This is a genomic window from Pelagibius sp. 7325 (genome assembly GCF_037652055.1).
Taxonomy (GTDB): Bacteria; Pseudomonadota; Alphaproteobacteria; order Kiloniellales; family Kiloniellaceae; genus Pelagibius.
The window spans coordinates 111176-168846 of sequence record NZ_JBBKAH010000012.1 but is presented as its reverse complement, the minus strand read 5'-3'; the positions used below and the strand labels follow the sequence as shown (position 1 = coordinate 168846).

50 protein-coding genes (2 of these 50 running past the window's edge) are annotated in these 57671 nt (G+C 67.4%); 15 read left to right on the top strand and 35 right to left on the bottom strand.

The window, feature by feature from the left end:
• The 12 genes from WDC82_RS22345 to WDC82_RS22290 form a co-directional block, all read right to left on the bottom strand.
• Positions 1-488, bottom strand: the 5' portion of a protein-coding gene (locus tag WDC82_RS22345) for a D-2-hydroxyacid dehydrogenase family protein (protein ID WP_340119632.1). Its footprint begins 463 nt before the window's first position; only the first 488 of its 951 coding nucleotides appear in the window; its start codon is at positions 486-488; its stop codon lies off the left edge, out of view.
• Positions 489-545: 57 nt separating this feature from the next.
• Positions 546-716, bottom strand: a complete 171-nt coding sequence (locus WDC82_RS22340) for a hypothetical protein (RefSeq protein ID WP_340119631.1) — start codon at positions 714-716, stop codon at positions 546-548.
• A 29-nt stretch (positions 717-745) separates the two neighbouring features.
• Positions 746-2080 (bottom strand): amidase, encoded by a 1335-nt coding sequence (locus WDC82_RS22335; protein ID WP_340119630.1) that lies wholly within the window; start codon positions 2078-2080, stop codon positions 746-748.
• 10 nt (positions 2081-2090) lie between these two features.
• Complete coding sequence (locus WDC82_RS22330; protein ID WP_340119629.1) at positions 2091-3509, bottom strand: TRAP transporter large permease subunit; 1419 nt, start codon at positions 3507-3509, stop codon at positions 2091-2093.
• Positions 3506-4150, bottom strand: a complete 645-nt coding sequence (locus tag WDC82_RS22325) for a TRAP transporter small permease subunit (RefSeq protein WP_340119628.1) — start codon at positions 4148-4150, stop codon at positions 3506-3508. The genes WDC82_RS22330 and WDC82_RS22325 overlap by 4 nt, the downstream gene beginning before the upstream one ends.
• Before the next feature lie 93 nt (positions 4151-4243).
• The gene (locus tag WDC82_RS22320) at positions 4244-5383 is read right to left on the bottom strand and encodes a TRAP transporter substrate-binding protein (RefSeq protein ID WP_340119627.1); all 1140 of its coding nucleotides are present in this window, start codon (positions 5381-5383) and stop codon (positions 4244-4246) included.
• Between the two features lie 616 nt (positions 5384-5999).
• Entirely contained in the window at positions 6000-8432 is a 2433-nt protein-coding gene (locus WDC82_RS22315) for an FAD-dependent oxidoreductase (protein WP_340119626.1), read from the bottom strand.
• Positions 8433-8591: 159 nt separating this feature from the next.
• A complete protein-coding gene (locus WDC82_RS22310) occupies positions 8592-9746 on the bottom strand; it encodes a sulfotransferase (RefSeq protein ID WP_340119625.1) in 1155 nt (384 codons plus the stop codon).
• On the bottom strand, positions 9743-10507 hold the full coding sequence (locus WDC82_RS22305; RefSeq protein ID WP_340119624.1) for a hypothetical protein: 765 nt from the start codon (positions 10505-10507) through the stop codon (positions 9743-9745). The genes WDC82_RS22310 and WDC82_RS22305 overlap by 4 nt, the downstream gene beginning before the upstream one ends.
• Positions 10508-10537: 30 nt before the next feature.
• Positions 10538-10807 (bottom strand): hypothetical protein, encoded by a 270-nt coding sequence (locus WDC82_RS22300; RefSeq protein ID WP_340119623.1) that lies wholly within the window; start codon positions 10805-10807, stop codon positions 10538-10540.
• A gap of 4 nt (positions 10808-10811) precedes the next feature.
• A complete protein-coding gene (locus WDC82_RS22295) occupies positions 10812-12218 on the bottom strand; it encodes an arylsulfotransferase family protein (RefSeq protein ID WP_340119622.1) in 1407 nt (468 codons plus the stop codon).
• 181 nt (positions 12219-12399) lie between these two features.
• Positions 12400-12693 (bottom strand): antibiotic biosynthesis monooxygenase, encoded by a 294-nt coding sequence (locus WDC82_RS22290; protein ID WP_340119621.1) that lies wholly within the window; start codon positions 12691-12693, stop codon positions 12400-12402.
• A gap of 190 nt (positions 12694-12883) precedes the next feature.
• Here WDC82_RS22290 and WDC82_RS22285 point away from each other — a divergent pair, with 190 nt between their 5' ends.
• Complete coding sequence (locus WDC82_RS22285) at positions 12884-13426, top strand: PAS domain-containing protein (RefSeq protein WP_340119620.1); 543 nt, start codon at positions 12884-12886, stop codon at positions 13424-13426.
• Between the two features lie 48 nt (positions 13427-13474).
• Here WDC82_RS22285 and WDC82_RS22280 read toward each other — a convergent pair whose 3' ends face one another.
• A complete protein-coding gene (locus WDC82_RS22280) occupies positions 13475-14821 on the bottom strand; it encodes an FAD-binding oxidoreductase (RefSeq protein WP_340119619.1) in 1347 nt (448 codons plus the stop codon).
• A gap of 191 nt (positions 14822-15012) precedes the next feature.
• Between WDC82_RS22280 and WDC82_RS22275 the strand changes: the two genes are divergently transcribed.
• The 8 genes from WDC82_RS22275 (at position 15013) to WDC82_RS22240 (ending at position 23408) form a co-directional block, all read left to right on the top strand.
• Positions 15013-15447: a hypothetical protein gene (locus WDC82_RS22275; RefSeq protein WP_340119618.1), complete on the top strand. Its 435-nt coding sequence runs from the start codon at positions 15013-15015 to the stop codon at positions 15445-15447.
• Between the two features lie 142 nt (positions 15448-15589).
• Positions 15590-16849 (top strand): sarcosine oxidase subunit beta family protein, encoded by a 1260-nt coding sequence (locus WDC82_RS22270; protein WP_340119617.1) that lies wholly within the window; start codon positions 15590-15592, stop codon positions 16847-16849.
• Between the two features lie 168 nt (positions 16850-17017).
• Complete coding sequence (locus WDC82_RS22265; RefSeq protein WP_340119616.1) at positions 17018-17299, top strand: sarcosine oxidase subunit delta family protein; 282 nt, start codon at positions 17018-17020, stop codon at positions 17297-17299.
• Positions 17296-20274, top strand: a complete 2979-nt coding sequence (locus WDC82_RS22260; protein ID WP_340119615.1) for a sarcosine oxidase subunit alpha family protein — start codon at positions 17296-17298, stop codon at positions 20272-20274. The genes WDC82_RS22265 and WDC82_RS22260 overlap by 4 nt, the downstream gene beginning before the upstream one ends.
• A complete protein-coding gene (locus WDC82_RS22255; protein ID WP_340119614.1) occupies positions 20267-20878 on the top strand; it encodes a sarcosine oxidase subunit gamma family protein in 612 nt (203 codons plus the stop codon). The genes WDC82_RS22260 and WDC82_RS22255 overlap by 8 nt, the downstream gene beginning before the upstream one ends.
• A 42-nt stretch (positions 20879-20920) precedes the next feature.
• Positions 20921-21919, top strand: coding sequence for a LysR family transcriptional regulator (locus WDC82_RS22250; RefSeq protein ID WP_340119613.1), 999 nt, complete (start codon positions 20921-20923; stop codon positions 21917-21919).
• A gap of 6 nt (positions 21920-21925) precedes the next feature.
• A complete protein-coding gene (locus WDC82_RS22245) occupies positions 21926-22294 on the top strand; it encodes a glyoxalase superfamily protein (RefSeq protein WP_340119612.1) in 369 nt (122 codons plus the stop codon).
• A gap of 193 nt (positions 22295-22487) precedes the next feature.
• Complete coding sequence (locus WDC82_RS22240) at positions 22488-23408, top strand: sulfite exporter TauE/SafE family protein (RefSeq protein ID WP_340119611.1); 921 nt, start codon at positions 22488-22490, stop codon at positions 23406-23408.
• Here WDC82_RS22240 and pgi read toward each other — a convergent pair.
• The 5 genes from pgi to zwf form a co-directional block, all read right to left on the bottom strand.
• Complete coding sequence (gene pgi, locus WDC82_RS22235) at positions 23405-25045, bottom strand: glucose-6-phosphate isomerase (RefSeq protein ID WP_340119610.1); 1641 nt, start codon at positions 25043-25045, stop codon at positions 23405-23407. The two genes, WDC82_RS22240 and pgi, sit on opposite strands and share 4 nt — an antisense overlap.
• 14 nt (positions 25046-25059) lie before the next feature.
• On the bottom strand, positions 25060-25725 hold the full coding sequence (eda, locus tag WDC82_RS22230; RefSeq protein WP_340119609.1) for a bifunctional 4-hydroxy-2-oxoglutarate aldolase/2-dehydro-3-deoxy-phosphogluconate aldolase: 666 nt from the start codon (positions 25723-25725) through the stop codon (positions 25060-25062).
• Positions 25722-27548 (bottom strand): phosphogluconate dehydratase, encoded by a 1827-nt coding sequence (gene edd / locus WDC82_RS22225; RefSeq protein ID WP_340119608.1) that lies wholly within the window; start codon positions 27546-27548, stop codon positions 25722-25724. Before edd ends, eda begins: the two co-directional genes overlap by 4 nt.
• Before the next feature lie 70 nt (positions 27549-27618).
• Positions 27619-28332: a 6-phosphogluconolactonase gene (gene pgl / locus WDC82_RS22220; RefSeq protein ID WP_340119607.1), complete on the bottom strand. Its 714-nt coding sequence runs from the start codon at positions 28330-28332 to the stop codon at positions 27619-27621.
• Entirely contained in the window at positions 28332-29807 is a 1476-nt protein-coding gene (zwf, locus tag WDC82_RS22215; protein ID WP_340119606.1) for a glucose-6-phosphate dehydrogenase, read from the bottom strand. Before zwf ends, pgl begins: the two co-directional genes overlap by 1 nt.
• Before the next feature lie 277 nt (positions 29808-30084).
• On the opposite strand from zwf, the gene WDC82_RS22210 reads away from it, so the two are divergent.
• The 6 genes from WDC82_RS22210 to WDC82_RS22185 all read left to right on the top strand — a co-directional run bounded on the left by WDC82_RS22210 (position 30085) and on the right by WDC82_RS22185 (position 37998).
• On the top strand, positions 30085-31281 hold the full coding sequence (locus WDC82_RS22210; RefSeq protein WP_340119605.1) for a PQQ-dependent sugar dehydrogenase: 1197 nt from the start codon (positions 30085-30087) through the stop codon (positions 31279-31281).
• Positions 31282-31409: 128 nt separating this feature from the next.
• Positions 31410-32630 carry a multidrug effflux MFS transporter gene (locus tag WDC82_RS22205; RefSeq protein WP_340119604.1) on the top strand — a complete coding sequence of 407 codons (1221 nt, stop codon included), beginning with the start codon at positions 31410-31412 and terminating at the stop codon, positions 32628-32630.
• A gap of 175 nt (positions 32631-32805) precedes the next feature.
• Positions 32806-34212, top strand: a complete 1407-nt coding sequence (locus WDC82_RS22200; RefSeq protein WP_340119603.1) for a hypothetical protein — start codon at positions 32806-32808, stop codon at positions 34210-34212.
• A 147-nt stretch (positions 34213-34359) separates the two neighbouring features.
• Positions 34360-35520 carry an iron-containing alcohol dehydrogenase gene (locus tag WDC82_RS22195; RefSeq protein ID WP_340119602.1) on the top strand — a complete coding sequence of 387 codons (1161 nt, stop codon included), beginning with the start codon at positions 34360-34362 and terminating at the stop codon, positions 35518-35520.
• A gap of 17 nt (positions 35521-35537) precedes the next feature.
• Positions 35538-36659: a mandelate racemase/muconate lactonizing enzyme family protein gene (locus tag WDC82_RS22190; protein WP_340119601.1), complete on the top strand. Its 1122-nt coding sequence runs from the start codon at positions 35538-35540 to the stop codon at positions 36657-36659.
• A 253-nt stretch (positions 36660-36912) separates the two neighbouring features.
• Positions 36913-37998, top strand: a complete 1086-nt coding sequence (locus tag WDC82_RS22185; RefSeq protein ID WP_340119600.1) for a diguanylate cyclase domain-containing protein — start codon at positions 36913-36915, stop codon at positions 37996-37998.
• 120 nt (positions 37999-38118) lie between these two features.
• Here the strand turns inward: WDC82_RS22185 and WDC82_RS22180 are convergent, their stop codons facing one another.
• The 17 genes from WDC82_RS22180 to oxc form a co-directional block, all read right to left on the bottom strand.
• On the bottom strand, positions 38119-39027 hold the full coding sequence (locus WDC82_RS22180; RefSeq protein WP_340119599.1) for a PA2778 family cysteine peptidase: 909 nt from the start codon (positions 39025-39027) through the stop codon (positions 38119-38121).
• A gap of 38 nt (positions 39028-39065) precedes the next feature.
• A complete protein-coding gene (locus WDC82_RS22175) occupies positions 39066-39464 on the bottom strand; it encodes a PA2779 family protein (RefSeq protein WP_340119598.1) in 399 nt (132 codons plus the stop codon).
• A gap of 141 nt (positions 39465-39605) precedes the next feature.
• Positions 39606-40445 carry an AraC family transcriptional regulator gene (locus tag WDC82_RS22170; protein ID WP_340119597.1) on the bottom strand — a complete coding sequence of 280 codons (840 nt, stop codon included), beginning with the start codon at positions 40443-40445 and terminating at the stop codon, positions 39606-39608.
• Positions 40446-40491: 46 nt separating this feature from the next.
• Positions 40492-41259 carry a glucose 1-dehydrogenase gene (locus tag WDC82_RS22165; protein ID WP_340119596.1) on the bottom strand — a complete coding sequence of 256 codons (768 nt, stop codon included), beginning with the start codon at positions 41257-41259 and terminating at the stop codon, positions 40492-40494.
• A 138-nt stretch (positions 41260-41397) separates the two neighbouring features.
• Positions 41398-44190, bottom strand: a complete 2793-nt coding sequence (gene fdhF / locus WDC82_RS22160) for a formate dehydrogenase subunit alpha (RefSeq protein WP_340119595.1) — start codon at positions 44188-44190, stop codon at positions 41398-41400.
• The gene (locus WDC82_RS22155) at positions 44187-45890 is read right to left on the bottom strand and encodes an NADH-ubiquinone oxidoreductase-F iron-sulfur binding region domain-containing protein (RefSeq protein ID WP_340119594.1); all 1704 of its coding nucleotides are present in this window, start codon (positions 45888-45890) and stop codon (positions 44187-44189) included. The genes fdhF and WDC82_RS22155 overlap by 4 nt, the downstream gene beginning before the upstream one ends.
• A 125-nt stretch (positions 45891-46015) precedes the next feature.
• Entirely contained in the window at positions 46016-46897 is an 882-nt protein-coding gene (gene sucD / locus WDC82_RS22150; RefSeq protein WP_340119593.1) for a succinate--CoA ligase subunit alpha, read from the bottom strand.
• The gene (sucC, locus tag WDC82_RS22145; RefSeq protein WP_340119592.1) at positions 46897-48087 is read right to left on the bottom strand and encodes an ADP-forming succinate--CoA ligase subunit beta; all 1191 of its coding nucleotides are present in this window, start codon (positions 48085-48087) and stop codon (positions 46897-46899) included. The genes sucD and sucC overlap by 1 nt, the downstream gene beginning before the upstream one ends.
• Positions 48088-48380: 293 nt before the next feature.
• The gene (locus tag WDC82_RS22140; protein WP_340119591.1) at positions 48381-49910 is read right to left on the bottom strand and encodes a tripartite tricarboxylate transporter permease; all 1530 of its coding nucleotides are present in this window, start codon (positions 49908-49910) and stop codon (positions 48381-48383) included.
• A 110-nt stretch (positions 49911-50020) separates the two neighbouring features.
• Positions 50021-50524, bottom strand: coding sequence for a tripartite tricarboxylate transporter TctB family protein (locus WDC82_RS22135; RefSeq protein WP_340119590.1), 504 nt, complete (start codon positions 50522-50524; stop codon positions 50021-50023).
• A 133-nt stretch (positions 50525-50657) separates the two neighbouring features.
• A complete protein-coding gene (locus WDC82_RS22130) occupies positions 50658-51542 on the bottom strand; it encodes a tripartite tricarboxylate transporter substrate-binding protein (protein WP_340119589.1) in 885 nt (294 codons plus the stop codon).
• Between the two features lie 318 nt (positions 51543-51860).
• Complete coding sequence (locus WDC82_RS22125) at positions 51861-52199, bottom strand: hypothetical protein (RefSeq protein WP_340119588.1); 339 nt, start codon at positions 52197-52199, stop codon at positions 51861-51863.
• Between the two features lie 90 nt (positions 52200-52289).
• Positions 52290-53153 (bottom strand): universal stress protein, encoded by an 864-nt coding sequence (locus WDC82_RS22120; protein ID WP_340119587.1) that lies wholly within the window; start codon positions 53151-53153, stop codon positions 52290-52292.
• 180 nt (positions 53154-53333) lie between these two features.
• On the bottom strand, positions 53334-55007 hold the full coding sequence (locus tag WDC82_RS22115) for a formate--tetrahydrofolate ligase (RefSeq protein WP_340119586.1): 1674 nt from the start codon (positions 55005-55007) through the stop codon (positions 53334-53336).
• A 97-nt stretch (positions 55008-55104) separates the two neighbouring features.
• Positions 55105-56019, bottom strand: coding sequence for a methionyl-tRNA formyltransferase (locus WDC82_RS22110; protein ID WP_340119585.1), 915 nt, complete (start codon positions 56017-56019; stop codon positions 55105-55107).
• A gap of 110 nt (positions 56020-56129) precedes the next feature.
• The gene (frc, locus tag WDC82_RS22105) at positions 56130-57407 is read right to left on the bottom strand and encodes a formyl-CoA transferase (RefSeq protein WP_340119584.1); all 1278 of its coding nucleotides are present in this window, start codon (positions 57405-57407) and stop codon (positions 56130-56132) included.
• 46 nt (positions 57408-57453) lie between these two features.
• Positions 57454-57671: the 3' portion of an oxalyl-CoA decarboxylase gene (oxc, locus tag WDC82_RS22100; RefSeq protein ID WP_340119583.1), read on the bottom strand. 1534 nt of this gene lie beyond the right edge of the window; the window shows 218 of its 1752 coding nt (coding positions 1535-1752); its start codon lies off the right edge, out of view; its stop codon occupies positions 57454-57456.

Genomic DNA, 57671 nt, shown 5'->3' with positions numbered 1-57671 from the left:
CGGCCGTAGGTGGCGACCTGTCCGCCGAGGCGGCCGAGCCCGATGACGCCCAGCGTCGCCCCCTTGAGCTCGCGTCCCAGGCCGACCTGCCAGCCGCCGTCGTGGAACGAGCGGGTTTCCAGGTCGATGCGCCGCGCCGCCGCCATGATCAGCGCCCAGGTCAGCTCCGCCGCCGCGGGGGCCGAGGACGGCGTGCCGCAGACCGTGATGCCCAGGGCCTTGGCGGCGGCGATGTCGACGGAATCGTTGCGGTGGCCGGTGGTGACCAGCAGCTTCAGCTTCGGCAGGCGCTCCAGCAGCGCTTTGGGAAAAGGCGTGCGCTCGCGCATGATGCCGATGACCTCGAAGTCTCCCAGCCGCTCGGCCAGCGCATCGAGCCCGACGATGGTATCCCGGAAGACCGTGATCTCCGCCTTGGACCGCACGGCCGACCAGTCGGCACAGGTCATTGCGACGCCCTGGTAGTCGTCCAAGAGCGCAACCTTCATTCCCTACTCCCTAACATCGAATGCGGCTCTCCGGCGAATAAGCCTGCCCGGCACCGTTCAGCCGCCGTTCTTGTTCTTGAACAGCATGAGGTAGAAGTCGTAAGCGGCCATCAGCACGACCACCACCACGACGATCGACAGGTCGAGATGGGGAACGAAGCCCAAAAGGATGCCCATGAAGCCCGCCAGGACGGCGATGGCCGCGATGCCGATAATCTTGTCCCGCACTGCATCCTCCCCGGGTCGTTCAGACCCTGTTACGCCGATTGCGAAAGAAACTGCACCAGCCACTGGGCGGTGCGCAACAGCCGGCCATCGTCGCCGCGCCGCCCCACCAGCTGGACCCCCATCGGCAGCCCGCTGTCGGACTGCAGCAGCGGCAGGGTCACCGCCGGCGTACCGCAGAAGGTCCAGATGCCATTGAAGGCGGCACTGCCGGTCCACTCGAGCCCTGCCGGCGCCGGGCCCGGTGCGGCCGGCGTGAGGATGGCATCGTAGCGGTCGAATACGGCCTCCAGGGCATCGTTCAGCAGACGTGGCCAGTCGCGCGCGACCAGGTAGTCGTGCGCCAGGACGCGCCCGCCCTCGTCCATCGTCTGCTGCATCGTCGGGCTCAACTGGTCGCGTCCGCGCCGCGCGTAGTGATGATACGACTTCGCCAGTTCGGTCATCTGGACCAGCTCGCACAGCTTCATCGCCTCGCCGAAGTGGCCCGGCAGGTCGACCTCGTCGCAATCCTCGCCCAGCGCCTCGGCCAGCTCCGCGAAGCCCGCCTGCATTTCCGGGTCGGCGGTGTCCCAGGCCGGCTGGCGCACGAAGGCAAAGGCCGGCTTCACCGGCGGGCTCGAGGTTGAAATCTCGAGCAGCCGCGGCGCCGGCGCCAGCGTTGTCGCTTCATCCCCCGCGTCGTCGCCGTAGAGGTTGTCGGCCAGCAGCGCCGCATCGGCGACATTGGCCGCGAACACGCCAAGCGTGTCCAGCGAGGGCGCCTGGCTGAGCACGCCGCTGCGCGGGACGGCGCCGAAGCTGGGCTTGAAGCCGACCGTGCCGCAGTAGGAGGCCGGGCGGATCACCGAGCCGAGAGTCTGGGTGCCGATGGCGAGCGGGACCATGCCGCAGGCGACCGCGGCGGCGGAGCCGGACGAAGAGCCGCCGGGCGTGTGCGCCGGGTTGTGCGGATTGCGCGTCTTGCCGGGGTGGCGCAGCATCAATTCGGTCGTCACCGTCTTGCCCATGATGACGGCGCCGGCCTGCTTCAGCCGCTTCACCACGTAGGCGTCGTGCGCCGGTTTGCGCCCGGAATCCAGCGGGGTGCCGTTCTCGCTCGGCATGCCGGCGGTATCGATGACGTCCTTGAGGCCGACCGGCAGGCCGTGCAGCGGACCAACAGGGCGGCCCTTGGCCCGGTGCTCGTCGAGCGCCTTGGCCTGGCGCATGACGTGGTCGCCGTCCAGATAGGCCCAGGCGCCGACCTCCGGCTCGCGCCGGGCGATCTGCTCCAGGCAGGCCTCCGCCAGCTCTACCGCGCGCAGGGCACCCGAAGCCAGGCGGTCGCGTTGTTCGACGGCGCCAAGTTGCAGCAGGGGGTTCACCGGCGAAACCTCAACGATAGATCATGTGCGGCAGCCAGAAGGCGATCTGCGGGAAGTTGTAGAGCACAATCATGGCGACGAAGACCAGCATCAGGTAAGGGAAGCAACCCTTGAAGATCTGTATCAGCGTGACATGGGGCGGCGCTATTCCCTTCAGATAGTAGGCCGACATCGCCATTGGCGGGGTCAGGAACGACGTCTGCAGATTGAGCGCGACCAGGATGCCGAAGAACAGCGGGTCGATGCCGAAGTAAGGCAGCAGCGGCAGGAAGATCGGCACGAAGATGATGATGATCTCCGACCACTCGAGCGGCCAGCCGAGCAGGAAGATGATGAGCTGAGCCAACAGCAGGAACTGCAGCGGCGTCAGGTCGAGGCCGGTAATGAATTCATAGATGACCGTCTCGCCGCCCAGGTAGGAGAACACCGAGGAGAAGGTCCAGGAGCCGACGAACAGCCAGCAGACCATCGCCGTCGTGCGCACGGTCAGATAGACCGATTCCCGCAGGCGGTTCCAGGTCAGCGCCCGGTAGGCGACGGCCAGCACGAGGCCGCCGAGGGCGCCGATGGAGGCCGCCTCCGTCGGCGTCGCCAGGCCGAAGAGGATCGCGCCGAGCACCGCCAGAATGAGGAAGGCCAGCGGGAAGAACGAGGTGAGCAGCATGAAGATCAGCCGGCCCATCGGCACGTCCGGTACCTCGTCCGCCGTCGGCTTCGGCGCCACGCTGGGCTGCAGGATCGAGCGCCCGACCACGTAGACCAGATAGAGGCCGGACAGCAGCAGGCCCGGCAGCAGCGCGCCGGCGTAGAGCTGCACGATCGACACGCCCGAAGACGCGGCATAGACGATCAGCATGATCGAGGGCGGGATGAGGATGCCCAGCGTGCCGCCGGCGCAGATGATGCCCGAGGCGAAGCTGTTGTCGTAGCGCGCATTCAGCATCGCAGGCAGTGCCAGCAGGCCCATCAGCGTCACCACCGCGCCGACGATGCCGGTCGCCGTGGCAAAGAGGGTGCAGGTGATCAGCGCCGCCACCGCCATGGAACCCGGAATGTTCTTCGCGGCGATGTTCAGCGTGGAGAACAGGCGTGAGACGATGTTGGCGCGCTCCACCACGTAGCCCATGAAGAGGAACAGCGGCACCGCGGTGAGCACCTCGTTCGTCATCACCGAATAGGTCTGGTTGACGAAGAGGTCGAATATTCGGTTGTTGAACAGCCCCTCGACCCAGAGCTCGGCCTGGGTCCACCAGTCGGCGCCGTTCTCGACCGCGCGGTCGTAGGCCCGCCACATGCGGTGACCGTCGAAGTAGGCGTAGTAGCCGAAGCTGATCCCCATGGCCATCAGCGTGAAGGCGATCGGGAATCCCAGAAAAATGATGATCAGAAAGACGCCCAGCATAAAGAGGGCGATTTGGGGATCACTCATGATCGCTTGCTGCCTTCACTGCCGCCACCGTTCGGCGGCCAGACGATATCAATGGCTTCTGACCCGTGGGCGAGGACGTCGTGCGTCCCCTTCTCCATCAGCAGGACCTCGGTCTCCTCGATGTCGTCGGCCGCCTGCATCCATTCGTTCGTGCGCATGCAGACGACGCAGCGCAGGACCTGGGCGATGCCCTGGATCAAGAGCAGGATTCCGGCCGCCACGATCACCGCCTTCAGCTGGAAGATCGGCACGCCGGCCGGGCTGTTCACGCTCACCTCCAAATAGCCCCAGGAGCGCGAGGCGTACTTCCAGCCGGCGAGTATCAAGGCGATCACGCCCGGGAAGAAGAACAGGAAGTAGAGCACGAACTCCACCTTGGCCTGCGTGCGCGGCTGCCAGAGGCGATAGATGAAGTCTCCGCGGACGTGGCCGCCGCGCGACAGCGTGTAGGCGCCACCCATCATGAAGAGGGCGCCGTACATGATGAAAGCGACGTCGAGCGACCAGGATGTCGGCGAGTTGAACAGGTAGCGGACGATGACCTCGTACGACATGGCGAAGGTCATCACCAAGATGGTCCAGGCAAAGGCCTTGCCGAACCACGCCGAGACGCTGTCGGCGAACTTGATGTAGCGGATCATGGCGAAGTCATACCCTCGGGAGGGTGCCTAAGCAAGGCGCTCCGGGGCCCGCCAAAGCGGACCCCGGAGCGGCAGCTGCTGCGCAAGCGAAGCTTACAGCTTCAGCTTGCCCGGGAAGTAGTGGTCGTAGGCGAGCGCGTAATCCGGCGCGTTCATCAGCTCGTAGAACACGACCCGCTCCACCCAGGCGCGCTGGCTGTCCAGCACCTTCTTCATGTAGGCGTCCTGCTCCAGCTCGGGGATGATCGCATCCCAGGCCTTAAGCTGGGCGTCGAGGATCTCCTTGGAGGTGCGGTGGACGGTAACCCCGTGCTCCTCCTGCAGCTTCTTCAGGTCGGCCGAGTAGTTGTCGTACGCCAGCGCCGTGTTGGAGGTGCTGACCGCCTCGACACCGTATTTCAGGATGGCCTGGAGGTCTTCCGGCAGGTCGTCGAAGAAGTCCTTGTTGAACAGGAACTCGAACGACTCGGAGGCCTGGTGGTAGGACGACAGCATGTAGTTCTTGGCCACGTCCTGGGCGCCGAAGCGCATGTCCGATGACGGGTTGTTGAACTCGAAGGCGTCGATCACGCCGCGCTCCATGGCCGGCACGATTTCGCCGCCCGGCAGCTGCGCGACGCTCATGCCGAGCCGCTGCATCAGGTCGGCGGCGAGGCCGACGGTGCGGTACTTGAAGCCCTGCACGTCGTTCACCGAGGTGACCGGGTTCTTGAACCAGCCGAAGGGCTGGGCCGGCATCGGGAAGCCGTAGAAGCCATAGACGTTGAGGCCGAGAATGTCCTGAGTCAGCTCCTTGTAGAGATCCTGGCCCCCACCGGCATAGAACCACGTCAGCATGGTGGTCGCGCTGCCGCCGAACACCGGGCCGGTGCCGAACAGGGAGGCGGCCTTGTGCTTGCCGTACCAGTAGACCGGCACGGTGTGGGCGGCGTCGATCACGCCGTCGTTCACCGCGTCCAGCACCTGGAAGGCGCCGACCACGGCGCCGGCCGGCAGCAGGTCGATCTTCAGGCGGCCGCCGGACATCTGCTCCACGCGCTCGACGTACTGGCGGGCGAAATCCATCCAGATGTCGGACGACGGCCAGGACGTCTGCATCTTCACCACGGTGGCGCTCTGGCCGACAACGGCCGGGGCGGCCAGCGTGCTGGCCGCCGTAGCGCCGGCGGCGATGGCGCCGCCCTTCAGCAGCTTGCGGCGCGAAAAGGTCTTGTTTTCGGTAGTGTCTTTCACAGCTTTCCTCCCTAGGGATCGTTTACCCGTCAGATTATTCACCCGTTCGTGGGCCGGCCTTTCTTAGGCTCTTGGCTAAGGCTTCTGGCTGCCCGTACGCTCGAACGTCTCCAACCCGTCACAACCTACACGTTTCGGCCCGGTCCGGCTCCCACGACAGGCGTGGGATCGCGGAACCGCTGACATGCGATGTCACCAAATTCGGGGATTCTGTGGACTGCGCCTGCGCCGGCCCGCTCTGGCCGTCGGAGCCCGGCTCCGCCTGCGGCCGCCCAAGGACCTGGCCGGACTGTTCTGGACCAAGGCCCAGCGTCGGACCCATCGGGACCCGACAACCGCACCTCTCCTCTCGCCAGCAGCGCCGCCTTGCTTTCCTCCCCGAACTTTTATCGTTGCCACCGCCTCTGTTCCGAGGCTTTCAACGTGGTCTGCTCCCGCATAGCGGAAACTAATTCCATACTGCACGACTTCAAGAGCGCTTCACAGTAGAAATTGGCCGCCCAATGGCTTGTTTCTCATACCAATTCCCGCCAAGCCCGCACACCGCAGGCGCGCAGCTAACTGCTACCATAGATAACCGAAAAGCCCAAGGGCGGTCTGGCAGGCAGTCCGGCGCCTACCCCAGCATTCTCTCGCGCTTGGGGTCGAACAGCGGCTCGGGCTGGATCCTCGCCGGGCGGCGGTTCCCGAGGATCTCGATCTCGAAGCCGCCGTTCGCCGTCTCCAGTTCCGCCGGCACGTAGCCCATCGCCACCGAGCAATCGGCCCAGTGGGCGTAGCCGCCGGAGGTCACCCAGCCGACCACCTTGCCGTCGTGCCAGACCGGCTCGTCGCCCACCACGTCGGCAGCGCCCTTCTCGTCGACGGCGGCATCGACGACGAAGGTGACGAGTCGCAGCTTGGGGCCGGTCTCCTTTTCCTTCAGCGCGGCGTCGCGGCCGATGAAGGCGTTCTTCTTCAGGTCGACGAAGCGGTCGAGCCCCGCCTCGGCGGCCGTATAGATCGGGCGGTATTCGCGCGCCCAAGTGCCGTAGCTCTTCTCCAGGCGCAGGGAAAGGATGGCGCGCAGGCCGAACTGGCGCAGGCCGAGATCCTTGCCCGCCACCAGCAGGTCGTCATAGAGGCGGCGCAGGCCGTCGGGCGCCACCCAGAGCTCGTAGCCGAGGTCGCCGGTGAAGTTGATCCGCCCGACCCAGGCCGGCACCATGCCGAGGTCCATGCGGCGGAAGTCCATGAAGGGGAAGCCTTCGTTGGAGACATCCTCGTCGGTGAGCCGCGCCAGGAGGTCGCGCGACTTCGGTCCGGCAACGATGAAGCCGTGCATGTCGCGGCTGCGGCACCGCAGGGTCACGCCGCTTTTCGGCAGGTGCTGCTCGAACCAGCGCATATGCAGATCCTCGGCGATGCCGGAGCCGAAGATGAAGAAACGCTCCGGCCCCGCCTTGGCGACGGTGAAGTCGCCGATGATCTTGCCCTGCGGGTTCAGCATGGGCGACAGCACCAGGCGGCCTTCACGTGGCATGCGGTTGGTCAGCAGGTGCGACAGCCAGCTCTCGGCGTCCGGCCCGGTCACCTCGTACTTGGCGAAGATCGCCGTCTCCGTCATGCCCACCGCCTCGCGCACCGCCTTGCATTCGGCCTTGGCGTGCTCGAAGGCGTTGGAGCGGCGGTAGCTCGGCGTCTCGTAGGGCTCCTCGCCCTCGGGCGCGAACCACAGGACGTGCTCCATGCCGTAGGACGCGCCGAACACGGCGTTCTCCTCGTTCTTCAGGCGGTCGTAGATCGCCGTGGTGCGCAGCGGGCGCGCCGCCGGCAGTTCCTCATTCGGGAAGGTGATCCGGAAGCGGCGGCCGTAGTTTTCGCGCACCTTGGCGTTGGTGTAGGCCATGGTCGCGTAGTCGCCGAAGCGCGCGACGTCCATGGCGAAGACGTCGAAGCCCGGGTCGCCCTCGACCATCCAGTTGGAGAGCGCGAGGCCGACGCCGCCGCCCTGGCTGAAGCCGGCCATGACGCCGCAAGCCACCCAGAAGTTCTTCAGGCCGCGCACCGGGCCGACCAGGGGGTTGCCGTCGGGCGCGAAGGTGAAGGGGCCGTTGATGACCTGCTTGATGCCGGCGGTCTCCAGCGCCGGGAAGTGGTCGAAGGCCATGGCGAGATTGCCGGAGATGCGATCCAGATCGGGCTGCAGCAGCTCGTGGCCGAAGTCCCACGGCGTCTGCTTGGGCGACCACGGCACGCAGTTGCGCTCGTAGGTGCCCATCACCAGGCCCTTGCCCTCCTGGCGCATGTAGATCTCGGCGCCGAAGTCGATGCAGTGCGGCAGCTCCTGGCCGCGGCCGCTCACCTCCGGCATCTCGTCGGTGATCAGGTAGTGGTGCTCCATGGCCAGCACCGGCAGTTCCAGGCCGACCATGCGGCCGACTTCGCGGGCCCAGAGGCCGCCGCAGTTCACCACGTGCTCGGCCTTGATGCCGCCCTTGTCGGTGATCACCTCCCAGCCGCCGCCGGCGAGCGGCTGCAGGTCGACGACGCGGGTGAAGCGCTCGATCTCGGCGCCGCCGATGCGCGCCGACTTGGCGTAGGCGTGGGTCACGCCGGCGGGATCGACATGGCCTTCCATCGGATCGTGGAGCGCGCCGAGGAAGCGCTTCTCGTTGATGAGGGGATGAAGCGCCTTCGCTTCCTCCATGGAGATCAGTTCGGTCTCCAGGCCCAGCACCCGCGCCTTGCCCTGGGTCACCTTCAAAAAATCCAGCCACTCCGGGGTATCCGCGAGCATCAGGCCGCCGGGCATGTGAATGCTGCAGGACTGGCCGGAGATCGCTTCGATCTCCTTGTAGAGGTTGATGGTGTAGGTCTGCAGCCTGGCGACATTGGGATCGCTGTTCAGGGTGTGCATGCCGCCGGCGGCGTGCCAGGTCGAGCCCGAGGTCAGCTCGTTGCGCTCCAGCAGCACGACGTCGCGCCAGCCGGCCTTGGTCAGGTGGTAGAGCACGCTGCAGCCGACGACACCGCCGCCGATGACCACGACCTGGGCATGGGATTTCATAAGCCTATCCTTGTATTAACGCCTTGTTCTTCGGAGACCGTGCCAGGAATAGTCGGCTCCCGGCGCCCTTTCAGGCCCGCAAGCGACCATCGATGGCGCCCAGAGAGCAACCCACGGCTTGGATAGGGAGGTCCGTCGGGCCGGCCGCGGCCCGGCCGGTCAGAGGGGATAGCCGAAGCGCTGCGCCGCCTCACCCGTCAGCGCCGCGATCATGGCGCTGTCCTGCGGAGAGAAGTCCGGGCGGTAGTAGGTCGGCGCATGGATGCGGCGCGCCGCCGCGGCGATCATGCCGTCATGATCGGCCAGTCCGCAGTGCCGGAAGACCTGCCGCAGCACGTCCTCGGGGCGGCGGCAGAGATCCTCGAAGCGGACGACCTGCACGGCGCCGCGCAGTGCCGCGTTTTCCGCCAGGCGCCCGGCCAGCCAGTTGTGCAGGCTGGCCCAGTAGAGCGCCCAGCCGCGGACCTCCTCGCCGTCGCGAAAGGCCTGCAGGATCGCCGGCATGGCACCGTCGCCGACGTCGATCGGCCGGCGGTCGAGGCCGAACTCGAAGTGGCCGATGCGGCGCATGTGCTGCAGGGCCCGCGGGTGCCGCCGCTCGCCCTCGCAGAACAGGCGATGCTGCTTGGCGAGGGAGGCGATGTGCGCCTCCGGCGCGCGCAGCGGCAGCACGAAGCGCGCGTCGGGGAACAGCTTCAGCAGATACTCCATGCGGGTGACGTCGTAATTCGCCTTCGACAGGTAGCGCGGCCGCCCGCGCACCCAGAGCAGCTTGCGGATATGGTCGCGCAGGAAGGCCTCGAAGGCCGGGCAGTCGGTCGCGGCGTCCAGCACGGCGCTGTGTCCGGAGCCCCGTGCGGGATCATGCAGACCCTCGAAAAAGGCCATCCAGATCATCTCTTCGAAAGCCTCCGGGCTCTCCGAGGTTACCGCGATGCCGTCGGCATGGGCGCGCTCGGCCGGTGCCTGCCGGCTCTCCGGCAGGCGGGAGAGAAAGAGGTTCCAGAAGATCGGCGTGAAGACGAAGGGATCGTCGCGGTAGCGGTGGCTGGCCAGATCCGGGTGCGCGGCCAGCGTCTCCAGCAGGATGGTGGTCCCCGCTCGCGCGAGGCCGCAGACGAACACCGGCTGCCGCACGGCGATGGGATCGATATCGGCCGCCCTGATCCGAGTCTCGGCATTGCCGAGGCGCACCCAGAGCCGCGGGTTGCGCGCCACGAAGCGGCCGCAGTGATGCACCCAGGGCGTCACCCGGAAGGTATCGAAGCGGGACGGCGCCGCCGATGACGCGGAAGCTTCGGCGAGCGCGGTCATACCAGCCGGAAGAACAGCTTGATGACGAGGGACGCCGCCACCAGCGTGGTGAAGAAGACGAACTCCCAGGTGCGCAGCCACCAGGGCCCGAAGGGCAGCACCTCGCGGCGCGGCAGGTCGATCTCGACGGCTTCCAGGGGGCTGGCGTCGGCGATGTAGCCCAGGGGATTGGCAATCAACACGTTCCACCATTGCCGCTTGTGCAGCGAGGTGACCGGCGCATGCAGCGAGCGTTCCTCGACGATCTGCCCGCCCCCGTCACGCACCACCAGGGAGGGCGCCTCTTCTACCGTGATACCGGAATAGGTCCTCGAGTTGTCCTGGTGCAGCACCGCCGCATAACCCTCGGGCTCGGTGCGCAGGTCCACGCCCTGCGTCTGCTGCGGCAGGGTATAACCGAAGGCACCATGCAGCCAGACAAGCATGAAGAGCACCGGCAGGGAGGCCAGTACCGCGGGGGCGAGGACCAGGGCCAGTTGCTTCATCGAGGTCGCGAACATCGCCCTCATCAAGGGCCGCGCCTCGGCGAAGCTGCCGTCGTGGTGGTCAAGGGCCCGCCGTGCCGCCACGGCCTGCTCGCGGATGCGACGCAGGCGATGCTGCGGCGACAGGGCGGCGTAGAGCGCCATCGAGAAGGCGGCCGCGACGAGGCCCCAGAGCGCCAGCCGCGGCGCCGCGGGCACCACCGCCGCCAGCCCCTGGTCGAGCGAGGACAGCAGCGGCGCGGCGAGATCGAACAGGCCGAGGTTCATGGCTTCCATGGATCGTCGTGACGTCGCAACCGGAGGGAGTTAGCGGGGCACCTGCGCGGGGCTTCGGTCCTGCTCCGCCGCGCGGACCGGCTGGGCGCGCTGCTGCACCGAGGGACGCTTGCGCATCAGCCGGCGCAGTGGCCAGAGCAGCAGGAAGAGAAGCGCTGCCACCACCGCCGCGGCCACGCCCCAGAGCGCACCGAGCAGCGAAAGGCCGGCGCCGGGGCCGATGTAGGCGGCGGCCGGACCGGCCGCAAAGACCAGGCCGGCGGCTACCAGGCCGGCGAAGGCGGCATGCTTGCGGATCATGATGTCAGCTCCTGTTGTCATTGGTTTTTGCCGCCAGCTCTTCCCGGAACGCCGGGTCCAGCGCCTGCGGCGAAATGCGCTGCCCCCAGGACACGATGGGGATGATCGCCTCATCGGGGTCGGCAGGGTTGGAGGCCCGCACGGGATTGAGAAACTCCCAGACGATGCGGCCATCCGGCGTCACCTCGAACAGGCGCCCGCCGTGAGATTCGGTGATCAGGGTATTACCGTTCGGCTGGCGTTCTTGCGCGCCGCGCGCCTCACTGTCGAAGGGGATCTCGCCGTTGCCGGCATAGCTCCACACCTCGGCGCCGGTCACGGGATCGATCTCCAGGATCCGGGTACGTCCGCCCTCCCCGAAGCTGCCCAGATTGTCGTACAGCAGGATATGGCCGTTGGGCAGGATGTCGGGATCGTGCTGGGCCAGCCAGCTGCCGCGGCGCGCCCACACGATGCGTTCGGACTCGATGTCCAGCACCGCGATGGTGTCGATGTCGCGGAACGACAGCAGCACCTGACCTTCCTTGGCAAAGGGCAGGGCCGCCGCCTTCTCGGCGTCGATGTAATCGACGTTGTTGGTATGGATGAAGTCGTGCTTGTTGTACCAGACGACGCGGTTCAGGAGGCGGTCGTAGCCGGAGTTCACCAGGGCGTCGAGGATCGAGACCTTCTTCATCTCCCGGCCGTCGGGTGCGAGGACGACGAGGAAGTCGTCCAGCCGCGGCACCGTCAGCTGCGTGTGATTGGCGAAGGTCTTGTTGCGCATCTGGTGGGTCAGCCCGAAGATGCGGCCGTCGGGCGCGAGGTCGAAATCGTGGTGGGTCTGGCCCAGGTAGCTCCAGACGACGTTGGAGTCCTTGTCCAGCTTCACCATGCCGTAGCCCCAGGGGGTGTCGCCGGTCGCCACGAAGAGCGCCAGCAGATCGCCGTTCGGCAGCAGGTGAGCCTTGCGCCAGTACAGGAAGGGGTCCCGCTGAGGGTTCTTCACGGGGGAGGTCTCGTTCCAGATGGCGCTGAACGGCAGCTTCCAGGTCTGCAGCACGGTGCCGTCGAGGGCGATCAGCGAGGCCTCGCTGCCATGGCCGGAGGTGTAAAGGGTGTAGCCGGGCTGCGCCTCGGGCGCGTTCACCGTCACGCCGGTTTCCGGCCGCCGCTCGAGCTGCCAGAAATCCGAGGTCAGCGGGTCCTGCGATTGCTGTGCCTTGGCGATATAGGCCTGGCCGCCGCGGTAGGCGTCGCTGAGGGGGCGGGCGGGGAAGATGTCGAGCAGCATGACGAAGGCGCCGCCCAGGAAAGCCAGGAACAGAAGCGCCGCGACGAAGGCGGCAAAGCTGATCCGGTCGGCCAGCGACGGCCCTGCCGTCGGGCCGCCGTCCGGGTCCGGCTGGCTGTGGGATGCGAGACTAGACATCGCCGCACCTGACGGCGCGGCCCTGCCTTGCGAAAATCGATAAAGAGCAAGGAATTACCATTGCATGGCCTCCTGCTAAGAACGACCATCCAACGCCGCCGGTTATTCCCGGGTTCCCGATACGGCCGACTTGCCCTCTTCCGGCCACAGCCTGGGCCGGCGGGCAACACGCCGCCCTCCGTCAGGCTGCCTTCTGCAGCGACCAGAACCTCACCTCGCGGTCTTCCAGCATCGGCTGCGAGACCTCGCGGAAGTTCTTGAAGTGGTCGGTCTGGGTATGGGCCTCGAAGGCCGCGGCATCGACGTAGAGTTCGTAAAGAAAGACGCCCTGAGGGTCGTCGCTGTCGAAGCAGACGTCGAAGCGCTCGCAGCCCTCTTCCTTCGTCAGGGAGTTCTTCGCCTGCTGCTGGACCGCCTTGCGGAAAGCCTCGACGACATCCTTCTTCACCTTGAAAACCACCGTCACCACAAACATCACCCACCCTCCGGTTGTTCATCGGCAGCGGCCGCAATCGCCACCCCGCGCGCGCAGGCTACGCGCCCGTCCCGCGCCGGGACAACCGTCCAAGGGCCCGTCCGGCGATTCTTCGTTGATCCGGCGCGCGCGATCCGCCTATGGTCGGACCAACATCAGCCTCGGGGGCGCCGCCCCCACAGGAGTCTCCATGGCCGAGCGCGAAGCAGCGCCGACGGCGCCACTCGACGGTTTCGTCAGCGACCCGGCTCTGCGCAGGCTGTTCGACTACTGGCGCGGCAAGCGCCGCGGCCGGCCCATGCCGGCCAAGGACGACATCGATCCCATCGAGATACCCTGGTCTTTGACCCGCATCTTCCTGATGGACTACGATCCGGCCACAGGCTTTCGCTACCGCCTCGCCGGCTCGGAGATCTCCGACGTCTTCGGACGCGGCAACCTCAAGGGCCTGACCTTCGCCGATATCCTGCCGCCGCAGGGCGCCGAGGTGGTGGCAGAACGCTGGCGGCCGATGATCGAGCAGCCGGCCGCGATCTCCATGAAGGGCCTCGTCTACCTGGCCGCCGATCGCACGCCGGTCGGCGAGCGCGTCCTGCTGCCGCTGGCCGACAGCGCCGACGGGCCGGTTACCGGAGTCCTCGGCATGACCGTATGCGAATGGGTGGCCGGCCTCGCCCCCGGCGAAGTGAAGCAGTCGCCACTGAAGATCCTGCCGGTCGCCGAGATTCCCTGAGAGGGCCGATCCGGCCACACGCCGATTGTCATTGCAGAGTTTCGGCAATCAGCTCCAGGGAAAGGGGCTGTGGGAGACCGGGTGCAGGTCGCCCTCGGCGTAGCGCGCGAAACGGAAGGGCTTCAGCAGCGCCGGCGTGGCGCCGCTCGTCATCTCCTCGGCCACCAGCTTGCCGATGCCGATCATCTTGTAGCCGTGGTTGGAGTCCGCGATGACGTAGGCGTTCTCGCGGAAGCGATCGAATACCGGAAAGGAGTCCGGCGTGAAGCAGCCGATGCCGCCGGAGGGCTCGTTCTTGTAGAGCCCCATCTTGCCTTCGAAGCGCTTGTGGCAGTGCGCCAGCGCCGAGCACCACATGTGGGCGAATTCAGGCGATGAGACGAACTCCGGCGACGACGGCCCGTAAGGGTCGATGGCGACGTCGTCGACCGGCGTGGTGACCTCGTAGGGCGAGGCGCCGCCCTGCACGCCGTTGAAATGGAAATCCGGCTTGTAGTAGATGCCCCACAGCTTGTCGGTGATGAGGGAGCCGTCGACGTCCGAGTAGAGCGGCGCGTCGGTGTCGACGTGCATCACGGGGGGCATCCTGCCGTCGTTGGTGGTGAGGTGGCCCGGCTCGACGCCCAGCACGCCCTCCTCCAGCTGCCAGTAGCGCCACATCGGCACATCCTCATGCAGCGCGCCGTCGCGGCCCTTGACGGCGATGGTCTTGGGCAGCTCCAGCATGTCCCAGAAGTCGCGCACCCAGGGACCGGTGCCGATCACCACCTGGTCGCAGGCGATGCGGCCCTTGTCGGTCTCGACGGCGGCGATGGCCTCCGAGTTGTGGCCGAACTCGAAGCCGGTGACGGTGACGCCGGTCAGGATCCGCACGCCCTTGGCCTCGGCCTTGGCGGCCAGGCCGTAGATCGCCGCGGTGTTGTTGGCGTAGCCGCCCTTCTTCTCGTGCAGCACCGAGGTGATGCCCTTGGCCTGCCAGTCGTCGTAGAGGCCCTTCATGTAGAGGTCGCAATCCTTGGCGCCCTCGATGAAGACGGAGTCGTAGCCGATGGCCTGCTGCTGGGCATAGATCGAGGCGACGTCTTCGTGCATCACCTCCGGGCTGATCTGCATGTAGCCCACGGCATGATAGCTGTAGGCCTTGGGATCGCTCTCCCACACCGCCACCGAGTGCGCCATGAGCTCGCGCATGGCCGGCTGGAAGTAGTTGTTGCGCACCACGCCGCAGGCGATACCGCTGGCCCCGGCGGCGATGCCGCCCTTGTCGATCACCAGCACGTCCTTGCCGCCGCCCTTACCCTTGGCGTCCAGCGCCGCGGCCAGGTGCAGCGCAGTCGAAAGGCCATGAATGCCGGCACCGATGATGACGATGCGGCTGCGGTCGGGAAACGCCATGGGGGCTCCTCCAAGGGGTCGGGTTTCCGGGCAGACTAAGGCCCGCCGCGCCGCCCGGGGCGGACAATCGGCGAGAACGATAGGCTTCCATCAGCCGGCCCGATGGAGGGGAAAATCAGGGTGCCGGGAGTCGTTTTATGAACATTGGCGGGGATGTTAATAGATTGAACCGAACTATTTGGGGGGCCGCAATGCAGGTGAAGGATCGCTGGACAGATGCTGATTTTGGGCAAATGGGATGGCACGACTGCCGGATATACTCGATCACGCTGCCGGATGAAGATTTCTCCGTGAGGTTGGATATCGACTACCTCTTCCACTGGCAAGAGCAGCCTAACAAGCAATACAAATTCTGGGTCTCGCCCTGCGACCTGAGATTTCTGAATGTCAGCGGTTTCTCAGCCGACCTGGACTATGGGAACAGCACATTGCTGTTCATTTCCGATCTGAAGCGTCGGAACCCGCGGCTTTCCACAAACGGCGAGACGACGGTCTGGGAATACGAAATCGACTGCAATCTCGGTACCATTGCCCTTGCCGCAACCAGTTTCGAGCAAGTTGTCCGGTCGCAACCCAAGGCGTCCGAAACCCAAGATCTCGGGCGCGGTTTGCACGCCGCCGTATAACCTTTCCATCGCAACAGGGCTCGTCCACCATCGCCCCTGCCGATCCATTCGATTGAATAATCCGATAGTGTCGCCCGGCGCTGGACCCGGACGCACCGCCGCGCCCTAATGGCCCGACTTCAGTCCCGGGATTCCTTTCGACATGGCGCGTTATTCGGTCTTTTCGCTGCTCGGCAATGCCTTGAGCGGCAACAGGAATTGGGAGCGCGTGTGGCGCTCGCCGGAGCCCAAGCCGGCCTATGATGTCATCATCATCGGCGGCGGCGGGCACGGCCTCGCCACCGCCTACTACATGGCCAGGAACCACGGCATCACCAACGTGGCGGTGCTGGAGAAGGGCTGGCTGGGCGGCGGCAACATCGGGCGCAACACCACCATCGTGCGCTCCAACTACATGCTGCCGGGCAACGCCTATTTCTACGAGCACTCCATGAAGCTGTGGGAGGGCCTGTCGCAGGACCTGAACTACAACGTCATGTTCTCCCAGCGCGGCGTGCTGAACCTGGCACACACGCCGAGCCAGATGGATGCCTACGCACGGCGCGGCAATGCCATGCGGCTGCACGGCATCGACGCCGAGTTGCTGGACCGCGACCAGGTGGCGAAGTACGCCCCGGGCATCGACATGTCGGCCAAGACGCGCTTTCCCGTTGCCGGCGGCCTGCTGCAGCCGCGCGCCGGCACCGCGAGGCACGATGCGGTCGCCTGGGGCTTCGCCTACGGCGCCGACCGCCAGGGCGTCGACCTGATCGAGAACTGCGAGGTCACCGGCTTCCTGCGCGAGAACGGCGCCATCACCGGCGTCGAGACCTCGCGCGGAGTCATCAGGGCCGGCAAGGTGGGCGTCGCCGTCGCCGGCAACACATCGGTGGTGCTGCAGAAGGCGGGCCTCAACAACCTGCCCATCGAAAGCCACGTCTTGCAGGCCTTCGTCTCGGAGTCCCTGAAGCCGCTCATCGACGGCGTGGTGACCTACGGCGCCGGGCACCTCTACATCTCCCAGTCCGACAAGGGCAGCCTGGTCTTCGGCGGCGACATCGACGGCTACAACTCCTACGCCCAGCGCGGCAACCTGCCGATCGTGAAGCACGTCGCCGCCGCCGCCGTGACGCTCTTCCCCAACCTCGCGCGCCTGCGCCTCTTACGGTCCTGGGGCGGCATCATGGACATGTCGATGGACGGCAGCCCGATCATCTGCAAGGGGCCGATGCCGGGCCTCTACATCAACGCCGGCTGGTGCTACGGCGGCTTCAAGGCCACGCCGGCCTCGGGCTGGTGCTTCGCCCACACCATCGCCAACGACGCGCCGCACGAATACAACGCCGCCTTCACCCTGGAGCGCTTCGCCCAGGGCCGCGTCATCGACGAGCGCGGCGCCGGGCCGCGTCCCGAGTTGCACTAGGAGCCGAAGGATGCAAGCCGCTTCCCGCCTCGTCCTTCGAGACGCCGCCTGCCGGCGGCTCCTCAGGATGAGGCTCCTTTCTTTCATCGACCTCATGCTGAGGAGGGCCGCAGGCCCGTCTCGAAGCACGAGGTCGATCGGCAACGCCTTGCGCAACGGAGCCGCCCGATGCTGATCCCCTGCCCGCACTGCGGCCCGCGCGACGTCGGTGAGTTCACCTACGGCCGCGAAGCCGGCAAGGCACGTCCCGACCCCGCGAGCGCTTCGCCCGAAGACTGGAACGACTACGTCTTCTACCGCGACAACCCGCGCGGCCGCCATGTCGAGTACTGGCACCACGGCCAAGGCTGCCGCCTGTGGCTGAAGGTGACGCGCGATACCGTGAGCCACAGGATCGAAGGCGCCGAGGTCGTCGGCCCCTGGGCCGCGCGCACGGGGAGCGACGCATGAGCGGATACCGCCTTCCCCAAAGTGGTCTTGGCGTCGGCCAGGCCATCGACCGCGGCAAGCCGCTGAGCTTCACCTTCGACGGAAAACGCTACCAGGGTTTCGCCGGCGATACCCTGGCCTCGGCGCTGCTGGCCAGTGGCGTCGACCTGTTCGGGCGCAGCTTCAAGTACCACCGCCCGCGCGGACTGATCTCCGCCGGGGTCGAGGAGCCCAACGCGCTGGTCACCCTGCGCAGCGGCGCGCGGGCCGAGCCCAACACCCGGGCGACGGTGGTGGAACTGTTCGACGGCCTGGAAGCCGTGAGCCAGAACCGCTGGCCCTCGCTCGGCTTCGACGTCATGGCGGTGAACGGGCTGGCCGGGCCGATCCTCTCGGCGGGCTTCTACTACAAGACCTTCATGGGTCCGACGCGCAAGGCGTGGATGTTCTACGAGCATTTCATCCGCAAGGCCGCCGGCCTCGGCGCCGGCACCACGCTGGCCGACCCCGACCGCTACGAGGAGATGAACGCCTTCTGCGACGTCCTGGTGGTCGGCGCGGGCGCTGCGGGCCTGATGGCGGCGCTGGCCGCCGCGCGCAGTGGCGCCCGGGTGATTTTGGCCGACGAACAGGCAGCGCCGGGCGGCGCCCTGCGCGGCGATGCCGTCGCGAGCGACCTGCTCGCCGAACTCGCCGCGCTCGAGAATGTGACCTTGCTGCCGCGTACCACGGTCTACGGCTACTACGACGACAACACGCTGGGCGCCGTCGAGCGTGTCGCCGACCACCTCGCCGTGCCGTCGGAAGGCCAGCCGCGCGAGCGCCACTGGACCATCCGCGCGCGCCGGGTGGTGCTGGCCACCGGCGCCATCGAGCGCCCCATCGTATTCGGCGACAACGACAAGCCGGGTGTGATGCTGGCCGATGCCGGCCGGATCTATGTGCAGCACTACGGCGTCGCACCGGGCGAGCAAGTGGCCCTCTTCACCAACAACGACGGCGCCTACCGCAGCGTCGCCGCGCTCAGCGCGGCGGGCGCGAAGGTCACCGCCATCATCGACGCGCGCCGCACGATCGGCGCGCAGGCACAGGCGATCGCGCAGGCCTCAGGCGCCGAGCTGCTGCTGGGCCATGCCGTCACCCGGGCGCTCGGCGGCCAGCGGATCAGCGGCATCGCCGTGGCACCTTTCGACCCCGCAAGAGGGGCCAGCGATACGGCCCGCCAGATCGCCGCCGACTGCCTGCTGGTCTCCGGCGGCTGGACGCCGACCCTCCACCTGGCGAGCCAGGCCGGCGGCGCGGCGCGCTGGGACGACACCCTGACCGCCTTCCTGCCCGGCGCTCCGACGCAGCCCTGGCGGGCCGCCGGCGCCTGCAACGGAGCACTCGGCACGGCGGCGGCGCTGGCCGAAGGCGCCAGGGCCGGCACCGAGGCCGCCGAGTCCTGCGGCCTCGCCGCGCCTGCCGTCACGCTGCCGAAGATCGCCGACGAGCCGCTCGCCGACGCGCCGCTGCCGGTGTGGGACGCGCGACCGCCCCACGGCAAGGGCAAGGCCTTCGTCGATTTGCAGCACGATGTCACGGCCTCGGATGTGTCGCTCGCGCACCGCGAAGGTTTCCGCTCGGTCGAACACCTGAAGCGCTACACGACGCTGGGCATGGCGACCGACCAAGGCAAAACCTCCAACGTCATCGGCCTCGCGCTCATGGCGCGGGAGCGCCAGCTCTCCATTCCCGAAGTCGGCACGACGCGCTTCCGACCGCCCTATACGCCGGTCTCGCTCGGTGCGCTGGCGGGCCAGGCGCGCGGCGGCCACTTCCGTCCGACGCGCCGCACGCCGATGCACGACTGGCACATCGCCAACGGCGCCGAGATGATCGAGGCCGGCCTCTGGTTGCGCCCGCGCATTTACGCCCAAGGCAGCGAAACCGTCGAACAGGCCTACGTGCGCGAAGCCCGTCAGGTGCGCGAGAGCGTCGGTATGGTCGACGTCTCCACCCTCGGCAAGATCGACGTACAGGGACCCGACGCCGCCGAGTTCCTCAACCGCGTCTATTCCAACGGCTTCCTGAAGTTGCCCGAGGGCAAGGCGCGGTACGGCCTGATGCTGCGCGAGGACGGCTTCCTTTGGGATGACGGCACCACCTGGCGCCTCAGCGATACGCAGTTCCTCATGACCACCACGACCGCGAACGCCGCGCCGGTGCTGACGCAGCTGGAATTCCTGCTTGCGGCGGTGTGGCCGGAACTGAAGGTGGCCGTCACCTCGGTGACGGAGCAGTGGGCCGGCATGGCGGTCTCCGGGCCGAAGAGCCGCGCCGTGCTTGCCGCCGCGCTCTCCGACATCGACGTCTCGAACGAAGCGTTGCCCTTCATGGGCGTGCGCAAGGGCAGCCTGGATGGCATGCCCGTGCTGGTCGCCCGCCTCTCCTTCTCCGGCGAGCTGGCCTATGAGGTCTACTGCGGCGCCCATCACGGCGAGGCGGTGTGGACGCGCCTGCTCGCGGCCGGCAAGCCTTTCGGCATGATCCCCTACGGCGTCGAGGCGCTGGGCACCCTGCGCATCGAGAAGGGCCATGTGGCGGGGCCGGAGCTGGATGGCCGCACCACCGCCGCGGATCTGGGCCTGGGCGGCATGGTATCGTCGAAGAAGACCTTCATCGGATCTTCGATGCTGGACCGCGAGGGCCTCACCGATCCCCGGCGCCTGAAGCTGGTCGGCCTGGTTTCCGCCGACGGCGGCAAGATCCGCGCCGGCGCGCACCTGGTCGCCGCCGACGACAAGGGGCAACCGCCCAAGAGCCTCGGCCATGTCACCTCCACCACCTACAGCCCGGCGCTGGAGAAATACATCGCGCTCGGCCTGCTGGAGGACGGCCCGCAGCGCATCGGCGAAAAGCTGGTGGCCACCTATCCCCTGAAGAACATCGATGTCGCGGTCGAGGTGGTGTCGTCGCACTTCTTCGATCCGGACGGGAGCCGCATGCATGTCTGACGCGATCTCGCCTCTGAAAGGTCATGCCGAGCCTTGCACGGCCGGGCGCGGCGCGCCCGGCGTAGAGCTGGCCGAGCGCGCGCTGGTCTCCCTGGTCCAGGTCGCCGCCTGGCCCGATACCGCCGAGCAGGTGGAAGGCATCGTCGCCTCACTGACCGGCTGCGCGCCGCCACAGGGGCCCAGCGGCTCCAGCGGCGATGCCGAGGGCGCCATCCTGGCCATCGCGCCGGGACGCTGGCTGGTGGAGAGCCGCGACCCGCGCCTCGCCCAGCGCCTCGCCGGGCAGATCGGCCCCGATCTGGGCGCCGTCACCGACCTCTCCCACGCCCGCGTCGCGATCCGGGTCAGCGGGCCGAAGGCCACCTGGGTGCTGGCCAAGGGCCTCGCCCTCGACCTCCATCCCACGGCTTTTCCGCCGCTCAAGGTGGCGCAGTCTGCCATCCACGAGGTCGGCGTCATCCTGCGCCGCGTTTCGCCAGACAATCTCGGGGGAGAGAGCTTCGACCTTTATGTCTACCGGGGCTTCGCGCTATCGTTCTGGGACTGGCTGACCGAGGCGGCGGCGGAGACCGGCTACCGCGTCTCCCGGCCCGGCAGCGCTTAGGATCGCTTCGGCGGTCCGTCATTCTGGGACCGCTGATTTTTCATGGACCTGCCACAGAGCTTCGATCTGAGGGCGCTACGCGTCTTCGTCATGGTGGCGGAGGCCGGCGGCATGACCTCGGCGGCCAAGCAGCTGGGCCTCACCCAGTCCAGCGTCTCGCAGATCGTCGGCAACCTGGAAGAGGCGCTGGGCAGCGAGCTCTTCGACCGCTCGGTCCGCCCGCTGGCGCTGACCGCCGCCGGCACCACCCTCTACGAGCGGGGCCGCGTGATTCTGGCCGAGGCCGGCGACCTCTACCGCGGCCTGCGCGACCGTGACCTGCGCCAGCTCTCCAGCCTCACTCTCGCCATGGCCGAGAGCATCGCAAACACGGTGGGACCGCTGCTGGTCGCCGAGCAGCGCCAACTCGCCAAGCGCTGGCGCATCTGGGCCGGCATCTCGCCCGACAATCATGCGGCGCTGCTGAACCACACGGTGGACGCGGTGGTCACCACCACCGACGAGCTGGACGGCGTCGAGGGTCTGGAAAGCCACGCCATTCTGACCGAGCCCTTCGTGCTGGTCTTCCCGGCAAGCTACGACGGGCCGGCGGAGCCGCTGGAGGCCCTCGCCGCCATGCCCTTCGTGCGCTACTCGCTGCGCTCGGCGATCGGCCGCCAGATCGAGGGGCAGCTGAACCGCCTGCGCCTCAACGTGCCCATCGAGGTGGAGTTCGATACCGCCAGCAGCCAGCTGTCGGCGGTGGCCGACGGCATGGGCTGGAGCCTCTCGACGCCACTCTGCCTGTTGCAGGAGATCCGCCAGATCGAGCGCCTGCGGGTCGAGCCGCTGAAGCGCGGGCGCTTCTCGCGGCCGATCTCCCTGGTCGCGCGGCGCGGCGACCTCGGCGCCACGCCGGAGGTGCTGGCCGCCGCCGTGCGCGACATCCTGAAGCGCCGCCGCCTGCCGGATCTCTTCGCCGCCCTGCCGTGGCTGTCCGAGCTCATCACCTGGCCGGAGGAGCCGCGGCCGAACCTCAGAAGCATCGACGGAAGCCGCTAGCCCGTCATGAAACTTACAGCACCCATCCCTGTCCTGCGCATCTTCGACGAGGCCAAGGCGAAGGCGTTCTATGTCGACTGGCTGGGCTTCACCGTCGACTGGGAGCACCGCTTCGGCGACGACTTCCCGCTCTACCTGCAGGTTTCCCGGGATGGCTGCGTGCTGCATCTCTCCGAGCACCACGGCGACGCCACGCCGGGCAGCCGCCTGCGGATCCACTGCGACGACATCGACGGCTTCGCCACCGACCTGAAGCAGCGGCCGTACAAGTTCGCGCATCCCGGCGCCCCGGAGAAGATGCCCTGGGGCACGCGCGAACTCACCCTGGGCGACCCCTTCGGCAATCGGCTGACCTTCTCCAGCCCGCCGGGTTGAGAGGTTCGCCCTTGCCATACCCGTGGTGTCGTCCGGGGAACAGCTCCGAAACGACAGGGGCAGAGGCGCCGGCAGCGGCCAACCGGCTCGACAACGCTCCGCCACTGGACTAGAACGGATGAGCGCCCGCCCTGCACCGCAGGCCGCCGCATTTAAGCTCTCTCCACACCCACCTGGCACAAGCTCCGCTCTCATGGAGATCTATCTTCCCATCGCCGGACTTTCCGAGGACCTCTTCCTCATCCTCGGCCTCGGGGCGGGCATCGGGCTGCTGTCGGGCATGTTCGGCGTCGGCGGCGGCTTTCTGCTGACCCCCTTGCTGATGCAGATCGGCATTCCGCCGGCGGTCGCGGTGGCCACGGCGGCGAACCAGGTGGCCGGGGCCAGCGTCTCCGGCTGCATCGCGCACTGGCAGCGGCGCAACGTCGATATCAAGATGGGCCTCATCCTGCTGGCCGGCGGCTTCGCCGGATCGACGGCCGGCATCTGGCTGTTCGGCGTGCTGAGCGCGCTGGGCCAGATCGAGCTCACCATTTCGCTGTGCTACGTGATCCTGCTGGGCGCCCTCGGCACCCTCATGTTCGTTGACGCGCTGAACATGTACCTGCGCCAGCGCAGGACCGGCAAGCCGGTCGGCCGCGGCGCGCACCGCCACACCTGGATCCACCGCCTGCCCTGGAAGATGCGCTTCCGCCGTTCGCGGCTCTACATCTCGGCGCTGGTGCCGCTGGGAGTCGGCTTCTGCGTCGGCGTGCTCTCCGCCATCATGGGCGTGGGCGGCGGCTTCGTCATGGTCCCGGCGATGATCTATCTGATCGGCATGCCGACCAGCGTCGTCGTGGGCACCTCGCTGTTTCAGATCATCTTCGTCAGCGCCAACGTCACCATCCTGCAGGCGGCCACCAACCAGACCGTCGACGCGGTGCTGGCGATCCTGCTGCTGGTCGGCGGCACCATCGGCGCTCAGATGGGTGCCCGCCTCGGCGCACGCCTGCGCACGGAGCAGCTGCGCATCCTGCTCGCGCTCATGGTGCTGGGCATGGCGATCGACGTGGCCTTCGACCTGACGGCCACGCCGGAAGACGTCTACTCGATCACGTCGGACACGCCCTAGCGCGAACGCAGTTTCGTCACTTCGGCCAGCAGGCCGACGGTCGAGCCGTCGCGGCCTTCCGCGGCCTTGTCCCCTTTCAGCATCGGCAGGATCTCGCCAGCCAGCTGCTTGCCCAGCTCGACGCCCCACTGGTCGAAGGAGTTGATGCCCCAGATGCGCCCCTGCACGAAGACCTTGTGCTCGTAGAGGGCGATGAGTCGGCCGAGGGTGCGCGGGGAGAGCTTCTTGTAGAGCAGCGTATTGCTGGGGCGGTTGCCGGGGAAGACCTTGTGCGGCAGCAGGGCCGCGACCGCCTTCCTGTCCAGGCCGGCGGCCTCCAGCTCGGCGCGCGCCTCTTCGATCGTCTTGCCGCGCATCAGCGCTTCGGACTGGGCCAGGCAGTTGGCGATGAGCTGGACATGGTGGTCGCCGAGGTTTTCATGGGGCTCGGCGGCGACAAGGAAATCGCAGGGCACCACGTCGGTGCCCTGATGCAGCAGCTGGTAGAAGGCGTGTTGTCCGTTGGTGCCGGGCTCGCCCCAGACGACAGGCCCGGTCGCCTCGGCCACCGGATGGCCGGTCAGCGTCACCCGCTTGCCGTTGGATTCCATGTCGAGCTGCTGCAGGTAGGCGGTGAAGCGCTCCAGGCGCTGATCGTAGGGCAGCACCGCCTGGGCGGGAAAACCCCAGACGTCGCGGTACCACACACCGATTAGCGCCAGGATCACCGGCAGGTTGGCACTGAGCGGCGCCGAGCGGAAATGCTCGTCCATCTCAAAGCCGCCCTGCAGGAACTCGGCGAAGCGGGCGGGGCCGATAGCGATCATCACTGGCAGGCCGATGGCCGACCACACCGAGTAGCGCCCGCCGACCCAGTCCCAGAAACCGAAGATGCGGTCCTCGGCGATGCCGAAGGCAGCAACCTTGTCGAGCGCGGTCGAGATGGCGGCGAAGTGGTCGGCGACCGCTTCCTCGCCCAGCGCCGCGACCAGCCAGGCGCGCGCCGAGCGGGCGTTGGTCATGGTCTCCAGGGTGGTGAAGGTCTTGGAAGCGACGAGGAACAGCGTCGTTCTGGGATCGAGTCCCTTCAGCGTATCGCTGAGGTGGGCGCCGTCGACGTTGGAGACGAAGTGGCAGGTGAGGCCCTCTTGCCCGTAGGGCGAGAGGGCGCGGGTCACCATCGCCGGGCCGAGGTCGGAGCCGCCGATGCCGATGTTCACCACGTCGGTGAAGCGCTCTCCGGTCGCGCCGCCGATGGCGCCCTCGCGCACGCCCTCGGCGAAGGCGGCCGTGGCGTCCAGCACCTCGCGCACGTCGCTCATGACGTCGTGGCCGTCGACCAGCACCGGCCGGTCGGCGCGGTTGCGCAGCGCGGTGTGCAGCACCGCCCGCCCCTCGGTCGCGTTGATCTTCTCGCCGCCGAACATCGCCTCGCGGGCCTCTTCGACCCCGGCCGCGCGCGCCAGGACGAGCAGCTTCTCCAGCGTCTCGGGAAGGATGAGGTTCTTCGAGAAGTCCAGCAGCAGGTCGTCGAGCCGGAGGGAGAAGCGGTCGAAGCGGTCGGGATTCTCGGCGAAGAGATCCCTGAGGCGGCTGCCCTTCATCTCCCAGTGATGGGCGCGCAGGGCTTCGAAGGCCTGTTCAACGGCTGCCGTCATGATGCCGAAAATTCCTAAGCTGTGAGTGAGGCGGCGTCGCGCGACGCATTGAGCTGCGCGGCGTCCCGCGCCAGGGCCTCGATGGCCGCCCAGTCGCCGGCGGCGACCTTATCGGCGGGCGCTACCCAGGAGCCCCCGACACAGACCACGTTCGGCAGGGCAAGATACTTGGCCGCGCTGTCGCGCGCGATGCCGCCGGTCGGGCAGAAGCGGATGCCGGCCAGCGGCTGCGACAGCGCCTTCAGGTAGGCGGCACCGCCGGCGGGCTCGGCGGGAAAGAACTTCTGGAAGCCATAACCCTGCTCCAGCAGGGTCATCGCCTCCGAGGCCGTCGCCGCGCCGGGCAGCAGCGGCACCGGGCAGTCGCGCACGGCGGTCAGCAGATCCAGCGAGGCACCCGGGGACACCATGAAGCGGCAACCCGCCTTCACGGCGTCGTCGACCTGTTTTGCGGTCAGCACTGTGCCGGCGCCGACCACCGCGCCCTCGACCTCGCCGGCGATGGCGCGGATCGACTGAAGAGCCGCTTCCGTGCGGAAGGTCACCTCGATGGCCTTGAGGCCGCCGGCAACCAGCGCGCGCGCCAGCGGCACCGCCGTCGCCACGTCGTCGATCACCAGCACCGGCACCACCGGCGCCAGCCTGAGGATCGCCTCGATCCCCTCTTGTCGTTGTGTCACAAGGTTCCTCCAAATACATGCGCGCCCTGGTCGGCGGGACCGGCCGCCGCCCGGAAGGCCGCGAAGAGCTCGCGACCCAGGCCGTAGTGGCTGGACGTCAGGTCCTCGGTCACCACCGTGCGTTTGGCCCACTCGGCCTCCGGCACCTTGACGGTCAGCGTCCCGGCGACGGCATCGACGCACAGGATATCACCGTCGCGCAGCTTGGCGATGGGACCGCCGCAGGCCGCCTCCGGCGTCACGTGGATCGCCGCCGGCACCTTTCCCGAAGCGCCGGACATGCGCCCGTCCGTGACCAGCGCCACCTTGAAGCCGCGATCCTGCAGCACGCCCAGCGGCGGCGTCAGCTTGTGCAGTTCCGGCATGCCGATCGCCTGCGGACCCTGGAAGCGCACCACGGCGACGAAATCCTTTTCCAGTTCGCCGGCCTTGAAGGCGGCCATGAGATCGTCCTGCGAATGGAAGATCACAGCCGGCGCCTCGATGACGTGGCGTTCCGGCTTCACCGCCGAGGTCTTGATGACCGCGCGGCCGAGATTGCCGGTGAGCATCTTCAGGCCGCCGTTGGGCGAGAAGGCGATGTCGCGGCCGACCAGCACCGACTCGTCGTGACTCTTCTTGGCCGCGGGCTGCCACACCACGGCGCCGTCGTGGGTCAACTTCGGCTCCTGGCGATAGTTGTCGAGCCCCTGTCCCCAGATCGTCATCACGTCGCCGTGCAGCAGCCCGGCGTCGAGCAGCTCCGAGATCAGGTAGCCCATGCCGCCGGCGGCGTGGAAGTGGTTCACGTCGGCGAGGCCGTTGGGATAGATGCGGCAGAGCAGCGGCACCGCGTCGGAGAGATCGGCGATGTCGTCCCAGGTGAGTTTGATGCCGGCCGCCGCCGCCATGGCGACAAGGTGCAGGGTGTGGTTGGTCGAGCCGCCGGTGGCATGCAGACCGACCACGCCGTTCACCACGGCGCGCTCGTCGATCATCTCGCCGACTGGCGTGTAGGCGTTGCCCAGCGCGGTGATGGCCAGCGCGCGCTTGGCCGCCTCGGCAGTGAGCGCGTCGCGCAGCGGCGTGTTGGGATTGACGAAAGAGGCGCCGGGCAGATGCAGCCCCATGATCTCCATCAGCATCTGGTTGGAGTTGGCGGTGCCGTAGAAGGTGCAGGTGCCGGGGCCATGGTAGGACTGCGATTCCGCCTCCAGCAATTCGGCGCGGCCGACCTTGCCTTCGGCATAAAGCTGGCGGATGCGCGCCTTTTCGTCGTTGGGCATGCCGGACGGCATCGGTCCCGCGGGGATGAAAACCGCCGGCAGATGGCCGAAGGTGAGCGCGGCGATGACGAGACCCGGCACGATCTTGTCGCAGACCCCGAGGTAGACCGCGGCGTCGAACATATTGTGCGACAGCCCCACCGCCGCCGCCATGGCGATGACGTCGCGCGAGAACAGCGACAGCTCCATGCCCGGCTGGCCCTGCGTGACGCCGTCGCACATGGCCGGCACGCCGCCGGCCACCTGCGCGACGCCGCCGACCTGGCGCGCCGCCTGCTTGATGAGTTCGGGAAAGCGCTCCAGCGGCTGGTGCGCCGAGAGCATGTCGTTGTAGGCGGTGATGATGCCGAGGTTGGGCACCACGTCGCCCTTCAGCGCCTGCTTGTCGGTGACGCCGCAGGCGGCGAATCCATGTGCCAGGTTGCCGCAGGACAGCGTCGAGCGGTGCGGCCCCTTGTCGGCAGCGCGGCGCAGTCGGTCGAGATAGGCCTGCCGCGAGTCACGGCTGCGCTCACGCAGGCGTTCGGTCACGTCGTGCACGCGATCATGCAGTGTCATTGGACCTCTCCTTGCTTTGCGCCGTTGCCGGGCCCTGCGCCCTTTGTTCGTGCCTGCACGGGGGCTGGCGTTAAGGGCACCAGTAGATCTCAGGCGGCGGCCGCCGGGCGCGCAGCACCGCGCGGACCGGCATCTCTTCGGCTGTGCCATTATTCAATGCTTCGCCGAGCACCGCCGTCTTATCCGCTCCCTCGATATGAAGATAGACCGCCCCGGCGGCCAGGATGAGGGGCAAAGTCAGGGTGATGCGCGGCTCCCCGGCGCCCGGCGCGCGCATCGGGACCACCGGCGCGCCGCCGGACGGGTCCAGCGCCTCACCGAGACGATCGCCTTCCGGGAAGAACGAGGCGGTGTGCCCGTCGGTTCCCATGCCCAGCACCACCACGTCCAGCGGCAGCGGCAGCGCGGCAATACGCCCCGCGATCTCGGGCAGGCCCTTCTCCGGGCCCGCGGCCGCGCTTACCAGTCCGACGAAGCGCGCGGCCGCCGCCGGCCCCTGCAGCAGACCGGCGCGGACCAGCGCCTCGTTGGAGCGCTCATGATCGACCGGCACCCAGCGCTCGTCGACCAGCGTCACGATCACCTTGGCCCAGTCGAGCGGCTTTGCCGACAGCGCGGCAAAAAACTTCGCGGGCGTGCGCCCGCCGGAGACCGCGAGGATGGCGACGCCGCGCGCGGCAAGGCCCGCTTTGAGCTTGGCCGCAACAGCATCGGCCAAAGCGACCGCGAGCGCGGCGCCGTCGGGAAAATCGTGGCGTACGAGCGATTTGGCGTCGCCGCCCACTAGGCGACGTCCTCGTACCAGGTGCGCCCGTCGCGTTCGATGAGGGCGACCGAGGCGCTGGGGCCCCAGGTGCCGGACGTATAGGGTTTCGGCGCGTCGCCCTTGTTGCGCCAGGCGTCCAGGATCGGATCGACCCAGCGCCAGGCGGCATCGACCTCGTCGCGGCGCATGAACAGCGTCGGGTTGCCGCGCACCACGTCCATCAGAAGCCGTTCGTAGGCATCCGGATTGCGGCCGCCGAAGGCCTGCGCGAAGCTCATGTCCAGCGGCACGTGACGGAGGCGCATGCCGCCCGGCCCCGGATCCTTGATCATGATCCACAGCTTCACGCCTTCATCCGGCTGCAGGCGGATCACCAGGCGGTTGGCCGCCACGCTGCCGGCGTCGACGCCGAAGATGGAATGGGGGATCGGCTCGAAGGCGACGACGATCTCCGAGACGCGGCTGGCCAGGCGCTTGCCGGTGCGCAGGTAGAAAGGCACGCCGGCCCAACGCCAATTGGCGATCTCCGCTTTCAGCGACACGAAGGTCTCGGTCCGCGAGCCATTGCCGATCTCCTGGGCATAGGCATTCACCGCGCCGCCCGCCGAGGCCCCGGCGGCGTACTGTCCGCGCACGGTCAGCCGCTCGACGTTGCTCATGTCGATGGGAACCAGGGCTTTCAGCACCTTCAGCTTCTCGTCGCGCACCGCATCGGCGTCCATCGAGGTCGGCGGCTCCATGGCGACAAGGCAGAGCAGCTGCAGGATGTGGTTCTGCACCATGTCGCGCAGCGCACCGGCGGTGTCGTAGTAGCCGGCGCGCCCCTCGACGCCGATGTCCTCCGCCACGGTGATCTGCACGTGGTCGATGTGGGCGCTGTTCCACAGCGGCTCGAACAGCGCGTTGGCAAAGCGCAGCGCCATGAGGTTCTGCACCGTCTCCTTACCCAGGTAGTGGTCGATGCGGTAGATGTCATGCTCGTCGAAGACGGCGCCGACCGCATCGTTGACCGCCTGGGCGGTCTTGAGGTCCTTGCCGATCGGCTTTTCGATCACCACGCGGGACTGGCGCGTGTTGAGCCTGTGGCGCTGGATGCCCTGGCAGATCGGCCCGAAGAGCTCCGGGTTGACCGCCAGGTAGAACACGCGGATGAAAGCGTCGGCGTTGCCGAGCTTCGCCTTCAACTCGTCCCAGCCGTCCTCGCCGGCCCCGTCGACGGCGACATAGCCGAGGCGGTCGATGAAATGGTCGACGCCGGCCGCGTCGCGCTCGGCGGCGGGGACGTAGCGCTCGATCGCCTCGCGGGCGGCCTGCTTGAAGGCCTCGTCGGACATCGCGCGGCGCGATACGGCAATGATGCGGCTGGGCCCGACGATCTGCCCCGCGCGGTCGCGCTGGAACAGCGCCGGCAACAGCTTGCGGTATGACAGGTCTCCGGTGCCGCCGAAGACGATCAGCTCAAAGGGATCGACGGGGATGGTCTGTGCGGTCAACGGCGGATACTCCGCTAAGCTACGGCCGTGAAATCTTTTTTCGGTGCGCCCGGCACCCCGGCGGCGACTCCGCTGCCTGGCCCGAGGGTACACCTTTCGCCGTCAATAATAAATCAATCTTGTTGACGAACCAGCCCTTCTTACCTGAAGACACCCCCTCTTGCCAAGGCCCTTTTCGCGCCTGCACAAGAAGCGGGGCGCCTCAAACGCATTGACCCCGCCGGCCCCGGCCCCATCTCAGAAAGGCACGCCTCGGCCAACTGGGAGAGCACGACGCATGAACGGACCCCGCACAAACCGATCCGGCCCGGCATCCTCGCGCAAAGGCATGACAGCCGGCATCGCCGCCCTGGCGGCTTGCCTGCTCACCCTTGCCGCAGTCCCGGCGGCGGCACAGGACGCCGTCCAGTCCTCGGAGCAGGCGGATTTCCGCAGCGTCACCCTCGCCCGCGGCCTGGACCACCCCTGGGGCATGGCCTTCCTGCCGGCCAACGGGCCAGGGGATGGCGGCATCCTGATCACGGAGCGCGCCGGCCAGCTGCGCCTGTTCAAGGACGGCGCCCTGCAGCGCGAGCCGATTGCCGGCGTGCCGGAGGTGGCGGCGCGCGGCCAGGGCGGCCTGCTCGATATCGCCCTGCACCCGGACTTCGCCACCAATGGCCTGCTCTACCTCGCCTATGCCGGCGCGGACGGTAACCAAGCCGGCACCGAAGTGGCGCGCGCCCGCTTCGACGGCAGCGCCCTCGACGATCTGGAGGTGATCTTCCGCGCCCAGCCGAAGACGCCGGGCGCCGCCCACTACGGCGGGCGCATCGCCTTCGGCCCCGACGGCAAGCTCTACGTCACGCTGGGCGACCGCCGCAACTACATGGCCGAGGCGCAGAAACTGAGTTCCCACCTGGGCGGCGTCCTGCGCCTCAACGACGACGGCAGCGTGCCGGACGACAACCCCTTCACCGGTCGGCCGGACGCGCTGCCGGCGATCTTCACCTACGGCCACCGCAACGTTCAGGGTATCGCGGTGCACCCGGAAAGCGGCGCGATCTGGACGCACGAGCACGGGCCGCGGGGCGGCGACGAGGTGAACGTCCTCCAGGCCGGCGCCAACTACGGCTGGCCGGAGATCACCTACGGTATCGACTATTCCGGCGCCATCATCTCCGAGGAGACCGAGGCGCCGGGCATGACCCAGCCGGTGGTCTACTGGGTGCCCTCGATCGCGCCCAGCGGCATGGCCTTCTATCAGGGCGAGGCCTTCCCGCAGTGGCGCGGCGACCTCTTCGTCGGTGCGCTGGCCGGACGGCACCTGCGGCGCCTGGAACTGGACGGCGACCAGGTGACCGGCCAGGAGGAGCTTCTGGCCGATCTCGGCGAGCGCATCCGCGACGTGCGCAGCGGTCCCGACGGCTTCCTCTACCTGCTGACCGACAGCGGGCGCGGCAGCCTCATCCGCCTGGAGCCGGCGGCGCCCTAGAAACCTGCGCATCCGCATGCGGGGGTTGCGGCATGGGCATTGGCACACCGCGGGCGAAAGCCGATAGTCTCGCGGTCCCTTCGCCACCGCTTCGCCCACAGCCCCCTTAGTCCAATGACTCCGCTTCGATGACTGGCCGTTCCCTCGCCCTGCCGGCTCTCAGGACGCCGGAGTTCGTTGCTCTTTTCTCGCTGACGACCTCGCTGATCGCGCTCAGCATCGATGCCATCCTGCCGGCCCAGCGCGCCATCGGCGAGGCGCTGGCGGTCACCGATCCCAACGCCACGCAGCTGATCGTCACGCTCTTCATCCTGGGCATGGTGTTCGGCGAAATGTTCTTCGGCCCGCTGTCCGACGCCATCGGGCGCAAACGGGCGATCCTGCTGGGCCTCGCGATCTACGCCGCCGGCACCCTGGTGGCGATGACGGCGGCCAGCCTGGAGGTCGTGCTGCTGGGCCGCGTCATCCAGGGCATCGGCGTTTCCGGCCCGAAGATCGCCAGCCGGGCCCTGATCCGCGATCAGTACCAAGGCGCCGCCATGGCACGCATCATGTCCTTCATCATGATGGTGTTCATCCTGGTCCCGATGCTGGCCCCGGCGCTCGGCCAGGCGATTCTCGTCGTCGCCGACTGGCGCGCGATCTTCTTCGTCTTCCTGGCCATCGCCGCCACCGTGGCTCTGTGGATGCAGTGGCGCCAGCCCGAGACCCTGCCGCCATCCCGGCGCATCCGCTTCTCGCCGGCGCTGATCGTCTCCAACGGCGCGCTCATCCTGCGCCACGCCAAGGTCATGGCCTACACTTTCTCGGCCGGGCTCATCTTCGGCGCCATGCTGCTCTACCTCAGCACCGTGCAGGCGATCTTCATCGACCTCTACGGCGTCGGCGAGAACTTCGCGCTCTACTTCGCCTTCCTCGCGCTCGCCATTGGCCTCGCCGCCTTTTCCAACAGCCAGCTCGTCCAGCGCTACGGCATGCACCGGCTGGCGGTCACCGCCCTCTGCGGCCTGACGCTGTCCTCCACGGTGCTGCTGGCGGTGGCCCTTCTGCACGGCGGCGTGCCGCCCTTCCCCGCCTTCATGGCGATCTGCTTCGCCGCCTTTTTCTGCAACGGCCTGCTGTTCGGCAACATCAATGCCATGGCCATGCAGTCGCTGGGCCGCGTCGCCGGCCTCGGCGCCTCGATGATCGCCTCGATCTCCAGCCTGGTCGCCGTCATCCTCTCGGTGGCCATCGGTCGCCTCTACGACCAGACGGTGGTGCCGCTGGCCTGCGGCTTCCTGCTCGCCGCCGTGCTCTCCCTCGCCCTGGTCCTCGCCGCCCACCGCAGCGCCGCCGGCGACGTGTGACGCGGCAGGCCCGACGGGGTCTTGCCCGGGCGGGGTACCGCTCCGGCGCCGGGCGACACCGCCGAATTGCCTACCCGGCCCAATCGCTTCCGCAGTATGGTTAATCAAATCGTCAAGGTCCGGCCCGGCTTGGCGTCGCCGCTGAACCGGGCCACCGAACCGGGGGAGGTCACCGATGCCTGGATCCCTGCTGCAGGAAGCGCCGCCGCCGTGCGGTCTTCAAACCGCCGCGGACTCCTCCGCCCCCTCCGAGCCCACCGTGCTGGGCATGCGCCCCAAGCCGGCGCTGATCTTCCTCATCCTCGCGTCCCTGGTGCTGACCGCGATCGGCTACACTTGGTGGTCGCAGGGCGGCGTCGACGGCGCCGACCGCTTCTCCGCCTCGGTGGTCTACCGGGTCGGGGTGGTGGTGGTGCTGATGCTGTTCATCCCCTTCACCGCCGTCAGTTTCTACGTGGTGCGACGCGACGTGCGCCGGCGGCAGCTGCGCGAGGACTGCCGCGCGCTGGGGCTGGATTACGAGCACTACTACCACATCTACAAGCGCGAAACGCGGGAGAGCCACTTCCTCTACGCCGTCTGCTTCACATCCGTCGTGACCCTGCTCGGCCTCACCGCCGTCATGCTGGGGATGGAACTCGGCCTCAACGAGAAGCCCAACCTGCTCCTGCTCGGCGCCTTCGAATCAACCGACCTCAAGGCCATGGAGGCCTACCAGACCGGCACCCTGCTGTTCTTCGGCATGGCCTTCCTGGGCGCCTACCTCTGGGGCCTGCAGCACATCCTGCACCGCTACTACACCAGCGACCTGATGCCCGCGGTCTATTACGGCCTGGGCACCCGCATGATCTTCGCGGCGATCATCGCCCTCATGGTCTATCACATGCTGCCCGACATCGCCGGTCCCGGCGGCGGCGAGGCCGGCGTTTCCAGCAGCTTCCTGCCGGCGCTGGCCTTCATGATCGGCATCTTCCCGCAGCGGGCACTGCAGTACCTGACCGACCGCATGAACGCCCTTCTCAGCCCGGCCGTGTCGGCCGCCCGCGAAGTGCCGCTGGAGCTGATCCAGGGCATCTCGGTGAACGACCGTCTGCGCCTCGCCGAGGAGGGCATCGAGTCCTGCTTCGATCTCGCCAATGCGGAGTTCGTGCAGCTGCTGTTCACCACGCCCTACCAGCCGCTGGAGCTGATCGACTGGCAGCTGCAGGCGCGCCTGGTGCTCTATTTCGGCCCGGTGGCCGAAGAGATGCGCGAGCACGGCATCCGTACCATCAGCGACCTGAAACGGCTGGACGATGCCGCCGCGATCGAGCTGGCGGAAAAGACCCGCGCCACCAAGTCGGCGGTCGAGATGGCCCGCGCCCGCGCCGACGACGATGGCGCCGTCGATTTCCTGGAATCCCTGCGCCGCACCCTGGTCGCCGGCCAGGCCATCAAGAAATGCCCCGAGGCCGGCACCGCTGCCGCACGCCAGACCGCGCCGGCCGCCGAACGCCGGGAGCGCGTGGTGATCAGCGCCGCCCCGCTGCCACAGGCCCAGGCACGGCCCGCCGCGGACGGACCCGGCGTCGCGGTTCGGTAATCCGGTCCGGGAAAGCAGGCCCCAGAAAGCAAGTCCCAGAAAGCAAGATAGTCCTGAAGCGACACGCGGGCGGCGGCGAGACGCTTGCCGGCCTTGCCGGTCTGCGCTAATGGCGGGGCTGGCTTTTCCCGCGGCGCAGGACCTTGCATGACTTTCTCCCCCGCCCCCTTCTCGCTCAACGCCGTGCCGGAGATCCACTTCGGGCCCGGCCGCGCCCAGGCGCTGGCCGCTGACGTCCAGGCGGTGGCGCCTGGCGGCAGCAGTGTCCTTGTCGTCGCCGACGCCGCGCTGGTCGCCCTCGGCCTTGCCGCGCCGATCCAGCGCGCCCTCGAAGCGGCCGGCGCGAGCGTCACGCTCTACGCCGAGATCGCCGGCGAGCCCAAGGCCGCTCAGATCGACGCCGCCGCCGAGGCGGCGCGTCACCAGGGTGCCGAGGCGGTGATCGCGCTGGGCGGCGGCTCGGCGCTCGACATCGGCAAGGTGGCGGCCGCCATCGCGCCGGCGGAGGAAGACGCCATGCACTATGCGCTGGCCGCCAACCCGCTGCCGGCCCGGGGCATCCCGTCGATCTGCGTGCCGACCACGGCGGGCACCGGCTCGGAGCTCTCGGCCACCAACGTCTTCGCCAACACGGCCGGCAAGAAGCTGTGGATCTGGGGCCAGGAAACCAAGCCCAAGCGCGTCGTGCTGGACCCCGAACTGACGCTCACGCTGCCGCCCCATCTCACCGCCTGGACCGGCCTCGATGCCTTCGTGCATGCGCTGGAAGCCTGCACCAACCGCAACGCCACCGTCGGCAACTCCCTCACCAGTCACAAGGCCCTGGCGCTGATCGCCGGCGCGCTGGCAACCGCGGTGAAGGAGCCGCAGAATCTCGCGGCGCGCGGCGAATTGCTGCTCGGCTCGGCTTTCGCCGGCATCGCCATCGACAACTGCGGCACCGCCGTCGCCCACAACATCTCCCACGCGCTGGCCGGTCTGGCGCCGGTGCACCACGGGCTCGCCACCGCGCTGGGGCTGGAGGCGACGCTGGCGTGGTCGGTCAAAACCGATGACGGGCAATTCGCGGCCGCCGCCAAGGCCTGCGGCCTTGCCGGTGCCGACCAGTTGCCGGATTGGTACAGCGACCTGATGACCCAGTGCGGCGTCGCGCGGCGCCTGCCCGAAGCCTTCAAGATCTTCGACGCGGCAACGCTGGCCAGCGAGATGCGCGCGCCGGAGAACCAGCCGATGCGCCGCTCCACCGCGCGCGAGGTCACGGACGCCGACATCGACCGCTTCGCCGCCGCCCTCATGACACTCGCCTGAACCGGGAAAGGCCTTTCATGCCGACCATCGCCAAGATCGACGTCAGCCACCACCGCCTGCCGCTCGACCCGCCTTTCGTGGCGAGTTGGGACGGTCGGCCGCGCGGCCGCTTCGACGTCTCCGTCGTGCGGGTGACCGACAGCGACGGCCGCGTCGGCATCGGCTCCGGCGACCTCATGCTGGGCCTCGCGGGCCACGAGGACCTCTTCATCGGCCAGGACCCCCGGCACCTGGAGCGTCACTACGAGGTGCTCTCGCACATCCAGTTCCACTACGGTCGGTGCTGGCCGCTGGACCTCGCGCTGTGGGACCTCACCGGCAAGATCACCGGCGAGCCGGTGTGGCGCCTGCTGGGCGGACGCAGCAACCGCGTGCGCGCCTATGCCTCCTCCGGCGTGCTGCGCGACCCCGGCGCCATGGCCGAGACCGCCGAGCGCTTCGCCGATGCGGGCTTTGCCGCTATGAAGGTGCGCTTCCACCGGGGCAGTCGGGGCGGCGACTGGCGCGACGACATCGCCGCGCTGGAGGCGGTGCGCGAGCGGGTGGGATCCCGCCTGGAGCTGATGGTCGACTGCAACCAGGGTTGGCGCATGCCGTGGGACACGGAGGCGCCCTGGACGCTGAAGGATGCCATCGCCGTGGCGCGCGAACTGGAGCGCCTCGACATCTATTGGATGGAGGAGCCGCTGCACCGCGCCGACCGCGCCGGCATGAAGCGGCTGCGCGACAGCGTCGATGTCCGCATCGCCGGCGGCGAGATGACCCGTGAGCTCTACGAGTTCCGTGACCTCATCGCCGAGGGCTGCCTCGACGTGGTACAGCCGGACTGCGCCCTGGTCGGCGGCATCACCGGCCTGCGCCGCGTCGCCGTCATGGCGCGCGAGTTCGGCGTCGCCTTCACCCCGCACACCTGGTCCAACGGCTTCGGCGTGGTCGCCAATGCCCACCTGACCGCCGGCCTCGGCGAGACCGCCTTCCTCGAGTTCCCCTTCGACCCGCCGGAATGGAGCCTGGAGCGCCGCGACTACCTGCTGGCCCAGACCTTCGATCATCACGACGGCTGGCTGCAGCTCAGCGATGTGCCGGGCTTCGGCGTCGAACTGGACGAGGCCACCCTGGCCGCCACCAAGACCGGCTGAACCCACACCGCAGACGCGCATCGCCCGGCCTCGGCGGATGCTGTGGAATCAATAGGTTGAACCGTTTCCGGCGGCACCACCACCGGTTCAGGCGAATTTCCCGGACGACTTTCTCAACCGGTTAAGCCCGCGTTTACCAAACCGCGCGACAATGCCGGCGCCTCACGGGGAACGATGCCGGTCCGACGATAACGGGCCGTGCCGTCCGCGGGGCGCGTACCTGTGGGGAAATTCACGCGAAGGGTGGGAACGCGTGTTCGACGGCAAGCAACCTTCGAACGCCCGGATCGAGGACCGCGAGGTCGCGATCCAGGAGGGACTCGACACGCTGCACATCGGCCTGTCGATCTTCGATGCGCAGCTGCGCCTCGTCGCCTTCAACGACGCCTTCCTCACCATGTTCGATTTCCCGCGCCGGCTCGGCCAGATCGGCACACCGCTCGAGGCCTTCTTCCGTCTCAATGCCGAGCGCGGCGAGTACGGGGACGGGGACGTCGAAGCGCAGGTGGCCGAACGCCTGGCGCGCGCCCGCAAGGGCGAGGCGCACAACTTCCGGCGCACGCGACCCGATGGCACGGTGCTGGAAGTGACCGGCCGCCCTCTTGCCTCGGGCGGTTTCGTCAGCACCTACACCGACATCACCGAGATCACCCGCACCCGCGAGGCGCTGGAAGAGAAAGACCGCGAGATGACCCGCCACCTCGAGGACATCGACCTCGAGCGGGCAATGGTCGAGCAGCAGGCCCAGCAGATGGTGCACATGGCCGAGGATCTCGCCCTGCGCAACAAGGAGATCGAGAAGAGCCGCCAGCACAGCGATTTCCAGGCCCGGCACGACGAGCTGACCGGGCTGCCGAACCGGCGCTATTTCTCGGACTATCTCACGCAGACGCTGGGCGTCGCCCAGGCCGCCGGCGCCGCCAAGGCGCTGCTGTTCGTCGACCTCGACAACTTCAAGCCGGTGAACGACATCCTGGGCCATACCGGCGGTGACGCCTTGCTGCGCAAGGTCGCCCTGCGGCTGACTTCCTCGGTGCGCGAAAGCGACTTCGTCGCGCGCATCGGCGGCGACGAGTTCGCCGTGCTGGCGGCGATGAAGCCGGAGAACGGCCTGGACGGCGTGCGCCTGGTGGCGGAGCGTATTCTCGAGTCTCTGAAGTTGACGGTCGAGGAAGCCGATCCGCCGATCACCATCGGCGCCAGCATTGGCATCGCCCTCTATCCGAGCGACGCCGGCAGCCGCGAAGAGCTGCTGAGCAAGGCGGACACCGCGATGTACGAGGCCAAGAGCCAGGGCCGTAACCGCATCGTCTTCGCCGATGACCTGGCGAAGGACTAAAACTATCCTCTGTCACTCACAGCCGCTGCATCGCGGCACTTTCCCTCTCAACATCTCGATGTCCGCAGACGGCGCGATCGGTTAGCTCCGATGGCAGATGCCAAGGGCCGCTCCCCGACGCTATTGGGACGCTTCCGAAACCTCCGTCAGCGTGTCGAGATAGACCGCGTGGCCGCCTGTCAGGGCCACTGCCTGTAGGGCCGCCTCGATCGCTTCTCGGCGCCGCCCCTGGCGGCTCAGCGCATAGGCGAGATTGTTCCAAGCGGCTGCCGTTTCCGGCGCACGCGTGATCGCGGTCCGGAAAGCTTCTTCCGCCGCTGCGTAATGCTCGAGGGCGAACCAGGCGTTGCCCTGGCCGATCCAGGCAACCGTCTCATCGGGCCAGCGTATCAGAATGGCCTGGTACGCCGTAACGGCGGCCTGCTGCTGCCCGGCCTGCTCCAGACCTGCGGCACCGAACAGCACCGCGCGGCGGTCATCGCTCGCCGGCAGCCGGTCCGGCGGCAGCGTCACCAAAGCCCACTGGCCGCTGCGGCCCCAGGTCCGCTCGAAGGCATCGAGATGCGTCACCAGGCGCTCGGTGGTGCCAGAATGAAGGATGATCTCGCGCCGCTCCAGGTCGTAGCCGGTCACTACGGCGAAATGCCACTGTGGCCACCAGGGCAACGCGAGGTTCTGAAAGACGAGAACCGGATTTCCAGCCGCAACCTCGGCAAGCAGATTGTCGAGACCGCGAATCTCCACCGCCAGCCGGCCCTTGCGCCGTGCCGCCGCCACGATGTCGGGGGTGAGCGACCCCTCCCGCCCGGGCGTGTAGACCGACGGTGCGATACTGTCAGGCGTTTCATTCAGGCCCGACCAAGCCAGGGTCATGGCCAGTGCGGCCGGGCCGCAGTAGTAGGCTTCCTGAGGGAAGAACGGCACCGAGTCGAGCGCCGCCCGTAACGGCAATTCGCCCGGCGCCTCAACCAGCCGCGCCGTCTGCGGCGCGGAGCAGGCCGCCACGACGAGCAGCAGAGCAACGATCAAGCCTCCCTTGCGGAGGGGACCGGCCATCGCGCAGAGCTTCACCTCGCGCAGCGGGTGAAGTTGAAGATGTGGGTCAGGCAAAGCAGGTCGGTGACCAGAAGGATGATGAAGACGAGGACCGCGGCGCCAACTATGACCCCGATGGCGCTCTGACCCGCCGGCAGCTCATCGAGACGCGCTGTGACCTGCGCCACTTCCGCATCGGAGAGGGCCGCCACGCGCGCCGCCGCCTCGTCCGGGTCAATACCCTGGCGTTGCAGTTCCTGGCGGACTTCGCCACGCTGCATCAGGGTGTTCAGCCGGTCACGATCACTCGCCAGCGAGGCGTCCTCTGTGATGACGTCGCCGGTCGCGACCATAGCCGCCTGGGCTGGTACAATCGCGAGGGACTGGAATCCGAAGACTGCGACGAGAACGATGACGATCAGGCGCTTCATGATGGCCTCCCATTTCTCTTGCCGGCGGCCCGACCGTGGTTCCAGCCACCTTTGCGTGGGAGTCTAGGCGAAGCGTCTGGATTGTCACAAGATCGGATGGCTGTCCGGCGTCACAAACGCATTAGTTGACGCAGCTTTGCCTCAGGCCAACACCTTGGCCCTGACATACTGACCCGGGGTCACGCCGTAGATCTTCTTAAAGTGGCGAGACAGCGCCGATTGATCGTAGAAGCCGACGCCAGCCGCCGTCTCGGCCTGACCCAGGCCTTGGGCGAGCAGGTGCCTAGCCTGCTGCAGGCGCAACTGGGTCAGGAAGACATGCGGCGGCAGGCCGATCTCCTTCTTGAAGCTGCGCGCCAGATGAAAGGCGCTCATCCCGGCGACCACGGCCAACTGTTCGAGGGTGATCGCCTCGGCATAGTGCTCGCGCAGATAGTCGGCGACCCACCCCATGCGCGAGCGCTCCTGGCCCAGCGGCCTGACGCGCGGGCGCGGGCTACCGTGGCGCCGGTAAAGCTCGGCCATGGCGCTCAGCAGGTCGGTTTGCCGGCCGAGCAGCGAAGCGTCCTCCTCGGTCGCCGCGTGCAGGCTCTGCAGCGCCGCGGTGATTCCGGGGTCGTTCAGCTTGTTCGTGCAGAAGCCGGGCAGAGCCTCGCTCGGCATTTCCAGGTCCGCGGCGAGGCGGTCGAGCGCGGCGACGTCGAAGTAGAAAGAGCGATAGCGCCAGCGGCTGCTGCGCCCCAGGCGGCCGGCGTGGGGTTCGCCGGGATTGAAGGCCAGCGTGGTGCCGACCTCGGCAATATCACGGACGCCGCGGCTGTCGAACTCGGCGCCGCCCTGCTCTGTTACGGCAACGACCAGTTCGTCGTGCACATGTGGGGCGAACTCGTGGTCGGTGAGATCCGCGCGCATCAGCAGCACGCCGGGCAGCCCGGCGGCTCCCCACAGATCGCAGCGGTTGGCCGCGGCTAAGCGCGCCATGTTCAATCCCTCATCAGCCGATCGCCGTTCCCTGGCCGCCGCAATGCTAGGCCGAAAGGAAGCCGCCGTCGACGCAGAGATTGTGGCCGAAAACAAAGCCGGCCTCCGGCGAGGCGATCCACAGCACGGCGGCAGCGACCTCCTCCGGCCGGCCGATGCGGCGGGCCGGCAGGCCCTCAGCCACCTTGGCGAGATTGCCGTCGACGGCGGCCGCCATCATCGGCGTCTCGACCCGCCCTGGCGAGACCGTATTGATGCGGATGCCCCGCTCGGCGTACTCCATTGCCGCCGAGCGGGTTAGCGACAGCAGCGCCGCCTTGGAGGCGCAATAGAGCGCCAGGCCCGGGTTGGGGTTGCGCAGGCCGCTGACCGAGCCGTTGTTCACGATGACGCCGCCGCCCTGACCCAGCATCACGGCGATCTCCGCCTGCATGGCGACGAAGACGGCGCGCAGGTTGGTATCGAAGACGGTGTCGTAAGTCGCCATCGTCTGCTCGTGCAGCAGGGCGCGACGCTCCTGGAAGCCGGCGTTGTTGAAGGCGATGTCGAGGCCGCCCAGGCGCTTGGCCGCCTGCTCGACCAGGCGGTCCATCGCGGCGTGATCGGTGACGTCGGCCATCAGAAAGGCCGCCTCTCCCCCGAGCGCTTCGGCCGCGCGCACCACGTCCGCGCCGCGCGCCGCGTCACGTCCGGACAGCACCACCCGCGCGCCCTCGCCGGCAAAGGCCAGAGCGGCGGCACGGCCGATGCCGGAGGTGCCACCGGTGACCAGCACGCGTTTGCCGGCAAAGCGGCCGGCCTGCCCGGCCTTCATAGCAGCACCGGCAACTGCAAACCGTGACGGAAAGGCATGATACTCCTGTTGGTGGTTGGCGGGGCCGTTGCCCGCCAACTCACCAAACAGGGGCCTGAATCGTCTTGGCGATTCTTGCGCCGGACTCGGCGCCCGGCGCTACTCCGCCGCGGCCGCGGCCTTGAGAGGCTCGACCTTGCAGGCGCAGAACTTGAACTCCGGGATCTTGCCGAAGGGGTCGAGCTGCGGGTTGGTCAGCATGTTGGCCGCCGCCTCGTTGAAGCAGAAGGGGATGAAGACCATGCCCTCCGGCACGTCGCGGTCGGAGCGCACGTTCAGTGCGATCTCGCCTCGGCGCGTCGCCACCTTCACCATGTCGCCGGGCTCCAGCCCAAGGGTGCGCAGCTGGCGCGGGTTGAGGCTGGCGACGGCTTCCGGCTCCAGGTTGTCGAGCACCGTGGCGCGCCGGGTCATCGCCCCTGTGTGCCAGTGCTCCAGCATGCGGCCCGTGGTCAGCACCAGCGGATAGTCTTCGTCGGGAATCTCCGCCGGCGGCACCAGGCTGGCGGGCACGATCTTGGCGCGCCCGTCCGGCGTCGGGAAGCCCTCGGCAAAGAGGATCTCGTTACCCGGCACGTCGGGCCCGTCGACCGGATAGGTGACGGAGTCCTCGCGCACGAGGCGATCCCAGGTGATGTTCTTAAGCGAGGGCATGACCTCGGTCATCTCGGTGAAGACGTCCTTGGGGTGCTTATAGGTCCAGTCGAGTCCGAGGCGCACGGCGAGTTCCTGGATCAGCTCCCAGTCCTGGCGCGCCTCGCCCGGCGGCGGCGCCACCGGGCGGCCGATCTGCACTTCGCGGTTGGTGTTGGTGAAGCTGCCCCACTTCTCGGCATGGGCCGAGGACGGCAGCACCACGTCGGCGTGCCAGGCCGTCTCGGTCAGGAAGATGTCCTGCACCACCAGGCATTCCAGCTTGGCGAGGGCCTGGCGGGCGTGCGCCTGGTCGGGGTCCGACATCGCCGGGTTCTCACCCATGACGTACATGCCCTTGATCTGCCCGGCGATAATGGCGTCGACGATCTCCACCACGGTCAGGCCGCGCTTGGGATCCAGGTTGGTGCCCCAGAACTTCTCGTAGTGCTGGCGCACCTCTTCCAGCTCCACCGACTTGTAGTCCGGGTAGACCATGGGGATGAGGCCGGCGTCGGAAGCGCCCTGCACGTTGTTCTGGCCGCGCAAGGGATGCAGGCCGGTGCCGGGCCGGCCGATCTGGCCGGTGATCATGGTCAGCGCGATGAGGCAGCGCGAGTTGTCGGTGCCGTGCACGTGCTGGGAAATGCCCATGCCCCAGAAGATGATCGAGCGCTCCGAGCGGGCATAGGTACGCGCGACGTCACGGATGGTGGCGGCGTCGATGCCGCAGACCGATTCCATGGCCTCCGGCGAGAAATCCTTCACCATCGTCTTCAGGTCTTCATAGCCGCTGGTGTGCGCCTGGATGTACTGCTCGTCGGTGAGGCCTTCCTCGATGATGGTATGGATCATGGCGTTCAGCAGGGCGACGTCGCGGCCCGGCTTGAACATCAGGTGCTTGTATGCGTAGCGGTCCATCTGCTGGCCGCGCGGATCCATGACGATGATCTTGGCCCCGCGCTTGGCCGCGTTCTTCAGGAAGGTGGCGGCGACCGGGTGATTCTGTCCCGGACGGGCGCCGATGATGATCATGCAGTCGCTGTCCTTGGCCGCCGTGAAGGGCGCCGTGACGGCACCGGAGCCGATGCCCTCCATCAGCGCCGCCACCGAGGAGGCATGGCACAGCCGCGTGCAGTGGTCGACGTTGTTGGTGTGGAAGGCGGTGCGGATCAGCTTCTGGAAAAGGTAAGCCTCCTCGTTGGAGCCCTTGGCCGAACCGAAGCCGGCAAGGCCCTTAGGGCCGTTCTCCTCGTAGACCTTCTTCAGGCCGCCGGCCGCGCGCTCCAGCGCCTCTTCCCAGGTCGCCTCGCGGAAGTGGGTCCAGGGATTCATCGAGTCCACCTGGTCGTCCCAGCGCTTGGGCGCGTCGTCGCGGCGGATCAACGGCTTGGTGAGGCGGTGCGGGCTGTAGATGTAGTCCCAGCCGAAACGGCCCTTCACGCAGAGACGGTTCTGGTTGGCCGGGCCGTCGCGCCCGTCGATGTAGAGGATCTTGTCGTCCTTCACGTGCACCGTGGTCTGGCAGCCGACGCCGCAGTAGGGACAGACGCTGTCGACGGTCCGGTCGGCGTACTCGACGCGCTTGCCCTTGGCGTCCAGCAGGTTGGCCTCCATCAGGGCGCCGGTCGGACAGGCCTGGACGCACTCGCCGCAGGCCACGCAGGTCGACTCGCCCATCGGGTCGTCGAAGTCGAAGATGACCTTGGCGCCGTGGCCGCGGTAGGCCATGCCGATGACGTCGTTGACCTGGACCTCGCGGCAGGCGCGGACGCAGAGGTTGCAGTTGATACAGGCGTCCAGGTTCACCGACATGGCCGTGTGGCTGACATCCGGCGCCCAGGTCTCGCGGGCCGGGAAGCGGCTCGTGTCGACGCCGATGTCGGAGGCCCAATGCCAGAACTTGCTCTCCGGGTCGTGCGAAGTCTCGCGCTTGGGCTGGTCGGCGACCAGCAGCTCGAACACCATGGAGCGCGCCTTCTCGGCCCGCTCGCTGGCGCTCTTCACCACCATGCCGTCGCGCGGCTCGCGGATGCAGGAGGCGGCGAGCACGCGCTCGCCCTCGATCTCCACCATACAGGCGCGGCAGTTGCCGTCGGCGCGGTAGCCCGGCTCCGGCGCGTAGCAGAGATGCGGGATCTTGGTGCCGTAGCGCGAGGCCGCCTGCCAGATGGTCTCGCCCGGCAGCGCCTCGACGTCCTGGCCGTCGAGGCTAAAGCGGACGACTTCCTTCTTCGGTGCTGAGGTCATCGCGGTCATTTCAGCTCCTCCGGGAAGTACTTGAAAATAGACAGCAGGGGATTGGGCGCCGCCTGGCCCAGGCCGCAGATCGAGGCGTCGCGCATGACCTGCGAAAGCTCCTCCAGCAGCGGCTTGTCCCAGGTCTTGCGGCTCATCAGCTGAACCGCTTTCTCGGTGCCGTTGCGGCAGGGCGTGCACTGGCCGCAGGACTCGTCCTCGAAGAACTTCATGAGATTCAGCGCCGCCGCCTTGAGGTCGTCCTTGTCAGAGAGAATGACCACGGCGTGGGAGCCGACGAAGCAGCCGAACTTGTCGAGGGCACCGAACTCCAGCGGCAGGTCGCCCATGGAGGCCGGCAGGATGCCGCCTGAGGCGCCGCCCGGCAGGTAGGCGCGAAAGCTGTGCCCCTCGGCCATGCCGTCGCAGAACTCGTCGATCAGCTCCTGCACCGAGATGCCGGCGGGCGCCAGCTTCACGCCCGGCGACTTCACCCGGCCGGAAACCGAATAGGAGCGCAGGCCCTTGCCGCCGTTGCGGCCGTGGGAAGCGAACCACCCTGCGCCCTGCTCCACGATGTCGCGCACCCAGAACATGGTCTCGACGTTCTGGTTCAGGGTCGGGCGTCCGAACAGGCCGACCTCGGCGATGTAGGGCGGGCGGTGGCGCGGCAGGCCGCGCTTGCCCTCGATGGATTCCAGCATCGCCGACTCTTCGCCGCAGATGTAGGCGCCGGCGCCGCGGCGCAGCTCCAGGGGGCAATGCTTTGTGAGACCCGCGGCGTCCAGCCTGGCGATCTCCTGCTTGAGGATCTCGCGCACCGCCGGATATTCGTCGCGGATGTAGACGTAGCAACGCTCGCAGCCGACCGCCCAGGCGGCGATCAGCGTGCCCTCCAGGAAGCGGTGCGGATCGCTCTCCAGGTAGTGGCGGTCCTTGAAGGTGCCGGGCTCGCCTTCGTCGCCGTTGATCGACATCAGGCGCGGGCCGGGAAAGCCGCGCACGATCTGCCACTTCTTGCCGGTCGGGAAGCCGGCGCCGCCGAGGCCGCGCAGGCTGGCGTCGGACAGCGCCGTGATCAGTTCCTCCGGCGTGCGCTCGCCGGCCAGGCAGGCGCGCAGCAGCGTGTAGCCGCCCGCGCCCTGGTAGGCTTCGAAGTCGGTGTAGTCGGGGATCACCGCATGGTGGTCGCCGGCGGCGGCGGCCACCAGGCTTTCCACCGTGGCGTTGTCGACGTGGCGATGGCCGACCTCGGCCACCGGCGCGCAGGCGCAGCGTCCCATGCAGGGGGCACCCAGCACGCGCACCTTGGCGCCGACCTCGGCGGGCAGCGCCCGCAGGAGGTCCTGGGCGCCCATCATCTCGCAGGTCAGCGACTCGCAGACGCGGATGGTCAGCGGCGGCGGCGGCGCCTCGCCTTCCAGCACGATGTCGAAGTGCGCGTAGAACGAGGCCACTTCATAGACCGCCGCCATGGGCATTTTCATTTCATCCGCCAGCGCGCGCAGATGGCGCGCGGAGAGATGGCCGAAACTGTCCTGGATCAGGTGGAGATGTTCGATCAGCAGATCCGGCCGCCGCGGACGGTCCCCCAGCAGGCCCTCTATGTCGGCCTGCGCCTGGGGATCGAGTTGGCGTCCCTTGGGGGTCTTCAGCGCCTTGCGGCGGCCGGAGCCCGGATGAATCTGCCGCTCGAACGGGCGCGGCGTTCCCTCTGGCATAGACTAATCTCCGATCCTGAACTCGGCCCCTCTTCGGAGGCCGCCCTACCCTGCCGAGCGGTGTCGGCACTGACTTGGCCGTTAACGACCCATTCTTCCGTATTTGCCCGGCAGCAAGCGTCCCGTCAGGCCGCCCGCATCACCGTCTGCCGGACGGCGAGCCCGATTTCCGCCGGCGAAGGCGCAATGGTCACTCCCGCCGCGCGCAGCGCTTCGATCTTGGCCGCCGCATCACCCTGGCCGAACACGTTCACGGTGCCGGCATGGCCCATGCGGCGCTCGGTCGGCGCGTGCAGCCCGGCGACGTAAGCGACCACCGGCTTGGGCGCCGGGTTGGCCTTTAGAAAAGCGGCCGCCTCTTCCTCGTCGCTGCCGCCGATCTCGCCCAGCAGCACGACGCATTCGGTATCCGGGTCCTCGAAGAACAGCTTCAGGCAGTCGACGAAGCCCATGCCGTGCACGGGGTCGCCGCCGATCCCGATCGAGGTCGACTGGCCGAGCCGCTGGCCGGAGATCTGCTCGATGACCTCCGAGGTCAGCGAGGCCGACCGCGAGGCGATGCCGACCTTGCCGGGACGCTCCAGATGCGCCGGCATGACGCCGATCTTGCAGCGCCCGGGGATCAGGATGCCTTGCGAGTTCGGCCCGATGAGCCGCGTGGCCGATCCCTCCAGCCGCCTCTTCACCCGCACCATGTCCATGACCGGCACGCGCTCGGTGACGCAGACAAGCAACCCGATGCCGGCGTCGATCGCCTCGATGATGGCGTCGGCCGCGTTGCGCGGCGGCACGAAAACCGCCGAGGCGCTCGCCCCGGTCGCCGCGCGCGCCTCCGCCACGGTGTCGAAGACCGGCAGGCCCAGGTGGCCGCGCCCGCCCTTGCCGGGCACCACGCCGCCGACCACCTTGGTGCCGTAGGCGATGGCGCGTTCCATGTGATAGGTCGCCTGGGCGCCGGTGAAGCCCTGGCAGATGACCTTGGTGTCGCTGTCGATCAGGATGGCCATCAGGCTGCCTTTCTGCCGGCGACCTCGACCACCTTGGCGGCGGCCTGGCCGAGGCTCTGGGCGAAGGTCACGGGGATGCCCTGCGACATGAGGATCTTGCGCGCCAGCTCGCCATTGGTGCCGGCGGCGCGCACGATCAGCGGCACGCGCAGCCCCTCTTCCTTGCAGGCGGTGGCGATGCCCTCGGCCACGGTATCGCAGCGCAGGATGCCGCCGCCGTAGATGTTGACGAGGATGGCGTCGACCGACGGATTGCGCAGCAGCAGCTTGAAGCCGTAGGTCACCTGCGCCCGGGTCGCCTCCGGGCGGACGTCCATGAAGTCGGCCGGCTCGCCGCCCTGCTCCTTCAGCAGGTCGACGGTGGCCAGCGCCAGGCCGGCGCCGTTGACCATGACGCCGATGTTGCCGTCCAGGCGCACGTAATTGAGGTTGTAGAGCTTGGCCTCCAACTCGGCTGGATCGATCTCTTCCTCGTCGCGCAGGTCGGCGAGTTCGCCGTGGCGGAACAGGGCGTTGTCGTCCAGCACCATCTTGACGTCGAGCGCCAGCAGGTCGCCTTCAGCCGTGACCACGAGCGGGTTGATCTCGATCAGGCTGGCATCGCAGTCCGAAAAGGCCTTGTCGAGCGCGCGCATCAGGACGACCGCCTGATCGGCGCCGGCCCCCGAGAGGCCGAGCTGTCCGGCCAGCGCGCGCGCCTTGTCCTCGGCGACGCCGCTTTCGGGATCGATCACCAGGGACAGCATCTTCTCCGGCGCCGCCGCGAGGCGCGCCTCGATGTCGTTGCCGCCTTCGCCCGCGGCGATCAGCGCGACGCGCCCGGCCGAGCGGTTGACCAGCGCGGCCAGGTAGATCTCACGCTCGTAAGCGACCGCCTGCTCGACGTAGACCGAGCGCACCAGCTTGCCCTTCGCGCCGGTCTGCGGCGTCACTAGCCGGTGGCCAAGCAGCGCCGCCGCGGCATCCCTGACGGCCTCGGGGCTATCGCAGAATTTGACGCCGCCGGCGCCCTGGCGCAGGCCGGCGTGGATCTGCGCCTTGACGGCCCAGCGCCCCGCATTGGCCTGATCCTTGGCCAGACCGCGGGCAGCTTCCGCCGCCTCATCGGCACTGCGGGCCAGCCGGCCCGCCGGGCTCTTGATCCCATAGCGCTGCAGCAGCGCCTTGGCTTGGTATTCGTGAAGATTCATGGATCCGCCCGCCTCATCATCCTATGAAAGAAAATCAATGACTAAGACAGCGTTCCTCAGCAGGGCTCTAAGGCCGATCATGTGGCATATGGTATACCAGAGAGCCACGCTCCATCAACGCTTTTCTCCCCGCGAGAACCGCTTGCCCCATCGATACCCTGGCAGCGGTTCCCAAGACCATTGGGCCTTTGGACCATTCAGCCCCCGCCTCGCAAGGCCGTTTCAGGGAGCCTCTAGACGGGGCGGGCCCGCGGCGGCGGCAAGCCGGCACGGGCCCCTTTTCCGTCGCTTCCTCAGACGTCGCCGCCCGAGGCCCCCGCCGGCGCGGCCGTCTTCTTCGGCAGCAGCTTGCGCACGATCGGGACCGCGATCAGCGCCACGGCGAAGAACAGGATGGTCGCCGAAATCGGCCGGGTCAGGAAGATCGTCGGATCGCCCTGCGAGGAGATCAGCGACTGCCTGAGCGAGCTCTCGGCCAACTCGCCCAGCACGATGGCCAGCACCGCCGGCGCCACCGGGTAGTCAAGCTTGCGCAGAATGTAGCCGCAGACCCCGAACAGGATCATCAGCCAGACGTCGTGCAGGGAGTTCTCGGGCGCATAGCCGCCGACGATGCAGAGCACGAAGATGACCGGCGCCAGGATCGTCATCGGGGTTACCAGCACCTTCACGAAGACCGGGATGAAGGCGATGTTGATGATCACGGTGAAGATGTTCGCCATGTAGAGCGAGCCGATCAGACCCCAGACGAAGTCCGGATGTTCGACGAACAGCATCGGCCCGGGACGCAGGCCCCAGATGATCATACCGCCCAACAGGATCGCCGTGGTCGGTGAGCCGGGAATGCCGAGGGTCAGCATCGGCAGCATCGAGCCGGTCGACGCCGCATTGTTGGCGGACTCCGGCGCCGCGACTCCGACCACGTTGCCCTTGCCGAAGGAGTCGGGATTCTTCGAGAAGGTCTTGGCGAGGCCGTAGGCCATCAGCGAGCCCGGCGTCGCGCCGGCCGCCGGCAGCACGCCGACCACATAGCCCAGGCCGCCGGCCCAGATCGCCGTGCCAAAGTAGTGCTTCGCCCGCTTTATGTTCTCGACGATCGACTTGAAGGTCGACTTCACATAGGCGACCTGGGTCGAGCCGCCGGACTGCTCGAAGTTCCACAGGATCTCGCCGATGCCGTAGATGCCGATGGCGAGGACCAGGAAGTTGATGCCGTGGAAGAAGCCGTCGATGTCGAAGAATACCAGGCGCGGCTTGCCGGAGACGATGTCGAAGCCGACGGCGGCCAGCACCAGGCCGATGCAGATGGAGAATATCGTTTTGGGCAGATCGTCGCCGCCCAGGCCGATGAAGGTGGCGAAGGCCAGGATCATCAGGGCGAATTCCTCCTGCGGACCGAAGGCCAGCGCGAAGGAGGCCAGCGGCGGCGCCGCCAGCGTGAAGAGGACGACCGAGACCGTGCCGCCGATGAACGAGGCGATCGCCGCCGCCATCAGCGCCTGGTCGGCCTTGCCGCCGAGGGCAAGGGGTCTGCCGTCGAAGACCGTCGCCACCGCTGTCGACGCCCCCGGTATGCCCAGGGTGATCGACGAGATGGCGCCGCCGTACATGGCGCCGTAGTAGATCGACGCGAGGAAGATGATGGCCGCGTTCGGCGGCACCAGGAACGTCAGCGGCAGCAGGATCGCCACGCCGTTCACCGACCCCAGGCCCGGCATGGCGCCGACAAAGAGGCCGACGATGCAGCCGATGACCATCATAGCCAGGTTGATCGGCTGTGCCGCCTCGACCAGACCACCCATGAGCGCGGTTAAAATTTCCATGTCCGACTACCGTCTGATTTTCTTGTGTTGAGAACCCGCGTCTGCGGCAGCCCTAGGGCCTGTCCGACGCGACTGGTAGCGACCGAGCCGCCATTGCCCTGCGCGACCGCTCAGTAGATGAGGTCGTAGAGCGGATAGAACAGCGGCTCCGAGATGCCCTTGGGCAGCGTCGTCGCCAGCGCCCACTCGAAGAGGCAGAACATGATGGTCGGCGCCGCGATCGCCAATGCCATCGTCGTCACCCAGCTGTGCCGGCCGAGGAAGCGCACGAAGGCGATCATGAAAATGAAGACGGAGAGATACATGCCGATGATGTGCGTGCCGGCCATCAACAGGACCAGTCCGACGACGATCGGGCCGACGATGGCAAGGGTATCGCGGGTCATGAAGATCTCGGTCGAGCGCGACTGCGGCGTCACGCGGCGAACCCACCTGACGATGGTCCAGATGCAGGTCACCAGCATGCCGCCGGCCAGCCAGAACGGCCAGGCGCCGCCGCCCGGGCCGGAGCCCTTGACCCAGCCGATATTGAGCTCCGTGCTCTTCCACATGATTCCGATTGACATGATCGCGAGCACGATCGCGACCAGCAATTCGGCAGTACGAACCGTCATACCGGCGCCCTCCCAGGAAAACGCAAAGTAGCGAAGTTGAATATTGTGCTGATCCGGAGGCGGCAATGCGCCGCGTCGACAAGGCCGGGGTCGCAGGGGGCGATCCGGAGGTCGCCCCCTGCTCCCGTAGGCCTTACTGGCCGGTGATGGCCGCGGCGCCGACCTTTTCGATCAGAGCCTTGTGGCGGGCCAGCTGCTTGTCATGGAAAGCAGCCAGTTCGTCACCGGAAACGTAGGTGTCGCACATCAGCCCCTCGTCCTTGCAGTAGTTCTGCCAGGTCTCGGAGTTGAACACCTTGCCGAACAGGTCGACGTAGAAGTCCTGAGCTTCCTTGGACATGCCCGGAGGCGCGTTGAAGGAACGCTGCATGAAGTAGACGATGTCGGTGCCCAGTTCCTTGGCGGTGGGCACGTCCGGGAACAGCGCGAGCCGCTCGTCGGTGAACTGGACCAGCGGCTTGCTCTGCTTGGCCTCGTAGAAGCCCATCTGCTCCGACGGGTTGTTCACCGTGGAAGCGATGTGCTTGCCGACCAGGTTCTTCGCCACCGTACCGCCGCCCTCGAAGGGGATGTAGGTGATGTTGTCGATGCCGAACTCGGCCTGCAGCATGGCAAAGAGGATCGAGTCCTCCTGGCCCTTGCCGGTGCCGCCGACGTTCCAGCGATCGGCCGCCTTCACGGTCTTCACCCAGTCATCCAGCGAGTCGATGCCGCTGTCCGAGGTAACCCACAACTGGAAGGTATCCAGCGCCATCAGACCGATCGGGGTGAACTTGGTCACGTCGACCCCGAGACCCTCGTTGATGATCGGCGTCGTATAGAAGCTGTTCAGGGTGACCAGGACGACGTGGTCGTCACCCTCCTTGTCCTGCAGATAACGCAGCGCCTCGGCGCCGGAGCCGCCCGGCTTGTTGATCGGAATGAACGGGCGGGGTGACAGCTTCTCCTGCTCGATGATCGACTGGATCAGCCGGGCGAGCTGGTCGGCGCCGCCGCCGGTGCCCGCCATGATGATCATCTCAACCGGCTTCCTGGGCTCCCATGCCTGGGCTTCAGAACCCATGACCCCCGAGAACGCGGCGCCCATACCTACCGCCAGCGCGCAGCCAGTGAGAACTCGTCTGGTAACTTTCATGCTTTTGTACCTCCCGGTGTATTCTTATGGACAGGCTAGAAGGGTATTCTCCATAGGGTTGAAGACCCAGCATTTTTTGAACTTAGCACCTTATCCTGTTCTTTTCTTTACGAACCATGGCCGAAAAACGCGCCTCCATGGTGTGTGGTATACAAAATACCGTGAGTTAGCCGTCAGGTCTACTGTTCTTATTGTTTACCGTCAAAATAGATCGCCTTGCTGCAGTGCAATATTTGGCCAAACAAACAGACCTTTCACCGGCTTCTTGTAGATTTCTTGCGAAATAACAGGTGTTTGGAAACCCACCCCCACCATTACTTCGCCGTCGCCATCACCGCGCGAGCGGCCATCCGTTCGCACACGCGAGGTAAGGGCGTGGCGTACCCGCGCGCGGCTGCGCAGCCACCCCGCCACACGGCCGGCGAGCAAGGTGCCTCTGATTTTAGTTAAACTTGAGGTTGCCGTCTGTCGCCTGCAGCAAAGCGCCCCGCAACGGCGGCCAGCGGCGCGCCCGAAGATACCTTGCAGGCGCCCGGTCATGCCGAAGCGCTCCGCGCCGCAGAGGTCCGCGCCGGCGCGCCGGCGGCTGCCTCTCCTGGCGGCCGCCGGGCGCCGGGCGCGCCTGCCCGGCTAATGCATAAAGAGAATCGGCAGATCCGTGTGATCGACGACATACTGCGTCACTCCACCCATGATCAGTTCGCGCTGCCGGCTCTGGCCGTAGGCGCCCATCAGCAGGCAGTCGGCGCCAGCCTTCTTGGCGCCCTCCAGCAGAACCTGCGCCACCACCGAGGACGACGTCCGCTTGAAGCTTTGCGTCGTGCAGGTGACCCCGTGAATTTCCAGATAGATCTTGGCCTCTTCGGCGGAGACCGGCAGTTTCGAGTCTGCCGACGCCAGCAGCACGACAGAATCGGCCTTGCGCAGGACTGGCAGGGCGGCGGTCAACGCCTTGGCCGCCTCGCCGCTGCCGTTCCAGGCAACCGCGACCTTGGCGCCAAGCTCGCCCACCGACTTAGGCGGGCACATGAGCACCAGCTTGCCCGACTCCAGCAGAGCGGCCTGCAAGGTATTCAGTCCCAGGTTCTGGTCGCGGTCGGGTTTGGCCACCGCGATGAGGTCGACGAGCCGGCCGCGAACGCCGATGACATTGGCCTGCTTGCCGGTCGCTTCGTGCCAACTTGCGGACACCTGGTCCATCGGCCAGGGGAAGGTGTCGACCTCGGGAATGCCGCGCTTGGCGCAGTAGTCGTCGAACAGCTTGCGGATCTGGGCTTCCGCCTCATCCGCCAGGGCGGAAGCGGAGCTGGTGAGGGATTTACGCAGGCTTGCCGGGATCGGCACGCCGTAGGGGATCATGTCCTCTGGCTTGGCCCGGCAATGAAGAACCTCCAGGTGGGCGTTGTGACGCTTGGCGAGACTGAGGGCGTGGTCGAGCACCCCTTCGCCTTTGCCGTCTCCGCGCACCGGGACCAGGATCGTACGCACAGTCATTCAGGGTTCCTCCCAACAACGGTTCGCGCAGCTTTTCCATCTGCATCGAACGAAAACAAAAGATATGCCCGGACTTCTCCCTACCAGATTTCCGTGGCCCAGATCGCCACGGCCGAGACTTCCACAGTGCGGCGGCGCCAGGGCCTGCTGTCAGGCCCTGGCACGACCTTAGAGCCAGCCTCAGAAGAGGCCCTGGATCTGACCGGCCTCATCCAGCCGGATGCTGTTGGCCGAAGGCACACGCGGCAGCCCCGGCATGGTCATGATCTCGCCGCAGATCACCACGATGAAGCCGGCACCTGCGGAGAGGCGCACCTCGCGGACCGGCACCGCATGGTCGCTCGGTGCGCCGCGCAGGTTCGGATCGGTCGAGAAGCTGTACTGCGTCTTGGCCATGCAGACCGGCAGCTTGCCGTAGCCCTCGTCTTCCCAGGCCTTCAGCTGGTCACGGATCTTCTTGTCCGCGATGGCGCCGGACGAGCCGTAGATCTGCTTGCAGATCGTGTCGATCTTTTCGAACAGCGGCATGTCGTCCGGATAGAGCGGCTTGAACTTCGCGCCGCCGGCGTCGATCAGGCCGACCACCTTCTTGGCCAGTTCCTCGGTGCCCTCGGAGCCCTTGCCCCAGTGCTCGCAGATCACGGCGTCGACGCCCTGGCTCTTGGCGAACTCCTGGATCGCCGCCAGCTCGGCCTCGCTGTCCTTGACGAAGCGATTGATGGCGACCACTGCCGGCACGCCGAACTTCTTCACGTTGGCAATGTGGCGGCCCAGGTTGGCGCAGCCCTTCTTCAGCGCCTCGACGTTCTCGTCGCCGAGGCCGTCCTTGGCGACGCCGCCGTGCATCTTCAGCGCGCGCACCGTGGCGACGATGACCACCGCCTCGGGGTTCAGGCCGGCCTTGCGGCACTTGATGTCGAAAAACTTCTCGGCGCCCAGGTCGGCGCCGAAGCCCGCCTCGGTGACCACGTAGTCGGCCAGCTTCAGCGCCGTCTTGGTGGCGGAGACCGAGTTGCAGCCGTGCGCGATGTTGGCGAAGGGGCCACCGTGGATGAAGGCCGGATTGTTCTCCAGCGTCTGCACGAAGTTCGGCATCAGCGCGTCCTTCAGCAGCACGGTCATCGGCCCCTCGGCCTTCACGTCGCGGGCATAGATCGGCTTGCGGTCGCGGGTGTAGGCAATGACGATGTCACCGAGGCGGCGCTGCAGGTCGGCCAGACCGTCGGCCAGGCAGAAGATGGCCATGACCTCCGAGGCCACGGTGATGTCGAAGCCGGTCTGGCGCGGGAAGCCGTTGGCGACGCCGCCCAGCGAGGTGACCGTGTCGCGCAGCGCGCGGTCGTTCATGTCGAGCACGCGGCGCCACATCACCCTGCGCTCGTCGATGGCCAGCTCGTTGCCCCAGTAGATGTGGTTGTCGATCAGCGCGGAGAGCAGGTTGTGCGCCGAGGTGATGGCATGGAAGTCACCGGTGAAGTGGAGGTTGATGTCCTCCATCGGCACCACCTGGGCATAGCCGCCGCCAGCGGCGCCGCCCTTCATGCCGAAGCATGGGCCGAGCGACGGCTCGCGCAGGCAGATCATCGCCTTCTTGCCGATGCGGTTGAGGCCGTCGCCGAGGCCGACCGTGGTGGTCGTCTTGCCCTCGCCGGCCGGCGTCGGCGAGATCGCCGTTACCAGGATCAGCTTGCCGTCCTTCTTGGACTTCAGCGATTCGAGGTACTTGAAACTGAGTTTGGCCTTTGTCGGTCCGTACTGCATCAGGGCGTCGGCAGGAATGCTCAGCTTCTCGCCGACCTCGGTGATCGGCTTCATCTTCGCTTCGCGGGCGATTTCGATATCGGACTTGGCCATGACGGTTATCTGCCTGTTCTCTAGATGATTGTTGTCTACCCGCCCCGGCCGGCGGGACGTGCCCTGCCCGGCTGGAACGGCGTTCTTGCTTGTCGGATCAGCTGCCGAGCTTCGACCCGGCGGCGAGGCCGGCCTTGGCGGCGAAGTCGCCAGCGGAGATCTTCTTGTCATCGTGCGGGCGCACCCGGTCGACGCGGATGGCGCCACCCTTGGCCGCCACGGTGAAGCTGTCGCCGTCCACCGCGATGACGCTGCCCGGCGTGCCGGAGCCATCCACCTTGCGGCTGTCGAAGATCTTCAGTTCGTTGCCGTTGCAGGTGGTCCAAGCACCAGGCTGCGGATTGGTGCCGCGGATCAGGTTGTAGACCTCGTCGACCGGCTTCGACCAGTCGATCTCGGCGTCGGCCTTGCGGCACCAGCTCTCGTAGGTCGCCTTGCTATGATCCTGCGGAGTCTTCGTCACCTTGCCGTCGCGCACCAGGTCGACGCACTCGACCATGGCATCGACGCCCATCGGGAAGAGATGGTCGAAGTAGAGCGAGCCAAGGGTGTCGTCGGGGCCGATGTCGACGGTCTTCTGCAGGATGACCGGGCCCTCGTCGAGGCCCTCGTCGGGCTCGAAGATGGTCAAGCCGGTCTTTTTCGATCCCATGATGATGGGCCAGTTGATCGAACTCGGGCCGCGGTGCAGCGGCAGCAGCGAGGGATGGTACTGGATGGTGCCCTTGGTCGGCAGGTCGACGACGTCCTGGGGCACGAAGAGGGTCACGTAGGCCATGACGCAGAGGTCCGGCTTGAAAGACGCCATCAGCTCCTTCGCCTCCGGCGTCTTCCACGACGCGGGCTGGTGCACGGTCAGCCCCTTCTCCAGGGCGAACTCCTTCAGCGGGTCGGCCGGCCGGCCTTCCTTGTCGGGCGCGCAGAACACACCCACCACGTTCTCACCACGCTCGAGCAGCTTCTCGAGCACCGCTTTTCCAAAGGCCTGCTGGCCGTGGACGACAATTCGCATCCCCGTAATTCCCCGTGTCTTTAAGACCGGCGCCTTTTCAAGGCCGGTCTTGTTGGTTGATGAGGCTCAATCGGCGTCGCAGCGTCTGATCCCGGCGCGACGCCAATCGTTCACTCGGCGGCAGCCCGTTTCGGCATGTCGCCCAGCGCGCCGCTCGCCCAGGTTTCCTGGACCTCCTCTTCCGAATACCCGAGGACGCTTTTCAGGATCTCTTCCGTGTGCTCGCCCAGCAACGGCGAGCGCTTCACATCCGCCGGAGAGTCCGACAGCTTGATCGGATTGCCGACGGTGAGGTACTTGCCGCGTTCGGGGTGATCGACCTCTACGATCGTGCCGGTCTCCCTCAGGCTCGGCTCCTCGGCCAGTTCCTTCATGGACAGGATCGGACCGCAGGGAATGTCGAGCGGATTGCACGCCGCCATGACCTCGATCTTCGTCTTGGTCTTGGTCCACTCCTCGATGGTGTCGAAGATCTGCGGGATCTTGTCGAGGCGCGCCTCCGGCTTGGCGTAGGCCGGGTCTTCCTTCCACTCCGGCTTGCCGATGAGGTCGCAGACGTTGCCCCACACCGCCGCCTGGGTGATGAAATAGACGTACGCGTTCGGGTCGGTCTCCCAGCCCTTGCACTTCACGATCCAGCCAGGTTGGCCGCCGCCCGAATCGTTGCCGGCGCGCGGCACCGAATCGCCGAAGGGGATGCCCTGGCCGTACTGGCTGTACTCCTTCAGCGGCCCGTGCTCCAGCCGCTGCTGGTCGCGCAGCTTCACGCGGCAGAGATTCAGCACGCCGTCCTGCATGGCCGCCAGCACGCGCTGGCCACGGCCCGACTTCTCGCGGTGGAACAGCGCGGTGACGATGCCGAGGGCGAGGTGCAGACCGGTGCCGGAATCGCCGATCTGAGCGCCGGTCACCGTCGGCGGGCCGTCGCGGAAGCCGGTGGTCGAGGCGGCACCGCCGGTGCACTGGGCGACGTTCTCGTAGACCTTGCAGTCCTCGTAGGGACCGGGGCCGAAGCCCTTCACCGACGCATAGATCATGCGCGGGTTGATCTTCTGCACGTCGTCCCAGCCGAAGCCCATGCGGTCCAGGGCGCCGGGCGCGAAGTTTTCGACCAGCACGTCGCAGGTCTCGACCAGCTTGCGCAGGACCTCTTTGCCCTTCTCGCTCTTGGTATTGAGCGTGATGGAGCGCTTGTTGTGGTTCAGCATGGTGAAATACAGGCTGTCGACGTCGGGAATGTCGCGCAGCTGTCCGCGGGTGGCGTCTCCGACGCCCGGACGCTCGACTTTGATCACGTCGGCACCGAACCATGCCAGCAACTGCGTACACGTCGGACCGGATTGCACATGGGTGAAATCCAGGATGCGGACGCCTTCTAGAGCTTTCATTGCGTGCTCCTGCTTCTTCTTTCTAAAGTTGGCTCTAGCGAGCGGGTTATTTCTTGGCAACCACGCTCTGCGGATTGAGATTGCCGATGCGCCCGCTCTCGGTGCCGGCTTTCTCGTCGATCACCGCGTTGACCAGGGTCGGCTTGCCGGACTCGATGGCCGCCTTCACGGCACGGGACAGCTCGTCGGGCGAGGTCGCATAGACCCCCACGCCGCCGAAGGCCTCCATCATCTTGTCGTAGCGGGCATCCTTCACGAAGACGG

Excerpts from the sequence above, each read along its gene's own strand:
- WDC82_RS22330 (WP_340119629.1), bottom strand. The coding sequence starts at position 3,509 with ATGAGTGATCCCCAAATCGCCCTCTTTATGCTGGGCGTCTTTCTGATC.
- WDC82_RS22325 (WP_340119628.1), bottom strand. The coding sequence starts at position 4,150 with ATGATCCGCTACATCAAGTTCGCCGACAGCGTCTCGGCGTGGTTCGGC.
- WDC82_RS22315 (WP_340119626.1), bottom strand. The coding sequence starts at position 8,432 with ATGAAATCCCATGCCCAGGTCGTGGTCATCGGCGGCGGTGTCGTCGGC.
- WDC82_RS22310 (WP_340119625.1), bottom strand. The coding sequence starts at position 9,746 with ATGACCGCGCTCGCCGAAGCTTCCGCGTCATCGGCGGCGCCGTCCCGC.
- WDC82_RS22305 (WP_340119624.1), bottom strand. The coding sequence starts at position 10,507 with ATGGAAGCCATGAACCTCGGCCTGTTCGATCTCGCCGCGCCGCTGCTG.
- WDC82_RS22300 (WP_340119623.1), bottom strand. The coding sequence starts at position 10,807 with ATGATCCGCAAGCATGCCGCCTTCGCCGGCCTGGTAGCCGCCGGCCTG.
- WDC82_RS22295 (WP_340119622.1), bottom strand. The coding sequence starts at position 12,218 with ATGTCTAGTCTCGCATCCCACAGCCAGCCGGACCCGGACGGCGGCCCG.
- WDC82_RS22290 (WP_340119621.1), bottom strand. The coding sequence starts at position 12,693 with ATGTTTGTGGTGACGGTGGTTTTCAAGGTGAAGAAGGATGTCGTCGAG.
- WDC82_RS22285 (WP_340119620.1), top strand. The coding sequence starts at position 12,884 with ATGGCCGAGCGCGAAGCAGCGCCGACGGCGCCACTCGACGGTTTCGTC.
- WDC82_RS22280 (WP_340119619.1), bottom strand. The coding sequence starts at position 14,821 with ATGGCGTTTCCCGACCGCAGCCGCATCGTCATCATCGGTGCCGGCATT.
- WDC82_RS22275 (WP_340119618.1), top strand. The coding sequence starts at position 15,013 with ATGCAGGTGAAGGATCGCTGGACAGATGCTGATTTTGGGCAAATGGGA.
- WDC82_RS22270 (WP_340119617.1), top strand. The coding sequence starts at position 15,590 with ATGGCGCGTTATTCGGTCTTTTCGCTGCTCGGCAATGCCTTGAGCGGC.
- WDC82_RS22265 (WP_340119616.1), top strand. The coding sequence starts at position 17,018 with ATGCTGATCCCCTGCCCGCACTGCGGCCCGCGCGACGTCGGTGAGTTC.
- WDC82_RS22260 (WP_340119615.1), top strand. The coding sequence starts at position 17,296 with ATGAGCGGATACCGCCTTCCCCAAAGTGGTCTTGGCGTCGGCCAGGCC.
- WDC82_RS22255 (WP_340119614.1), top strand. The coding sequence starts at position 20,267 with ATGTCTGACGCGATCTCGCCTCTGAAAGGTCATGCCGAGCCTTGCACG.
- WDC82_RS22250 (WP_340119613.1), top strand. The coding sequence starts at position 20,921 with ATGGACCTGCCACAGAGCTTCGATCTGAGGGCGCTACGCGTCTTCGTC.
- WDC82_RS22245 (WP_340119612.1), top strand. The coding sequence starts at position 21,926 with ATGAAACTTACAGCACCCATCCCTGTCCTGCGCATCTTCGACGAGGCC.
- WDC82_RS22240 (WP_340119611.1), top strand. The coding sequence starts at position 22,488 with ATGGAGATCTATCTTCCCATCGCCGGACTTTCCGAGGACCTCTTCCTC.
- pgi (WP_340119610.1), bottom strand. The coding sequence starts at position 25,045 with ATGACGGCAGCCGTTGAACAGGCCTTCGAAGCCCTGCGCGCCCATCAC.
- edd (WP_340119608.1), bottom strand. The coding sequence starts at position 27,548 with ATGACACTGCATGATCGCGTGCACGACGTGACCGAACGCCTGCGTGAG.
- WDC82_RS22210 (WP_340119605.1), top strand. The coding sequence starts at position 30,085 with ATGAACGGACCCCGCACAAACCGATCCGGCCCGGCATCCTCGCGCAAA.
- WDC82_RS22205 (WP_340119604.1), top strand. The coding sequence starts at position 31,410 with ATGACTGGCCGTTCCCTCGCCCTGCCGGCTCTCAGGACGCCGGAGTTC.
- WDC82_RS22200 (WP_340119603.1), top strand. The coding sequence starts at position 32,806 with ATGCCTGGATCCCTGCTGCAGGAAGCGCCGCCGCCGTGCGGTCTTCAA.
- WDC82_RS22195 (WP_340119602.1), top strand. The coding sequence starts at position 34,360 with ATGACTTTCTCCCCCGCCCCCTTCTCGCTCAACGCCGTGCCGGAGATC.
- WDC82_RS22190 (WP_340119601.1), top strand. The coding sequence starts at position 35,538 with ATGCCGACCATCGCCAAGATCGACGTCAGCCACCACCGCCTGCCGCTC.
- WDC82_RS22175 (WP_340119598.1), bottom strand. The coding sequence starts at position 39,464 with ATGAAGCGCCTGATCGTCATCGTTCTCGTCGCAGTCTTCGGATTCCAG.
- WDC82_RS22170 (WP_340119597.1), bottom strand. The coding sequence starts at position 40,445 with ATGGCGCGCTTAGCCGCGGCCAACCGCTGCGATCTGTGGGGAGCCGCC.
- WDC82_RS22165 (WP_340119596.1), bottom strand. The coding sequence starts at position 41,259 with ATGAAGGCCGGGCAGGCCGGCCGCTTTGCCGGCAAACGCGTGCTGGTC.
- fdhF (WP_340119595.1), bottom strand. The coding sequence starts at position 44,190 with ATGACCGCGATGACCTCAGCACCGAAGAAGGAAGTCGTCCGCTTTAGC.
- WDC82_RS22155 (WP_340119594.1), bottom strand. The coding sequence starts at position 45,890 with ATGCCAGAGGGAACGCCGCGCCCGTTCGAGCGGCAGATTCATCCGGGC.
- sucD (WP_340119593.1), bottom strand. The coding sequence starts at position 46,897 with ATGGCCATCCTGATCGACAGCGACACCAAGGTCATCTGCCAGGGCTTC.
- sucC (WP_340119592.1), bottom strand. The coding sequence starts at position 48,087 with ATGAATCTTCACGAATACCAAGCCAAGGCGCTGCTGCAGCGCTATGGG.
- WDC82_RS22140 (WP_340119591.1), bottom strand. The coding sequence starts at position 49,910 with ATGGAAATTTTAACCGCGCTCATGGGTGGTCTGGTCGAGGCGGCACAG.
- WDC82_RS22135 (WP_340119590.1), bottom strand. The coding sequence starts at position 50,524 with ATGACGGTTCGTACTGCCGAATTGCTGGTCGCGATCGTGCTCGCGATC.
- WDC82_RS22130 (WP_340119589.1), bottom strand. The coding sequence starts at position 51,542 with ATGATCATCATGGCGGGCACCGGCGGCGGCGCCGACCAGCTCGCCCGG.
- WDC82_RS22125 (WP_340119588.1), bottom strand. The coding sequence starts at position 52,199 with ATGACCGGGCGCCTGCAAGGTATCTTCGGGCGCGCCGCTGGCCGCCGT.
- WDC82_RS22120 (WP_340119587.1), bottom strand. The coding sequence starts at position 53,153 with ATGACTGTGCGTACGATCCTGGTCCCGGTGCGCGGAGACGGCAAAGGC.
- WDC82_RS22115 (WP_340119586.1), bottom strand. The coding sequence starts at position 55,007 with ATGGCCAAGTCCGATATCGAAATCGCCCGCGAAGCGAAGATGAAGCCG.
- WDC82_RS22110 (WP_340119585.1), bottom strand. The coding sequence starts at position 56,019 with ATGCGAATTGTCGTCCACGGCCAGCAGGCCTTTGGAAAAGCGGTGCTC.
- frc (WP_340119584.1), bottom strand. The coding sequence starts at position 57,407 with ATGAAAGCTCTAGAAGGCGTCCGCATCCTGGATTTCACCCATGTGCAA.